Below are 56,165 nucleotides of genomic sequence, written 5' to 3' on the forward strand. Positions count from 1 at the left end.
TCTTAGTCTGCGCTACACCTACCCGACACCCGTACAGATTCCCTGTCCCTGTGCGTACCTCAATCATCCCCCGAACTGGCACCAACCGCATCACCCACAGCGGGAGAAGACCCTCATGTTTCGGACCGAACGCCTTGCGCCGCAAGCGAAACCGCACCCAACTCACGCCACCGCCACCCTCGCCTACCACCAGCCCCGCATCCCGCCAACCGACCCCGGCCCTCCACCCGCCACTCCGTCGCCGCCGCCTGAACATCAACCCCATCGGGCCCCGCCCCGACAACGCGCCCGCCCTCCAATCAGGCCCTCTCGTCGCCGCCGCCTGAACACCAACCCAATCCGTCCTCGCCCCCGGCAACGCACCACCGATTTACCACTCACCCCGTTGTCGCTGCCGCTTTTGACTTTTCACCCACAACAGGCCTCACCTGCACACCGACCGATGCACCCACCGCCAGCGCGCACCAAAAAGCGGGACCCCAGGCCTTGCGGCCTGGGGTCCCGCCTTCTCGGCTCGCTCAGTTCCAGCTCAGCGACTCGCCGCCCGTGGCGATCACGTCTCGGTACCACTCGGCGCTGCGCTTGAGGGTCCGCCTTTGCGTCTCATAGTCGACGCGCACCAGCCCGAACCGCTTCGCGTAGCCCTCGGCCCACTCGAAGTTGTCCAGCAGCGACCACACGAAGTACCCGCGCAGGTTCACGCCCTTCTCGATCGCCCGACCCGCCGCCTTCATGTACCCGTCCAAGTAGTCCACCCGGTCCGCATCGTCCACGGTCCCGTCCGCGCCCACCGCGTCGTCGAACGACGCGCCGCTCTCGGTGATGTACACCGGCAGATCGGTGTAGTCCGCCGAGAGCCGCTCCAGCACCCTCCGCAGGCTGTCGGGCCTGATCTCCCAGTCGAAAGAGGTCACCGGCCCCGACGGCGGCAGCGCCCGGCCCTTCAGGTGCTCGTCGCTCGGGTCGGCCTCGATCACGAAGCGGTGGTAGTGGTTGACGCCCACGAAGTCGAGGGGCGCGGCGATCGTCTCCATGTCCCCGGGCCGCACCGCGTCGAACGCACCGGTGGGCGCGAAGTGGCGCAGCATGTCCTCGGGATAGGAGCCCTTGAACAGCGGGTCGAGGAACAGCCGGTTCCCGCCGCCGTCCGCCAGGCGCGCGGCCTCGCGGTCGGTGGCCGAGTCCGAGGCCGGCTCCACATCGGTCATGATGACCGCCGATCCGACCTTCGCGCCGGGCACCGCGTTCCTGATCGCGGCGACGGCCAGGCCGTGGCCGACGTTCAGGTGGTGCGCCGCCCGCAGCGCCGCCGTGCGGTCCTGGCGGCCGGGGGCGTGGACGCCCACGTGGTAGCCGAGGAACGCCGCGCACCAGGCCTCGTTGATCGGGATCCACTCGTCCACCAGGTCGCCCAGGGCCGCCGCGGTGCGCGCGGCGTAGTCGGCGAAGGCCTCCGCGGTCGCCCGCTCGGGCCAGCCGCCCTCGTCTTCGAGCACCTGCGGCAGGTCCCAGTGGTAGAGCGTCACCGCCGAGCGGATCCCCTTGGCGCGCAGGTCGGCCAGCTGCTCGCGGTAGAACGCGACGGCGGCCGGGTTGAGGTCCCCGCGCCCCCGCGGCTGGAGCCGCGCCCAGGACACCGACATCCGGTAGGCCTTCAGGCCCAGGTCGGCGGCGATCTGGAAGTCCTCGCGCCAGCGGTGGTAGTGGTCGCAGGCGACCGCTCCGGTGTGGCCCTCGAAGGTCCTGCCCGGGGTCGCCGAGAAGGTGTCCCAGATGGAGGGTCCGCGGCCGTCGGCCTCGGCGGCGCCTTCGATCTGGTAGGCCGCTGTCGAAGCGCCCCAAAGGAAGTCGTCGGGGAACGGACTGATCGCGTTCATGTCGTGCTCCTTGCTCGGGTGTTGCCGGGGGTTCGCCGGCCGGTCACTTGTCCACGCCGGTGACGACGATCCCCTGGACGAAGACCCGCTGCGCCACGAGGAAGATCGCGACGGGCAGGGCCAGCGCCAGGAGCGCCGCGGCGAGGATGAGGTGCGGTTCGGAGTTGTAGACGCCGCTGAAGTAGCTCAGGCCCACGCCGATCGGCACGATCTGGCGGTTCCCGGCGAGGTACAGCAGCGGTTCGAAGAAGTCGTTCCAGGCGTAGAAGAAGTGGAAGAGGCTCACGGCGGTCAGGGCCGGGAACGCCTGCGGGATGATCACGCGCACGAAGGTGCGGATCGGCCCGGCCCCGTCGATCCTGGCGGCCTCCTCGAGTTCCTTGGGGATGGTCATGAAGTACTGGCGCAGCAGGAAGACGTTGAAGGCGTTGGCGAACAGGTGCGGGATGATGAGCGGCAGGTAGGTGCCGACCCAGCCCATCTGGAGGAACACCGCGTACTTGGGCACGAGGGTGACCGCCGGGGGCAGCAGGATCGTCGCCAGCAGGAGTCCGAAGAGGATGCCGCGTCCGGGGAAGCGGAACCGCGCGAAGCCGTAGGCGACGAGCGCGGAGGAGACCACGGTGAAGATCACGGTGCTCACCGCGTACAGGAGGGTCCATCCGGTCAGGCGCAGGAACGCGATGGCGTTCCAGGCCTCGGCGAAGTTGCCCCACTGCGGGGAGAGCCCGGAGACCTTGTCGAGGGTGCGCCAGCGCCCGTCCCATTCGATGGGTCCGGCGCCGGGCGCTTCGGGGTCGATGAAGACGCTGGATTCGCGGCCGGGCTGGATGAGCGCGAGTTCGCGGACCTCGCCGTCGGGCATGGGCACGCTGTAGACGTCGTATTCCTTGCCTTCGTATTCGAAGGTCTCGGCGGCGACGGGGAGGATCGGGGTGTTGGGGTCGGAGACGCCGTCCTTGTCTTTGAGCGCGGTGGCGGCGCCGTAGCCGAGGGGCATGAGGAAGAGCAGGGCGAGCAGGAGCGCGCCGAGGGTGGTGCAGCCGCCGAGGAGGAGGTTGCGGCGCTTGCGCCGGATGGCGGCCTCGGTGGGCGCGGGCTTGCGCTCGGGCTCCTCGGTCTCCAGGAGGGGGTTGGCTTCGAGCACGTTCACGAGCGCTCCGTTCCGTAGTGGACCCAGTAGCGGGCGGTGCCGAAGAGCACGCCGGTGAGGGCCGCGACGACCAGGAAGATGAACCAGGCGAGGGCCGCGCCGTAGCCCATGTCGCCGAAGACGAAGGCCTGCTGGTAGAAGTGCACGAGCAGGAACCGGCTGGCGCCGTCGGGGCGGCCGGTGGCGCCGAAGAGGACCCAGGGCACGACGAAGTACTGCATGATCAGCACCGAGCCGATGACCAGGTTGTAGAACATGACCGGCGACAGCAGCGGCAGGGTGATGCTGCGCAGTCGCCGCCACCAGCCGGCGCCGTCGATCGCGGCGGCCTCGTACAGCTCGGTGGGGATGCCCTGGAGTCCGGCGAGGTTGATCATCATGGCGTTGCCGATGCCCCACAGGCCGATGAAGCTGAAGGCGAACAGGACCAGGACGGGGTTGTCGAACCAGCGGATGCCCTCGGCGCCGGTGGCGTTGACGCCGGTGAGGCCGATGATCCGGTTGACCCAGCCGGTCTGGGGGTTGAGGACCTGCTGCCAGATGAGGATGCCGGCGACGAGCGGGACCATCGAGGGCATGTAGAACAGGAGCCGGAAGAACCCGGCGGCCCTGAGGTGGCGCGAGTTGAGCAGCAGGGCCAGGCCGAGGGCGACGACCAGGCTCAGCGGCAGGAACAGCACGGTGAGGCGGAAGGTCGCGGCCAGTGCGGTCCACGTGTTGGGGTCGGACAGGGCCCGTTCCCAGTTGCTGGTGCCGACGAAGCTGGTGGCGCCGGGGTCGGTGAGTTGGAAGTCGAGGGTGGAGAAGACGAGCGAGGCGCCGATGGGCACGGCCCAGAACAGGACGAAGCCGATGATCCAGGGGGCGATGAAGGCGTAGCCCCAGCGGGCTTCGCGGCGTTGCATCGGGCTGGCGGGGCGGGTGGGGCGGGCACCTCGCCGCCTCCGGGCGGTGAGCACCGCTTGGGTGAAGTCGGACATGTGGGGGGTTCCTCCCTTTCGGAGCGCCGTCTCGGCGGGGTGCCGGGCGGGCCTGCGCGCCCGCCCGGCTGAGTTCGGTCCGGGGTCGAGTCGCGGTCGAATCGCTATCGAGTCGCGGTCGAGATCGGGCCGACGGTGGCGCTTCGGTCAGGCGGTGTCGAAGACCGCTTGCAGGTCGGCTTGGAGCGCTTCGAGTTCGGCGGCGATGTCGAGGCCGCCCTCCTGTGTGAAGCGGGTGGCGTACTCGGCGATGACCGCCTCGGATTCGAGGAAGTTCGGCATGGCGCCCTCGTGGGAGGGGTTGTCGACGTAGGACATGCCTTCGACGGCGGTGTCCCAGTTGATGTCCTGGCCTTCGAAGTTGGCGGCGCTGACGCGGTCGAAGTAGCCGTCCTGGAGGCTGATGCGGGCGGGCATCCCGCCGTAGGTGGTGGTGAGCTCCTCGGCGGCCTCGTCGATGAGGTAGGTCAGCACCTCGAAGGCCTCGTCGGGGTGGTCGGTGCTCTTGGTGATGGAGAAGGTGTCGGCGTGGAGCTTCGCGGTGGTGGTGCCGTCGTGGGAGGGGACGGCGGCGGTGTCCCAGGAGCCTTCGAAGCCGGCCATGCAGCAGGTGGCGTACCACAGGTGGGTGTTGCCCATGGCGAGGTTGCCGGACTCGAACCAGGAGCCGGCGTTGAGCATGTCGGAGTCGCCGTAGGGACCGTTGGGGATGAAGTGGTCGGTCCACATGCCGTCGTAGTACCACTGCTGGGCCTCGGCCCAGGCCTCGGGGATCTGGGCGTTGCCGTCGGCGTCGACGAAGCTGCCGGCGCCGAAGAGGGTGGACTGGGCGCGGATGTCGGCGAAGATGTTGCCGAAGCCGAACTGGACGATGTTGCCGGTGTCGAAGTTCGGGTCGGTGGCGTCGTTGCCGTCGGCGTCGACGGTGAGCTGCTTGGCGAGGTCGGTCATGGTGTCGATGTCCCAGGGCCGCTCCTCGCCTTCGGCGTCGACGTAGGGGGCGCCGTACTCCTGGGGCGGGTAGGGCAGTCCGGCCTCGTCGAAGAGGTCGAGGTTGACGTACATGAACGAGGGGAAGACGGCGAAGGGCAGGCCGATCTGGCCCTCTTCCTCGATGCGGTAGAAGTCGACCAGGGCGGGGTCGAAGTCGGTGAGGTCGTAGTCGTTCGACTCGATGTGCGGGGTGAGGTCGAGCCAGGCGCCGGGGAAGGTGGAGCGGCCGCGGATGCCCATGGGGCCCACGATGTCCGGGGCGTCGCCGGTGGCGATCTGGGTGGAGAGGATGTTCGGGGCCTGGTCGGCGTCGACGATCTCAAGGACGAGGGTGATCTCGTTCTGGCTCGCGTTGAAGTCCTCGACGACCTTCTCCTGGGCGGGGATGGTCGGGGCGTCCGAGCCCGCGCCCATGCCGACGAACCAGCGGATCTCGACGCGGTTGGAGGCGCTGGATCCGCCGCCGTCGAGGCAGGCGGCGAGGGTGGTGGTGGCGAGGAGGGCCGCGCCGACGGCTGTGGCGGTGCGGACTGCGGCGTTGCCACGGCCGCGAAGGGGAGGTTTGATCCTCATAGGATGCTCCTAGGTGCAGCCGCCGGGAGAACGCCGGCGGCTTGGGAGGGATTTTCGGAAGGTTCCTTTGTGGTGCTCAGGGGTCAGTGCGGGTCGCAGTGGGCTTCGGTTCGGTGGGGTCCGGGATCGGCCCGGAGGTACGCTGATTTAGACGTACACGACTTATTGATAAGACTTAGATTAAGTAGCTAGACTCAAGCCGTCAATCTCTTCGATATAACGGCATTGTTTCGGACCGATAACAACACGGACTGGTGGACAGATGGAAGCCCCTCGGCACAGGACGACCCGCGATCTCAAGATCGGCAACCGGAGACGGCTGCTGCGGACCCTGTACTTCGACGGCCCCCTCACCCGCCGCGACTTGGCGCCCGCCACGAACCTGAGCACCGCGACGATCAGCAACGTCACCGCCGAGCTGCTCGCCGACGGGGTGCTGCGCGAGGCCGGGAAGGTCGAGTCCGACGGCGGCAGGCCCCAGATCCTCCTGGAGGTCGACCCCGGGCACGCCAGGGTCGTGGGCGTCGACGTCGGCGAGACGCACGTGCGCGTCGAGCTGCTGGACCTCAAGCTCACCGAGCGCGCCAGCGCGCAGCACGCGCTGGCGCCGGGGCGCCACGACCCGGCGACGGTGGTCGAGCACATCGTCGCGGGCGTGAAGTCGGTGCTGGCCGAGGCTGACGGGGTGCCGGTGCTCGGCGTGGGCGTGGGGATGCCGGGGATCATCGAGTACGGGCCCGAGGGCGTCATCCACGCGAAGACGTTCGGGTGGGACGCGGTGCCGTTGGGCCGCATGTTGATGGAGCGGCTGGGGCCGCTGCCGGTCCACGTCGAGAACGGCGCGATGACGATGGGCCAGGCCGAGCTGTGGTTCGGGGCGGGCAAGGGCGCGGACAACGCGGTGATCGCGTTGATCGGTTCGGGGGTCGGCTCGTGCATCGTGGCCGGGGGCGCGCTGTACCGGGGCGCGGGTTCGAGCGCGGGCGAGTGGGGCCACACCACGATGCAGGTGGCCGGGCGCCGGTGCCGGTGCGGGTGCCGGGGGTGCCTGGAGGCCTATGTGGGCGCGGAGGGCATCCTGGACCGCTATCTGGCGTCGGCGGGCGCGGTGGACCTGTCGGGCGGCGGCGAGGAGGCGGCGCTGGAGCGGATCCTCGACGACGAGTCGGCGGCGGCGGTCGCGGTGGTGGACGAGACGGTCGAGTACCTGGGGGCGGGTCTGGCGGACCTGCTGAACCTGTTCAACCCCGAGCTCATCGTCATAGGCGGCTGGGCCGGTCTCATGCTGGCGAAGCGGCGCCTGGAGGACATCGAGGCGGCGGCGGGCGCGTACTCGCTGGGCCAACCGTTCGCGACCGCGAAGATCGTCCCGGGCCACCTGGGCCCCGACGCGGTGGCGAAAGGCGCGGCGACCCTGGTAATCGAGCAGTTCTTGAGAGGCTGAGCCTCAAAAACCGCGTTTCAGGGGCAGCGAACCGGGCGCGCCGTGTCGGCCGCTCGATGCGGCCGCGTAGCAGCGGTTCGAACGTTCGGGACGGCTCCCCGGTTCCTCTGTCGCGCATAGTGATCGGGATCGCACGACTACGTCGCCCGCTGCACCAGTTCGTCGGCTCGGGTGCGGCCTCTTGTTACGTAGTCCTGTGTGAACCGCTTTACGGCGGCTTTGATCTCCGGGTCGGTCTGTGCTTCGGTGGCCGCTTCGAAACAGGTGCGGGCCGCTGCCGCTATCGAGGTGTCGTGGAGGGCGGCCGTGGACGCGCGCAGGTACAGGTCCGCCGCCGAAGCGTTGCGCCACAGCGGCTCCAGTGCCTCGCGGGCCGCCGCGTTCGCGGCCGGGTCGTCGAAGAGGGCCGCGGTGGCGGCTACGGGCACGATCCAGTCGGCGCCCGGCTGCGCGTCGATCATGCGCAGCTCCAGGTAGGCCCCGCGCGGCCGGACCGGCGGGAACAGCGTCGTCAGGTGGTAGTCGAGGTCGTCGGCGGTCGGCCTCCGGTCGCCGGTGCTGCGGATCCAGTCGCGGAACGTCAGGCCCCTCGGCACGGTCCAGCGGCCCGGCCCGCGGATCGCCATGACCCGCGCGTCGAGCGCGTACCGGGCCCAGGCCGCGCGCGGGTCCGGGTCCTCCTGCGCCACAGGGCGGGCACGCGTCGCGTCGATCGCGGTCCACACGTGCTGGCGGGTCGAGCGCCACAGGCTCGGCGCCCCGCGCCGCAGCGGCGAGTTCGCGAACGCGGCGATGAGCACCGGGGCCAGCCGGTGCGCCAGGGTCCAGCGGCCGGCCAGCCCGCGGGGCCCTTCCTCGTCGAGACCGATGTCCACGCAGACCTGGACGGACGCGGTGTTCGCCATCATCCACCGCCCGGCGCGTCCGTCCTGGTCGAACAGCTCTTCCATGGCCTGGTAGCGCGGGGTGCGCAGCACCCTGCGCGGCAGGCGGACCGGGTCGAGCCCGAGCCCGAGGAGTTCGAGGCCCTCGTCGCCGAGGGCCGCCCCGACGCGGGCCCGGTCGGCTTCGAGGGCGTCGAAGCACTCCCGCAGGTCCGCGACGGGCGGCGTGCTCAGTTCGATCGCCCCGCCGGGCTCGAAGCTGAGCCGGGTCCGTCGCGGCAGGGCGTCGCGGACCCCGAGCAGGGCCTTGACCGATTCGGGGTCGATGCGGCGGCGCCGGTCGGTCATGTTCTGCACCAGCCATTCGACCTCCGCTCCCACCTTCGCCGGGACGGTGGGCCGGAAGGCGAGGGCCGCAATGTGCTCGAACGCGGTGTCCTCGGTCAGGGGCGGGGCGGCGGTGCGGTCGCGGAGCGAGGCGTCGGACATGCTGACCTCCAGACTTGGCTGCGCCGGCCCGGGGCGTGCCTTGGGCCGGGCAGGTCGGACCGGTGTCATCCGACCATTTATTCCTATCTGTTCAATAGGATATATAGATATTACGGCCCGCGAGAGCGCCGCGCAACCTCATCGGGGCAGCCAGGCGTCCTCCTCCGCGGCGAGCTCCTTGACGCTGACGGGGAAGTCCCCCGACGCGGCCTGTTCGAGCGAGACCTCGTCGAGAACCGAGCGCACCGCGGCGCGCGCGGCGACCCACAGCCGCGGCAAATTCACCGCGGCCCCTTCGTAACTCGTCTCCTCGGGCCGGCGCCCGCGGACCTCGGACAGGGGACCGTCCACCGCCCGCAGCACCTCCCCCACCGAGATGCGCGCCGGGGGCCGGGCGAGCCGGTAGCCGCCCTCGACGCCGCGGACGCTGTCGACGAGGTGGGCCCGGCGCAGGTCGCCGAGGATCACCTCGGCGAACTTCCTGGGCAACTGCTGCGCCGAGGCGAGCGAGGAGGCGGAGATGGTGCGTGGATGGCCGGTGACGAGGGTGACTGCGATGCGCACGGCGTACTCGCCTCGCGCGGAGACCTGCATTTCACCAGGCTCCCTTCGTTCGTTCTGGGGCTTGTCGAGCAGAGCACTTGAATCCTACTTGATAGATAGGATATGCTTGCGGGGTGAATCGCACCAATGGACCCGCGAGGACCGAATGGACCAAGCGGCGCCACATCGACTACTCGCGCTCGGACTCGGCACTGTGTCGACCGGGCGACGCCGCCGGTCCCGTCTGAGCCGCAAGGCGATCGGACGATCCCGCCAGAGCGATCGGACCCGCGCCCACCCGCGCGACCGACGACGCCGCCCGCCCCGGAACTCCCACCGAAACCCGAACGCGAAGGCGCAGCCATGACTCCCGTCCAGACCCGCACCCGTCCTCCGGTCCTCCGCCGCTCCGGCACCGCGACCATCACCGTCACCGTCGAGATCCCGGCCGACGACCCGCGCCTGGCGCGGCGGCTCACCTCCGCGCTGAGCGTCCTCGCCCAGCAGGGCGGCCGCGTCGCGGTCACCTCCGACGGCGTGCCCTCCCCCGCGCTCGAGGCCCCCGATCCCACGTACCAGGCCGAGCGCAAGCCCACACTCGTCATCGACGTGCCCGGCCGCGAGGTCACCATCCACGGCGAGGCGATCCCGTTGACCCGCTTGGAGTTCGAGCTGCTGGCCTTCCTCGCCCGGTACCCGGGGATGGTCCACACGCGGACCGAGCTGCTCCAGTACGTGTGGGACACCCCCGACACCGGTCTGCCCGGGCGCACCGTGGACGTCCACGTGCGACGGCTGCGCGCCAAGCTCGCGGAGTTCGACGCGCTGGTCGCGACCGTGCGCGGGGTCGGCTACCGCTTCACGCGCAGCCGGGACGTGGAGTACCGCATCGGCTCGGGGGCGAACCCCGCCGAGGATCGGCTTCTCAGCATCTAAGAATTCCTAGTAATTCCATAGGATTACTGTTAATGTAGATGTCATGAAGTCCGCCGGCTACCTGACGCGGCGGCGCGAGATCGATCAGATGCGCGCCGCCAGCGCACTCTGTCCTCTTCGAATGCCACGGCCTGGCCGGCAGGCCAGGCTCTAGGTCCCCGCGACCTCAAGACCCACCGCGAGCGCGGTCGGGCCGCGCGGCTCCATGGCGGAGTCCGCCGCCCGACCCCCACGCCCGGCGCCCCCACCCGGGGCCCCCGGGCCGCTTTCCCAAGGGCCGCTTCAGGCCCGCCCTCCCGCTTCAGCGCGCCCGACGATGGGCGCGCCCTCGCACGCTACCCATCGATAGGACTCCATCGTGACCGCCAGCATCAACGTGACCACTGTGGTCGGCAACCCGAAGCGCCTGTCCCGCACCCTGACCACCGCCGAGGCCCTGGGCGCGGCCCTCGCCTCCGGGCTGGGCCGCGAGCCGCGCGCCGCCTCGGTCGACCTCGCCGAGCTGTACCTCGCCGGCATCGAGCCGCCGCACGACGGCTTCGAGCACGCCCACGGGCTGATCCGGGAGGGCGACCTCCTCATCATCGGCACCCCGGTCTACAAGGGCAGCTACACCGGCCTGCTCAAGCTCTTCCTCGACCAGCTGCCGCCCAAGGTGCTCGCGGGGACGGTGACCGTGCCGGTCACCGTGGCCGCCTCGCCCGAGCACCGGCTGCTGGCCGACCTCCAGCTGCGGCCGGTCCTGGCCGAGCTGGGGGCGCGCGTGCCGGTCCCCTCGCTCACGCTCATCGAGAGCGAGCTGCCGGAGCTCGAATCGCGCATCGGCGCCTGGACCGAGGCGAACCTGACCGATCTCGCCGACGCGCTCGCGTTCGGCCGCAAGCCGATCGGAGCCGCGGTATGAGCGCGCCGGCGACGAGCACTGAACGCCCGGTCGGGGTCGCCCCGGCGGACTTCCGGGCCCTGTTCCGGGCCCACCCTGCGGGCGTCACGGTGGTGTGCGCCGACGCCGGGTCCGGGCCCTCGGGCTTCACCGCCACCTCGCTGACCTCGGTCTCGCTCGACCCGCCGCTGGTCTCGTTCGCGATCGCGACCGGGTCCTCGGCGTGGCCGGCGATCCGCGACGCCGCGAGCATCACCGTGAACTTCCTGTCCGCCGACCAGCACGAGATCGCGACCCGGTTCGCCACCAGCGGGATCGACCGCTTCGGCGGCCCGACCCTGTGGTCGCGGCTGGAGACCGGCGAGCCGGTCCTCGACAACGCCCCGGCGTTCCTGCGGGCGGTCGTCACCGACCGCATCGAGGCCGGGGACCACCACCTCGTGCTCGCGCTGGTCGCCGACGCCGAGACCGGCGGCTCCCACGAGCCGCTGGTCTACCACGCGGGCGGCTACTGCGCCGCCGCCCCCCTCGACTAAATCTCCCCATCGAAGCTTCTCACCGATACCCTTCCGAAAGGCCAATTCCGATGCCACCCACAGCAACCCGACGCAATCTCCTTATAGGATCCTCAGCAGTGGCCGCACTGGCGCTCGCCGCGTGCTCCGAGGAGCCCACCGGTCCGGCCCTCGCCGCCGACGCCGCTCTGCCGACCGCGGTGCCCGACGGCACCAAGATCGTCATCGGCGACCCGGCTCAGCAGCTCTCGTTCGAACTCTCCGGTCTGGCGAAGCTTCTCGAGTTCGAGGTCGAGTGGGCCAACATCTCCGGCGGCCCCAAGTCCGCCGAGGCCTTCCGCGCCAAGTCGCTCGACCTCAGCTCGGTGGCGGACATTCCGCCGATCCACACGAACTGGACCGGTCTGCCGACGCGGATCGTGGCCGCCTCCGGCCGCAAGGACCCGCTCGGGCACCCGATCTACGACCTCGGGGTCACCCCCGGCGCCGACATCACCTCACTTGAGGACCTGCGCGGGCACCGGATCGCCTACTCCCCCGGGCAGGCCCAGGGCGCGCTGATCCTGCGGGTCCTCAACGCCGCCGGCCTGAGCCAGGACGACGTGGAGCTGGTGGAGCTGCCGAGCACCGCCGACGTCTACACCAACGCCCTCGCCGGCGGCGAGGTCGACGTGGCGCCCATCGGCGGCACACAGGTGAAGGTCTACATCAACAAGTACGGCGTCGACGGCGCCACCACGATCCCGCACGGCCTCCGGGACGATCCGGGCGTGCTGTACGCGCCGGTGGAGGTGCTGGAGGACGCGGACAAGGCCGCGGCCATCGCCCAGTACGTGCGCCTGTGGGGCGCGGCGCGGCTCTGGGCCAAGGCGAACCCCGAGGAGTGGATCAACGCCTGGTACGTCGACCACGAGGGGCTGTCCTACGAGGACGGCGAGTACCTCGTCGAGCGCGAGGGCGAACTGGACTTCCCCGAGAACTGGGACGAGACCATCGAGCGCCACCAGGAGACCATCGAGGTCGTCGCCGACGGGACCGGCTATCCGGTCCTCGACGCCGAGGACCTCTACGACCGCAGGTTCGAATCCCTCGTCACCGAGGGCATCGCCGAATACGGAGAGGGAGGCGCGGCATGACCGCCGTCGACACCGAGACCCGCGAGACCGGCAGCGGCGCCTCGCCGCCCGCGAGCCACGACGAGGCCGCCAGCGGCCGCGCCTCCAAGCCCCGCGGCAAGCGCCGCCTCGGACCGGGCAAGGCCATCCCGTTCGGCTACCTCGTCGGCCCGCTCCTGCTCCTGGGCATCTGGGCCTGGGGTTCGGCGCAGGGCTGGATCGACCCGCGCATCCTCTCGGCCCCGTGGACGGTCGCGGCCACCGGCTGGGACCTGTGGGAGTCCGGCCGCCTCGGCCCCGACCTGCTCGTGTCGGCCCGCCGCTTCGCGCTGGGCCTGACCATCGGGGTGCTCGTGGGCCTCGTGCTCGCGATCGCGTCGGGACTGAGCCGCTGGGGCGAGGCCATCGTGGACGGTCCCGTGCAGATCAAGCGGTCCATCCCCAACCTCGCGCTGCTGCCGCTCCTGCTGCTGTGGTTCGGCATCGACGAGCGCATGAAGATCATCACGATCGTGCTCGGCGTGCTCATCCCGATCTACATCCACACCCACAACGGCCTGCGCTCGATCGACGGGCGCTACGCCGAACTGGCCGAGACGCTGCGGCTGAGCCAGGGGGCCTTCATCGGCCGCGTGGTCCTGCCCGGGGCGCTCCCGGGGTTCCTGCTGGGGATGCGCTTCGCCGTGACCTCCTCGTGGCTGTCGCTGGTGGTGGTCGAACAGGTCAACGCCACCAGCGGCATCGGGTACATGATGCTGCTGGCCGGGACGTACGGGCAGACCGACATCATCATCGTCGGCCTCGTCCTCTACGCCCTGCTGGGCCTGGGCTCCGACACCATCGTCCGCTTGATCCAGAGGAGGGCCCTGTCATGGCGACGCACGCTGGAGGACTGACCGCGACCACCGCGGCCGTCCACATCCGGGACCTGCACCGCAGCTTCACCGACGAGAGCCCGGTCTTGACCGGACTCGACCTCGACATCGAGGCGGGCGAGTTCGTGGCGCTCCTGGGCCGCTCGGGCTCGGGCAAGTCCACCCTCCTCAGGGCGCTCGCCGGGCTCGACCAGGACGCCTTCGGGACCGGTGAGATCACCGTGCCCCACCAGGTGTCGGTGGTCTTCCAGGACTCGCGGCTGCTGCCGTGGCAGCGGGTCCTCAGCAACGTCGTCCTCGGTCTCGAAGGCGGCGGCGCGAAGGCCCGCGGCAAGGAGGCCCTGGCCGAGGTCGGCTTGGCCGGGCGCGAACGGGCCTGGCCCCGGGAGCTGTCCGGCGGCGAGCAGCAGCGCGTGGCCCTGGCCCGCTCGCTGGTGCGCGAACCCGAGCTGCTGCTGGCCGACGAGCCCTTCGGCGCGCTCGACGCGCTGACCCGCATCAAGATGCACGGGCTCCTGCGGGCCCTGTACGAGCGGCACCGCCCGGCGGTCCTGCTCGTCACCCACGACGTGGACGAGGCGATCGTCCTCGCCGACCGGGTGCTCGTGCTCGACGCCGGGAAGGTGGCGAGCGAGGTCCGGATCGAGCTCGAAGGCCACCGCGACCCGTCCGATCCGCGCTTCGCGGCCATCCGCACCGAACTGCTCGCCGCCCTCGGCCTCGCCGGCGGCGTCGAGATCACCCAGGAGGAATCATGAGCAACGAGCCCAGGCCCCTGCACCTCAACGCTTTCCTGATGAGCACCGGCCACCACGAGTCCTCGTGGCGGCTGCCGGAGTCCGACCCGTACTCGTCGATCTCGATCAAGCACTACACGAACCTGGCGCAGATCGCCGAGCGCGGGAAGCTCGACTCGATCTTCTTCGCCGACTCGCCGACGCTGTGGGGCACCATCGGACGGCGCCCGTCCGGTTCGCTGGAGCCGACCGTGGTCCTGGCGGCCATCGCTGCGCAGACCGAGCACATCGGCCTCATCGCGACCGCCTCGACGACGTACAACGAGCCGTACAACCTGGCGCGGCGCTTCGCGTCGGTCGACCACCTCTCGGGTGGCCGGGCCGGCTGGAACATCGTGACGACCGCGACGCTCGACGCGGCCCGGAACTTCAACCTGTCGGAGCTGCCGAACCACGCGGCCCGCTACGCCAGGGCCGAGGAGTTCCTCCAGGTCGCCAAGAAGCTCTGGGACTCCTGGGACGACGCGGCGATCCTGGCCGACAAGGAGTCGGGGCTCTGGGGCGACGACACCCGGCTCTACCCGGCCGACCACGAGGGCGAGCACTTCCAGGTGGCCGGGGCGCTCAACGTGCCGCGCTCGCCGCAGGGGCACCCGCTGCTGGTGCAGGCCGGGTCCTCCGAGGACGGGAAGGCCTTCGCGGCCAACCACGCCGAGGCGATCTTCACCGCGCAGCAGACCCTCGAGGAGGCCCAGGCGTTCTACGCCGACATCAAGCGGCGGGCGAAGGAGGCCGGGAGGGACCCCGACGGGGTGCTGGTGCTGCCGGGCATCGTCCCGGTGCTCGGCGCGACCGAGGCCGAGGCGCGGGAGCTGGAGGCCGAGCTGGACCGGCTCATCGTCCCCAAGTACGCGCTCAAGAACCTCGCGCGGACGCTCAAGCTCGACCCGTCCGAACTGGACCTCGACAAGGAACTGCCCGAGCACCTGCCGACCGAGGACGAGATCGAGGGCGCCAAGAGCCGCTTCACGCTCATCGTGGACCTGGCCCGGCGCGAGCGCCTGACGGTGCGCCAGCTCATCGGGCGCCTCGGCGGCGGCCGCGGCCACCGCACCTTCACCGGCACGCCCGAGCAGGTCGCCGACGCGATCTTCGAGTGGTTCGACGGCGACGAGAACGGCCGCGCCGCGGACGGGTTCAACATCATGCCCGCGGTGCTGCCCTCGGGCCTGGAGGCCTTCGTGGACCAGGTCGTCCCGATCCTCCAGGAGCGCGGGCGCTTCCGCACCGAGTACACCGGCACCACGCTCCGCGATCACTACGGCCTCGCCAGGCCGGAGAACCCGCGGCGGCGCGAGGCGCTGGAGTCGGCGGTCAAGGGCGTCCTCGCCCACGCCCGCTGAATCCGGTCCGGTCTTCGGCGCCGGCGCCTCCCCCGCCGGTGCCGAAGGCACCCTCGGTCGCGGTTTCGCGGTCCGAGCCGGGTGCCGAAGGCACCCATGCAAATCGGTACAGAACCGTCCCGCCTGTCGGAACGGTCGTGAGACGGCAAGCGTTTTGCGAGCCAGAACACGTTTTCCGTGCCCAATCTTTGAGACCCGGGTTGCCCCGGCACTCGGGTCACCCCTAGAATTCCCATCAGTTTGATCGAATATATCGAACTACTGGGAATGACACCTTACAACGTAGAGAGAATCCCCCATGAGCACAGCCAGCCAGTCCCCCCTCAATCGGCGCAGCATCATCGCGGCCGCTGGCGCGGCCCTCACCGCCGCGCCGATCCTGGCCGCCTGCGGCAACGACGACGACGTCTCGGCGGCCGACGCCGACAGCTCGACCGCCAGCGGCACCATCCGCCTGGGCTACTTCGGGAACATCACCCACGCCCCGGCCCTCGTGGGCCTCGAAGGCGGGGTCTTCGAGGACACCCTGCCCGAGGCCGTCACGATCGAGACCGAGGTCTTCAACGCCGGGCCCTCGGCGATCGAGGCCCTCTTCAGCGACGCGCTCGACATCTCCTACATCGGACCCAACCCCGCCATCAACGGCTGGGCCCAGTCCGGCGGCCAGGCGCTGCACATCATCGCCGGGTCCACCTCCGGCGGCGCGGGCCTGGTCGTCAAGCCCGAGATCACCGAGGTCGAGGACCTCGTCGGCACCGCCCTGGCCACCCCGCAACTGGGCAACACCCAGGACGTCGCGGCCCGCTACTGGCTCAAGCAGCAGGGCTACGAGACCGACCAGAGCGGCGGCGGCGACGTCTCGGTCACCCCCATCGACAACGCCGAGGTCGCGGCCGCGTTCGACGCGGGCACGGTGCAGTCGGCGTGGGCCGTCGAGCCGCGCTACTCGCAGCTGCTCCTCAACCACGGCGGCGTCGAGTTCCTCAACGAGCGCGAGCTGTGGGAGGGCGGCGAGTTCGTCACCACCCACATCATCGTCTCCACCACCTTCCTCAACGAGCAGCCCGCGCTGGTCAAGGCCTTCCTGGAAGCCCACGTGGCGGCCCTCGACTACATCGCCGAGAACCCCGCCGAGGCCGAGACGATCGCCAACGACCACCTCGAAGAGCTCTCGGGGAACCGCCTCGACGACGAGATCGTCAGCGCGGCCTTCGCAAACCTGACCTTCACCGCCGACCCGGTCGCCGGCTCCCTCGGCGGGAGCAAGGACCACGCGGTCGAGGTCGGGCTCCTCGAAGAGGTGGACCTCAAGGGCATCTACAAGCTCGACGCGCTCAACGAGATCCTCGCCGAGCGCGGCGACGCCGAAGTCTCGGCGGGTGACCTGGCGTGAGCCCGTCCCCCACGGTGAAGCCCGGCGGCACCGCCGAGCGGACCCGTGACACCGCCCCGGGTTCCCCGGCCGTCGCGCTGACCGACGTGGTCAAGCGCTACGGCCGGGGCCCGGGCGCCGTCACGGCCCTCGACGGGGTCTCACTCAGCGTCGCGCACGGCAGCTTCACCTGCCTGCTCGGCGCCTCCGGCTGCGGCAAGAGCACCCTGCTCTCGCTCGTGGCCGGACTCGACGACATCACCGCCGGATCGATCGACGAGGTCGACCGCCCGGTGGCCATGATGTTCCAGGAGTCCGCGCTGTTCCCGTGGCTCACCGTCTCGGGCAACGTCGAGATCGCCCTGCGCGTGAAGGGCGTCGGTCGGGCTGAACGACGCCGGCGCGCCGCGGAGCTACTGGAGACGGTGCGGCTCAACGGGTTCGAGCACAAGCGCCCGCACGAGCTCTCGGGCGGGATGCGGCAGCGCGTGGCGCTGGCGCGGGCCCTGGCGCAGGAGGCCTCGGTGCTGCTCATGGACGAGCCCTTCGGGGCCCTGGACGCGATGACCCGCGACATCCTCCACGACGAGCTGGAGCGGATCTGGCGCGAGCGGAACCTGACGGTCCTGTTCGTGACGCACAACGTGCGCGAGGCGGTGCGCCTGGGCGACCAGGTGGTGCTGCTGAGCTCGCGGCCGGGCCGGGTGCTCCACGTCTACGACGTGGACATGGAGCGCCCCCGCCGGATCGACTCGACCCCGGTGGCGCAGTTGGCCGCCGAGATCACCGACGCGCTGCGCGAGGAGGTGGCGCGCCATGGCGACTGAGACGAGGACGCCGGCCGCCGAGGAGGAGGACCGGGCGGGCCGCCTGGCCTCGGGCCTGGACGAGCTGGAGCGCACGCCGGTCACCGAGACCCGCTGGGGGCGCTTCGCGACCCGGCTGTGGGCCGGGACCTGGCCGAAGGTCCTGGCGCTGGTGCTGGTCATCGGGATCTGGCAGTTGCTGTTCTTCCTGGAGGTCAAGCCCGCTTGGGTGCTTCCGGCGCCGTTGACGGTGTGGCAGGACCTGTCGGATTTCGTCGTCACCGAGGACTACCGGCGGGCCATCCTGATCACGATGCAGCGGGCGCTGACCGGATTCGCGCTGTCGGTGCTCATCGGGTCGGTGCTGGGCATCGCGGTGGCGCGGTTCAAGCCGCTGCGGGCGGCGATCGGTTCGCTCATCACCGGGCTCCAGACGATGCCCTCGATCATGTGGTTCCCGTTGGCGATCCTGCTGTTCCAGATCTCGGAGTCCACGATCATGTTCGTGGTGATCCTGGGGGCGGTGCCCTCGATCGCGAACGGGATCATCTCGGGGATCGACTACGTGCCCCCGGCGTACAAGCGGGTCGGGGCGGTGCTGGGCATGAAGGGCCTCCAGCTGTACCGGCACGTCATCCTCCCGGCGACGCTGCCCTCGTTCGTCTCGGGGCTGAAGCAGGGCTGGGCGTTCGCGTGGCGCTCGCTCATGGCGGGCGAGCTGCTGGTCATCGTGGCCGGGCAGGGTTCGATCGGCGCGCTCATGCAGGGCGCGCGGGAGTTCAACAACGCCCCGCGGGTGCTGACGTGGATCATCACGGTCCTGGTCATCGGCATCCTGGTGGACGCGTTCTTCCGCGCCGCCGACAACCGCATCCGCCGGACCTGGGGCCTGGCCCAATCGGATTGACGGCCCGCCAAGGCCGTCGGCACCAGAGTTCCTCAAAGACACAACCGCACAGAGTTTTCCCCCGCCGGGATTCGTTCCGCACCTTCGTCCCCGGCGGGGGGATCCCCCTAAGAACGAAATCACTCGGGGCACATCATGACCACAATTCCTATTAAAAAAGTAGGACAACTAGATATTCGGGCGGCGACGGCGCGGCTGCGCCTCGACCGCCTCCGCATCCTCATCGGACCGGTGGTCCTGGTCGCGGTGTGGCAGATCGGCTCGGCCACGGGCCTCATCCCCGAGCAGACGCTCGCGGCCCCCTCCACGGTGATCAGCGCCGCGGGCGGGCTCATCGAGACCGGCCGCCTCCAGGAGCACCTGCTGGTGTCCCTCGGCCGGGCCGCCACCGGGCTGACCCTCGGCGTCCTCATCGGCGCGGTCCTCGCGATCGTGGCCGGGCTCTTCCGCCTCGGCGAGGACCTCATCGACGGTCCCATGCAGATCCTCCGCGCCATCCCCGCGCTCGCCCTCGTGCCCCTCGCGATCGTGTGGTTCGGCATCGGCGAGGAGGTCAAGATCTTCCTGGTGGTCTTCGCGACCGCCTTCCCCGTGTACGTCAACACGCACGCCGCGATCCGGGGCCTGGACCCGCGCTTCGGCGAACTCGCCCGCACCGCCGAACTCGGCAAGTTCGCCCTGGTGCGCAAGGTGATCCTGCCGGGGGCGCTCCCGGGGTTCTTCACGGGCCTGCGCTTCGCGACCGCCATCTCGTGGCTGGTCCTGGTCGTGTCCGAGCAGATCAACGCCACCAGCGGGATCGGCTACCTCATGACCCAGGCCCGCAGCTTCGCGCAGACCGACATCATCGTGGTCGGCCTCGTCGTCTACGGCCTGTTGGGCCTCATCTCGGACCGGCTCGTCCGCTTCACCGAAGGGAGGGTCCTGCCGTGGCGACGGACCTTCGAAGCCCGCTGAACCTCGAAGCGCCCGCGGCCGTCGCGGTCCGGGGGCTCGACAAGTCCTTCGGGAAGCAGCACGTCCTCAGGGGCGTGGACCTCGACATGGCACCCGGTGAGTTCGTGGCGCTGCTCGGGCGCTCGGGATCGGGCAAGTCGACGCTGCTGCGCGTCCTCGCGCGCCTCGACACCGAGTACACCGGCGAGGCCTCGGTGCCCGAGCGACGCGCCGTCGCGTTCCAGGACGCCCGGCTGCTGCCGTGGAAGCGGGTCCTCGACAACGTGCTGCTGGGACAGAGCGGCAAGGCCGCACGGGAGCGGGGCGTCGACACGCTCGCCGAGGTCGGGTTGGCCGACAAGGCGAAGGCCTGGCCGCACACGCTTTCGGGCGGCGAGGGCCAGCGGGCCGCCCTGGCGCGGGCGCTGGTGCGCGAACCGGAGCTGCTGCTGCTCGACGAGCCGTTCGGGGCGCTCGACGCCTTGACCCGCTTGAAGATGCACGCGCTGCTGCGCCGGCTCTGGGCGGTCCACCGGCCGTCGGTCCTCCTGGTCACCCACGACGTGGACGAGGCGATCGTGCTCGCCGACCGGGTGCTGGTGCTGACCGAGGGCCGCATCTCGCTCGACGTGGGCGTCGAGCTGCCCGAGGCGAACCCGCGCCGCTCCCCCGAGTTCGCCGACCTGCGCGACCGCCTCCTGGGCGAGCTCGGCGTCAGCGAATCCGAACGTTAACGAAGGCAGGACAAGGTATGAGCATTCCCGAGCACGCCCGCGGCTACGACGGCTTCGAGGGCGCCGTGGGCCGCACCAGCGCCGAGTCGACCCCGTGGTGGCCCGAGGAGCCGACCGCCCCGGCCGGGGCGCCGAACATCATCGTGGTGCTCCTCGACGACATGGGCTACAGCGACATCGGCCCGTTCGGGTCCGAGATCGACACGCCGAACCTCGACCGGCTCGCCGAGCACGGGGTGCGGCTCCAGAACTACCACACCACGCCGGTGTGCTCCCCCGCCCGCGCGGCGCTGCTGACAGGCCTGAACCCGCACCGGGCCGGGTACGGCTCGGTCGCCAACGGCGACCCGGGCTACCCGGGGCTGCGGCTGGAACTGGCCGACGACGTGCTGAGCCTCCCGGAGGCGCTGCGCGCCAACGGGTACGCGACGTACGCGATCGGCAAGTGGCACCTGGCGCGGGACGCGAACCTGGCGCCGGGCCGCACCAGGGACTCCTGGCCGCTCCAGAGGGGCTTCGACCGGTACTACGGCTCGCTCGAAGGTTTGAACTCGTTCTTCCACCCCAACCAGCTCACCGTCGACAACGGACCGTCGCCGGTCGAGGAGTACCCGGAGGGGTACTACCTCACCGACGACCTCACCGACCAGGCCGTCGAGCGGATCAAGGAACTGCGCTCGCACGACCCGGAGAAGCCCTTCTTCCTGTACTTCGCGCACGTGGCGATGCACGGGCCGCTCCAGGCCAAGGCCGAGGACATCGAGAAGTACCGCGGGAAGTACGCCGAGGGCTGGGACGCCCTGCGCGAGCGGCGCTTCGCGAAGCAGCTCGCCGACGGCCTGTTCCCCGAGGGCACCCGGCAGGCCCCGCCGAACGCCGAGCCCGGCTTCGAGGTCCCGGCCTGGGACGAGCTCAGCGACGAGGAGCGCGACCGCTTCGCCCGCTACCAGGAGGTGTACGCGGCGATGGTCGACAGCGTCGACCAGTCCCTGGGCCGCATCCTCGACACCGTCGAGGCGCTCGGCGAACTCGACAACACCATCGTGGTGTTCACCTCCGACAACGGCGGCACCGCCGAGGGCGGCCCGGCCGGCACGCGCTCGTACTTCTCGCAGTTCGTGCACCACCCGGTGCCCGCGGACTGGGAGCGGGACGTGGCCCACGACCCGGCGCTCATCGGCTCGGCCAAACTCGGCGTGCACTACCCGAGGGGCTGGGCGCAGACCTCGAACACGCCGTTCCGGTTCTACAAGGGGCAGACGTTCGCCGGCGGGGTGCGCGTGCCGTTCATCGTGTCCTGGCCCGCCGGGCTCCAGCGCGAGGACGGCGACGACGGCATCCGGGACCAGTACGGGTACGTCACCGACGTCTTCCCCACGATCCTCGAACTCGCCGGGCTCCAGGCGCCGGCCCGGCGCGGCGGGCGCGACGCGCAGGACCGCGACGGCGTGAGCCTCGCCGAAGTCCTGCGCAAGAAGGAGCTGGCGAGCCCGCACACCGAGCAGTACGCCGAGTTCGGCGGCCACCGCGGCTACTACAAGGACGGGTGGAAGCTCAACACGCTCCACAAGCCCGGGGCGGCCTTCGACGACACCGAGTGGCAGCTGTTCGACACCCGCACCGACCCGACCGAACTCGACGACGTCTCGGAGCGGTTCCCCGACGTCGCGAGGGAACTGGCCGAGGCGTGGGAGCACGCGGCCTGGCGCAACACGGTCTTCCCGCTCCAGACCGGGCGCGGGCTCGGCCCGGGCGCCAGGCGCCCCTCCGACGAGCGCTTCTCAAGGCCCGTGCGGATCCTGCCCGGCTCGCCGGTGCTGGAGCGGCACCGCTCGGCCGCGCTCGTGCAGTACCGGTCCTTCACCGTGGACGTCGAACTCGCCGACGACGGCGGCGACGGCGTCCTGACCGCCCACGGCGACCCTCAAGGCGGGTACGTGCTCTACCTGGAGGATGGCCGGGTCCGCTTCGGCTACAACCAGTACGGGCGCACCACCGTGATCGACGGCGGCGACGTCCCCGCCGGGACGCGCCGCATCCGCCTCCAGGCGCGGTCGACCGCGAAGCTCCAGTGGGACTTCACGATCGGCCTCGGCGACGGCCGGGGCGAGCCCGCGGCCGTGGCGCAGCTGCCGGGCCGGTTCCAGCTCGTGGGCCTGTCCCCGTGGACGGGCATCTCGGTCGGGCGCGACGCGCGCGGACCGGTCCTGTGGGACCTGTACGAGCGCCGCGGCGCCTTCCCGTTCAACGGCGAACTCGACGCCGTCACCTACACCCCGGGGCCGTTCTCCTTCGGCCCCGAGCAGATCCAGGCGATCCGGCGCGAAGCCGAACTCATCGCCGACTGAAGACACGATCCCCATCCCGAAAGGCAATCCGACATGACCACCGCAACCCGCAGAACCCTTCTCGGCGGCGCCGTCGCCGCCCCGCTCGCCGCGCTCGGCCTGACCGCCTGCTCGGACGAGGACGGCGACGCGCTGACCCTGCGGGTCGGTGAACTGGGCGCCGCTCCGGTCACCCAGGAGCTGTTCAAGGCCGCCGGGCTCGACCAGGACCTGCCTTACACCATCGAGTGGAAGCAGTTCGTCAACGCCGGACCGGAGTACATCGAGGCCGCCGGTGCCGAGGCCGTGGACGTCGGCTTCACCGCCGACACCCCGCTGATCTTCGCGGCCTCGAACGGCGTGCCGCTCAAAGCCATCGCCGCGACCACCGTGGACGACCCGTCGACCTCCTTCAACGCGATCCTCGCCGGAGCGGGCACCGGGATCGCCACCGTCGCCGACCTCAAGGGCCGGAAGGTGTCCTTCCAGGAGGGCACCATCACGCAGTACCACGTGGTGAAGGCGCTCGAATCGGCCGGGCTGACGCTCGACGACATCGAGACGGCGAACCTGCCGGTGGTCGACGCCAACACCGCGCTCGCCAACGGCGAGATCGACGCGGTCGCGACGCTGGGGATCTACTGGTCCCAGGCCGAACTCGCCGGGGCGACGCTCGTGGCGACCGGGGCCGACTACTTCCCGAGCATCTCGCTGCTCTCGGCGCGGACGGCGATCGTCGAGGACGAGGCCTACGCCGACGCCCTGGCGGACTATGTGGACCGTTACGGGCGGGCGCAGGAGTGGCGCTACGCGAACATCGAGGCATGGGCGGAGCAGTACGCCGCGCTCACCGGGCTGCCGATCGAGGTCGTGGAGGCCACCGAGACGCGCGCTCCGGTGACGCTGGGGCCGATCACCGAGGAGATTCGCGCCTCCCAGCAGGAGCAGAGCGACGGCTACGCCGCGCTGGGCATCATCGGCGAACTCGACGCCGCCGAGCAGTTCGACGACCGGTTCAACTCCGTCTTCGACGCCTGACACCCCCCGACCGCCCCCACCAGACGGTCGGCGGCGGGGTTCCCGATCAGCTCGCGGGAACCCCGCCGCCGACACCCCGACCACGAAAGCCCGACACCGACACCGAGGAGGGGCAATGCCCACCGCATCGAAATCCTTCGTCGACCCCGAGGCCGCGAGGCAACTGGCCGACGAGCACCAGGCGCTGTTCATCGACGTCCGCACGCCCGGCGAGTTCGCGACCGAACGCGTCGCGGGCTCGCGGAACATCCCGCTGCCGATCGTCAAGGCCGCGCAGGGCGCCCTCGCCGAAGCCGGCGCGCCGCTGATCCTGGTGTGCGCCTCGGGAACCCGCGCCGGCCAGGCGAAGGACCTCCTCGGCGAGGAGACCGGCGTGCCGGTGCACATCCTCGAAGGGGGCCTGAGCGCCTGGAAGGCCGAGGGCGCGCCGGTCGAGTCCTCGGGCCGGCGGGTGTGGGGCATGGAGCGCCAGGTCCGCCTGGCCGCGGGCGGCCTCGTGATCGCCTTCGTGGCGCTGAGCCTCGCGTGGGAGCCGCTGAAGTGGCTGGCGGCCGCGATCGGCGCAGGACTCGCGGTCGCGGCGATCACCGACACCTGCGCCATGGCGCGGGTGCTCGCGTTCCTGCCGTGGAACCGCAAGGCGGCCTGAACCGCCGGCGCGCCGAGCGTGAACGCCGGTGCAAGCGCAGGTGAACGGTGTGAAGTGCCGCGTCAGACGTGGTTCGCGCCCGCGCGCTCGGCTACGGTTGCGGCGGTGCCGTCCGGGCGCCGCCGATGCTCTCCGACGGAAGGTGCGCCGTGATCTACAGCCTCTTCGACTCCGCTGCCGCCTATGAGGTGACCGAGGCCGATCAGGCCGGGCCGGTGCCGCCGATCGAGGCGGTCCTGTTCGACTTCAGCAACACCATCTTCAAGCTCATCGACGTCGAAACCTGGCTGCGCCGAATCGAGTCGGCGACGGGCCGCGAACTCGGCCCCGGGCTGGTGGAGAAGACCGCCGAGCAGCTCGGCGAGGCCTACCGGGTCCCGGAGGTCGCCGAGGCCCAGATCGGGCGCGACGAGTCGCCGACGAAGCACCGCATCGCCATGTTCGAGTGGTTCCGGCGCATCGACTACCTTCAGGGCGTCGAGGAGACCGCGTACGAGCTCATCGCCGCACCCGACGCGTGGGTGCCCTATCCGGACACCGAGCCGCTGCTGCGCGAGCTGCGCCGCCGCGGGATCAAGACCGGGATCGTCTCCGACTTCGCGTGGGACGTCGGCGTGCACATGGCGCACCACGGCCTCGACGACCTCATCGACGTGCGCGTCCACTCGTTCCAGTTCGAGACGGAGAAACCCGACCCGGTGCTGTTCCGCGCCGCGTGCGAGCAGCTCGACGTGGACCCGCGCGCCGCGCTCATGGTGGGCGACAACCCGGCCAAGGACGGCGGCGCGGCCGCCTCCGGCCTGCGCGCGTTCATCCTGCCCGGGGAGGCGCGCACCGGCGAGCGGGGCCTCGCGCACGTCCTGGGCTTCCTCGACTGAACCTCAGGCCCTGATCGCGAGCGGGACCCGCAGCGCTCCGATGAGGACGCCTACCGCGGCCAGAGCGGCGAGGCCGGGCCATACGGGAGTGCCCGGGCCGCCTTCGATCGCGCTGAGGACCGGACCGGCGGCCGCGGCAAGGAGTGCGGCCGCCGCCGACAGCGCGTACCTCGCCCAGGCCGGGACGAGCGGTTCGAACACGGCCAGCGCGAGCATCGCGAACGCGAAGAGGTTGGCGGCCGGAACGGCCGTGGCCTGGCCCGCGGCGTAGCCGTGGCCGCCGATCGGCGGCCACGCGGATTCGGGCAGTGCGGCGGCGAGTGCCAGCGCGGCGAGGGCGTAGAGGATCGCCGCGGCGAGGCCGGTCAGGAGGCGGCGGCGCAGTCCGGTGGTGAGGGTCGTTGGCATGGGTGCTCCTTCGAGCGGATTAGTTGTATTAATACAACTGTTGTACCCGCGCGGAGCATTGGTTGTCAAGTGACAACTGCTGTAGGGTGGAGCGCATGTCGAGTCGGGACCGCCGGGCCGTGGAGGCCGTCGAGCGCGCCTTGGTGCGCATCAGGCGCGACCAGCAGGCGCGGCGGCTGCACGCGCGCGCCGAGGGATCGGGCAGGGCGACGGCGGCGAACGCGGCCAGGTTCCGCTACCTGGACGCGCTCGACGCCGAGGGCCGGACCATCTCGGCGGTCGCCGAGGCGATCGGGGTCGACCGTCCGCGGGCGAGCCGGCTGACGACCGAGTTGGCCGGTGAGGGCCTGATCGAGCGCGAGACGGACGCGGGCGATTCGCGGTACAGCCTGGTGCGGTTGACCGAGTCGGGGCGCGAGCTCGTGCGGTCGGCCCGCGAGGGCCGCCGCCGAGCGGTGGCCGAGGCGCTGGAGGGGTTCTCGCCCGAGGAGGCCGAGGTCTTCGCCTCGCTGCTGGAGCGGTTCGTGGAGGCGTGGCCCCGCGGCGAGCGGTAAGGGCTTGGACTTCGGCTTGGCGCGCAGGTGCGCGCGTTCGCCTTGGGAGCCGAAGAGGCTGAGGAACTCCACCGGCCGCTCGTCGGCGCTGCCGAACCAGTGCGGTGTGCGGGTGTCGAACTCGGCGGCTTCGCCGGGCTTCATGATGAAGTCGTGCTCGCCGAGGACGACCCGCAGCCGCCCGTTGAGCACGTACATCCACTCGTAGCCCTCATGGACCTGCGGCTCGGGTTCGCTGGGCCCGCCGCCGGGGATGATGAGCTTGTAGGCCTGGATGCCGCCGGGCCTGCGGGTGAGCGGCAGGTGGATCATGCCGTGGCGCTCGACGGCCTTGAGGTGGATGCGCGGGTCGCCGGTCTGTGGCGCGTCCACGAGTTCGTCGAGGGTCACGCCGTGGGCTTTGGCCAGGGGCAGCAGCAGTTCGAGGGTGGGCTTGCGCGAGCCGGACTCGAGTCGGGAGAGGGTGCTCACCGAGATCCCGGTCTGGTCCGAGAGGTCCGCGAGGGTCGCCTCGCGTTGGCGTCGCAGTGCCCGTAGCCGCGGGCCGACCGCGTCGAGTGCCAGATCCAGGTCGTCGTCCATGCGTCGAGTTTGCCACAACGGCAAGTTTGTTTGCCAGTTTCGAGGGGATCGTCCTATGGTCGTCGCGGAGGTGGTCGCGATGACCGATGAATTGAACGACCGGTACGACGCAGTGGTGATCGGCGGCGGCGCCGCGGGTCTGAACGGGGCGCTCATGCTCGCGAGGGCGCGCCGGTCGGTGGCCGTGATCGACGCGGGCGAGCCGCGCAACGCCCCGGCCGCGGCCGTGCACGGCCTGCTCGGGCGCGAGGGAACGCCCCCGGCGGAACTGCTCGAACGCGGCCGGGCGGAGGTGCGCCAGTACGGCGGGCACGTGGTGGCCGGGACCGTGGCGGGGGCGAAGGCGGCCGAGGGCGGGTTCACCGTCTCGCTGGAGGACGGCCGGGAGGTGCGGGCGCGCCGGGTGCTGGTCACCACCGGCGTGGTGGACCGGATGCCGGAGATCCCGGGGCTGCGGGAGCGCTGGGGCAGGGACCTCGTGCACTGCCCGTACTGCCACGGCTGGGAGGTGCGGGACCGGCCGATCGGGATCGTGGCGACCGGCCCGATGTCGGTGCACGGCGCGCTGCTGTTCCGGCAGTGGACCGCCGACCTCGTGTTCTTCACCCATGATCAGCCCCCGTTGTCGGAGGAGGACTCAGAGAAGATGCGGGCGCGCGGCATCCGGATCGTGGACGGGCCGATCAGCCGGATCGAGACCGAGGCCGACCGGATCTCCGGGGTGCGGCTCGCGAGCGGCGAACTGGTCGAGCGCGAGGTGCTCGCGGTCGGGACGCGGGTGGAGGCGCGGGGCGGGTTCCTGGCGGACCTGGGCCTGGCGGTGGTCGAGCACCCGGCGGGCGTCGGCGAGCACGTGCAGGCGGACGCCACCGGCCGCACCGAGGTCGAGGGCGTGTGGGTGGCCGGGAACGTGACCGACCTGATGGGCCAGGTGGGAGCGGCGGCCGCGGCCGGAGCGATGGCCGGAGCCCACATCAACGCGGACCTGGTGAACGAGGAGACCGCCGAAGCAGTGGCCGCCTACCGGGCGGCTTAGGCTTCAAGGCGGCCGCGGTCCTTTCGGGACCGCGGCCGTCGTCGTCAGGCCTTGCGGGGCTTGGCCGTGGTGCCTCCGGTCGCGAGGCGCATGAGGTCCGAGCTCAGGTCGATGTCGAGTTCGGTGCCTCCGGCGCTGCCGTACTCGTGCTGGTAGCTCTTCCACGACTCGCTGCGGACCTTCCCGGCGAAGCCGGACTCCATGAGCAGCAGCAGTTCGATCGCGGCGCGGTCGATCCGCTCCCCCAGCTCCTTCGCGTTCCAGTCCTCGGTCGCGGCGAACACCGAGGTCGGCACCGTCATGGTGCGCAGGTAGGCGAACAGCGAGCGCATCTGGTCGTCGATCACCAGCGCGTGGCGGGCCGTCCCGGCCGTCGCGGCCAGCACGACCGGCTTGGCGATGAGCAGGTCGTTGTCGAGCACGTGGAAGAAGGAGCTGAACAGGCCGCTGGGGGCGGCCTTGTACACCGGGGCGCTGGCGACGATCGCGTCGGCCGCGCCGAGCGCCTCGATCGCGCGGGTCATCTTGGGGCCCATGAGCTGCGAGACGATCGCGGTGGTGATCTCGCCCGCGAGTTCACGCAGGTCGATCACCTCGCTCCGGACCGCTTCGCCGCGGTCTTCGGCGAGGCGGCGGACGCGGTCGGCGATGCGGTCGGCGAGCATCCTCGTCGAGGACGGGTCGCTGGTGCCGCCGCTGACGACGACGAGGCGGAACGGTTCGGTGCTCGGGGTCTGCGGGGCGTTCACAGCGCGGCCTCCTGTCGATCGCGGTGGGTCGAGGCCGTCTCGCCTTGGGCGGCGAGCTTGCGGCCGATGGTTTCGAGCTGGCGCATCTCCTCGTCGGTGAGGGCGGCGTGCACGGCGCGGGCGACGTCGACCGCGTGCCGGCCGCCGACGCGCCGCTGCGCCTCGCGTCCGGTCGCGGTGAGCGCCAGGCGGAGGCCGCGGCCGTCGGCGGGGTCGGCGGCGCGTTCGACGAGGCCGCGCTCGGCCAGCCGCTCCACGAGGCGCGACAGGGCGGGCTGGCTGAGCAGGACGCCGCGGCCGAGCTCGTAGAGCCGCATCGGTCCGTCGTGCTTGGACAGGGTGTAGAGCACGTCGTACTCGCGCATGGACACCTCGTCCCAGATCGGTTCGGCGGCGAAGCGCTTCATGAGTGCCGCGTGGGCGGTCAGCAGCGACTCCCATGCGTCGTTCGCCAGGTGGCTTCTGCTGCGGGTCATGGTGTTCTCCTAGCCGAGGCTCGGGTACTCGGCCTGGGCGTCGCTGTCCTGGTAGGGCGAGGCGCCGGTGACGTTGTCGCCGCGGTTGGCGTTCGGGCGCGGCTGGCGGGCCGGCTCGTCGCCGTACTTGGCCTTGACGCGGGCCGCGTGGGTCGGGGCCTCGGCGGACTCGGGGTCGCGCCGGGAGGCCAGTTCCCTGCGCAGCACCGGGACGACCTCGCCGCCGAGCAGCTCGAGCTGGTCGAGGACCATGTTCAGCGGCATCCCGGCGTGGTCGAGGAGGAACATCTGGCGCTGGTAGTCGCCGAAGGTCTCCTGGAAGGTCAGGGTCTTGTCGATGACCTCCTGCGGGCTGCCGACCGACAGCGGCGTCCCCTGCGCGAAGTCCTCCAGGGACGGGCCGTGCCCGTAGACGGGGGCCTCGTCGAAGTAGGGCCGGAACTCCTTGACGGCGTCCTGCGAGCGCTTGGCGAGGTAGACCTGGCCGCCGAGGCCGACCACGGCCTGCTTCTGCGTGCCGTGCCCGTAGTGCTCGAAGCGGCGGCGGTAGAAGTCGATGAGGCGCTTGGAGTGCGCGGAGGGCCAGAAGATGTGGTTGGCGAAGAAGCCGTTGCCGTAGAAGGCGGCCTGCTCGGCGATCTCGGGCGTGCGGATCGAGCCGTGCCACACGAACGGCGGCACGTCGTCGAGCGGGCGCGGCGTCGAGGTGAAGCCCTGGAGCGGGGTGCGGAACTCGCCCTCCCAGTCCACGACGTCCTCGCGCCACAGCCGGTGCAGCAGGTTGTAGTGCTCGAGCGCGAGCGGCAGGCCCTTGCGGATGTCCTGGCCGAACCACGGGTAGACCGGCGCAGTGTTGCCGCGTCCGAGCATGAGGTCCATGCGGCCCTTGGACAGGTGCTGGAGCATCGCGTACTCCTCGGCGAGGCGCACCGGGTCGTTGGTGGTGATGAGCGTCGTGGCCGTCGTGACGATGAGGCGCTCGGTGAGGGCGGCGATGTGGGAAAGGAGGGTCGTCGGGGACGAGGAGAAGAACGGCGGGTTGTGGTGCTCGCCGATCCCGAAGACGTCGAGGCCGACCTCTTCGGCCTTGACCGCGATCTTGACGATCGCGTCGATCCGCTCGGCCTCGCTCGGGGTCTGCCCCGAGACCGGGTCGCGCGTGATGTCGCTGACTGAGAAGACACCGAACTGCATTGTATTTCCCCTGCTCTCGCCGCCCATGCGGCCTAAAGTTCATGCGTTTGCATCTACCTCAACGAGCGGGGGCCGGGGTTTGTTCCCGGCGGGCCGCCGTGAGGCGGCCCACCGCGGTCACACGAGGGTGTGGACGAATTCGACGGCGAGCCAGGCGGCGAAGACCAGCAGGATCACGCCGGAGGCGCGGTCGAACCAGACGCGGCGCTCCTTCGTCAGAAAGCGGCGCATCCCGGCCGCCGCGCCCGCGAGCAGCAGGAACCACAGCCACGAGGCCGAGACCGCGCCCGCGGCGAAGGCCGTCCGGGACGTGGCCGCCTGCGCCGCGATCGCCGCGCCGAGGACGCCGACGGTGTCGAGGATGGCGTGCGGGTTGAGCAGCGACACCGCGGCGGTGCGGCGCAGGACCTGCGCGGGCGACCACAGGACGGCCTCCTCGTCGAGGTCGGCGGGCTTGGCCCGCAGCGACTTGACGCCGAGATAGGTCAGGAACAGGGACCCGGCCACGAGCATGGCCGGGCGCAGGCCCGGCACTGAGTCGAGCAGCGCCGAAGCGCCGGTCGCGCCGAGGACGATGAGCAGCGAGTCGCACAGCGCCGCGCCGACGACCGCCCACAGCGCCCGCGGCATCCCGAGGCTGACGCCCTGACCGAAGACGAACACGTTCTGCGCCCCGATCGGGACGATGAGCGCGAGCCCGATCGCCAGGCCGGTGAGGAAGGCGGCGGTCATGACGCGAGCCGAGCGAGCGCGGCCTCGCCGGCGGGCCTCCAGGTCGGTTTGCCGCCGGGCTCGCCCCGGTCGCCGGCGCGGCCGATGTCGACGAGCCCGAGGGCGCGCAGCAGCGCCCACCCGCGGGCGCGGCGCACGATGTCCTCATCTGCGTCGTACCGCGCGAGGCACCGGGCGGCGCCGCCGTCGGGCAGCAGCAGCCAGGCGGCCGAGAGGTCGGTGGCGGGGTCGCCGGCGCACAGCTCGCCGAAGTCGATCACGCCCGCGAGGGCGCCGTCGGTGACGACGATGTTCGCGGGGTGGAGGTCGCCGTGGAGCCACACCGGCTGCCGGTCCCAGTCGGGGGCGGCGAGCGCGTCGTCCCAGATCGCGCGCAGGGCGGCGTCGGTCGAGTCGAGGCGATCTTCGAGGCCGGCGGCGAAGCGCCGCAGCGGGACGCCGCGGTCGGGGTTGGCGGGGGCGTCTGCAGGCGCTTCGCGGTGGAGGGCGAGGAGGAAGTCCGCGAGGGCGTCGGCGGACTCGGGGCGGGCGACCGCGGCGCGGTCGGCCGGTTCGCCGGGGACCCAGGTGGTCACGGTCCAGGTCTCGGGGAAGCGTGAGGTGGGCTCGCCGAGGCGGAGGGGCACCGGGACCGGGAGCGGCAGCAGCGGCGCCAGCGCGGGCAGCCACCGGTGCTCCTTCTCCAGGAGCGCCGGGGCGCGCGGGGTGCGCGGCAGGCGGACGGCGAGGTCGTCGCCGAGTCGCCACATGCGGTTGTCCCAGCCGCCGTCGACCTCGCGCAGTGCAAGTCCGGCCAGATCCGGGTGTCCCTCGCTCACGAGTGCACGCACGAACGCTTCATCGATCACTGTGTCGCCCAAGGAAAGCACCTTCTCGCCGTGGGAACGGCCGGTGGCCCGGCCGGCGGTCGGGGCAAGCGTATCCACACCGGGCCCGCGGAGCAGGAGTCAGTCGGCGTCCCGCGCGGCCCGGCGGCGCTCGTAGTAGCGAGCCACGCGGACGCGGTTGCCGCAGCCTTCCGCCGAGCACCACTGCCGCCGCGGGTGCGCGGGGAGGAAGACGAGTACACAGTCCTCGGCGCCGCACTGGCGGAGTTTCGCGACGGCCGGGTCGGTGAGGAGGTCGATCGCGGCGCGGGCCAGTGTCGCCGCGAGGCGCTCGGGTGCCGGGCCCGCCGGTTCGACCGTTTCGGTGACGGTATGGCCGTCCCAGGAGAGGCAGGTGCGTCCGGGCGCGGCGTCGAGGGCCGCGGCGAGGGACCGCAGGGCCGACTGGGGCGGTGGCTCACCTTCGAGCAGGGCGGCGACGGCGGCCGCGGTGTGGCCGCGGATCGCCAGCGCCGCCGCGAGGAGGGCGGCGTCGGCGTCGAAGCGGCCGAGAGCGGGGCGGAGGTCGGTTTCGAGCGCGAGCCAGGCCCCGAGCCGGTCGGGGGTGTCGAGCAGGTCGCCTCCGGCGGTCAGGGTGTTCACCAGGTCGATGGCGAGCGGCTCGCCTACCAGCGGTGTCGGCGCGGTCATAACAGTAATGGTACCTCTCGCGCCTAAGGCATTAGCGATCCGTGCTAGAACTAATGGAACTTTGACGAGAGAAAGCATGTGATCGCATGAACCGTCCTGCCCGCGTCCGGCATCGGAGCATCGACGTCCAAGGCGTCGAGGTCGCCTACCGCGAGTCCGAACCCGACCGCGCCGACGCGCCCGTATTGCTGCTGCTGCACGGGTTCCCGTCGGCCTCGCACCAGTTCCGGCGCCTGTTCGACGCGCTTGGCGCCGAGTTCCGGCTCATCGCCCCCGACTACCCCGGCTTCGGCCGCACCCGGGCTCCCGAGGGCTTCGCGTACACCTTCGACCGGCTCGCCGACATCGTCGAAGGCTTCGTCGATCGCATCGGGCTGGGACGCTTCGCGATGTACGTCTTCGACTTCGGCGCCCCGGTCGGGTTCCGGGTGGCCGAGCGGCGGCCCGAGCGGATCGCGGGCCTGGTGGTGCAGAACGGGAACGCCTACGCCGAGGGCCTGTCGGCGGCGGCCCGCGACTTCATCGCGCTGAGCGCCGACCGGCCCGGGGACGAGGAGGCCGTCCGCGCGCTGCTCACGATCGAGGGCACCCGGTTCCAGTACGAGACGGGCGTGGCGGAACCGGACCTGATCGCGCCGGAGAGCTGGACCCTCGACCAGCACTACCTCGACCTGCCGGGGCGCAAGGAGGCGCAGGTCGCGCTCGCGTTCGACTACAAGTCGAATGTGGAGCGTTACGGCGACTGGCAGGCGTGGCTGCGCGAGTACGCGCCGCCGGCGCTCGTCGTCTGGGGCCGCGGCGACCCGTTCTTCCCCGAGCCGGGAGCGCGCGCCTACCTCGGGGACCTGCCCGGGGCCGAACTCCACCTGTTCGACACCGGGCACTTCGCGCTGGAGACGCACCTGCCGCAGATCGCCCCGCTCGTCGCGGACTTCCTGCGCCGCCTCGGCACTGAAGCGGGCAACCGTTCCCGGGCGCCGCGCGTATGAATCGGCAACGAGTCGAAGGGACTTCTCAAGTGCTTTGCAGTCGAAGAACGTACCGAGCCGCGGCGGTCGCCGCCTGCGGCGTCCTCATGGCCGCCTGCACCGGCGGCGACGAGCCGGGAAGCGCCACCGAGCCCGGCCCCGAGGCCGTGGCCGAGGCGGAGCGGCTGTACCAGATCGTCAACGACAGCCGCGCCGTCACCGACGAGCTGTCGCAGATCGAGAACCGGGTCGCCAAGCGCTGCATGGAGGACGAGGGCTTCCAGGTGCACGACCCGGCGGTCTTCGCCACCACCAGGTTCGCCGCGTACGGCGCGGCGGGGTACCTCACCGACGCGCCCGTCCGAGCGGTCCCGACGCGGGCCGCCGCCGAGCAGTGGGGCTTCGGGGTCTGGATCGAGTTCGTCCGCGCCCCGGGGAACGAGGACCTCGCCGAGCAGTTGCTGACCCCCGAGGCGCGCACCGCGTTCAACCTCCCGCAGGAGGACTACGCCCAGCCCGACACCGGTGAATGGGAGGCGCAGGGCGAGGCGTACCGGGCGGCCTGGATCGAGGCGTACACCGGATCGCCCGCCGTCGAGGACTCGGGGAAGGGCCCGCAGGGCGACGGGGAGGCGCTCGGCGGATGCCGGCTGGAGATGATCGAGACGATCTACGGCGAGCCCTACACCGTCGAGGACGAGGAAGGGGACTACACGCTCACGCACCCGCCGAGCCCCGCGTTCGAGCTGGAGGAGTTCGAGGGCACCGCCGGGATCGCCGAGCACCTCGACGGCCGCGACGTCGACTTCGAGTCCTGCCTCATCGACAAGGGCTACGCCGGCTGGGAGCTCGGCGACGAGCTCTACCCGCCGCTGTGGGAGTACTTCGGGCAGATGTACGCCCCCGGCTACTTCCAGGAGTTCGGCACCGGCGAGGACGGGGTCCCCGAGCCGCCGAGCGAGATCCCCTCGGACTTCCTCGGCGTGCTCGAACTCGAACGGGCCGTCGCGGTGGACTTCGCCGAATGCGGCGGGGAGAGCGGCCTGCGGACGGTGATCGAGCAGGCCTGGGCGGCGATGCTCGTCGACGCGTACCTGCCGATCGAGACCGAGATGGTCGCCTGGCAGGAGCAGATGCAGGGACACCTCGACCAGGCCCAGGACTACCTCCAGGAGTGAGGGCCCGACCGACGCGTCTGACGGTGGCGCGATGTCGGTCACGCCTGCGATGATGCCGCGGGCACGACCGGAGGGCGGAGCGGATGCGGCGGTACTTCCAGCGGTTGCGGGCCGTCGTGCCCAGGCAGCGGGGCGCGAGGCGGCGGGAGCGGGAGGCGCTGCCCGAACTGGAGGACCTGGCCTGGTACTCCCACGCCGAGCAGGCGGCGAGCGCCTCGTTCTGGCGCATGGCCCGGCGGCTGCCGGGACTGATGGCGCTGGCGTTCCGGTCGGCGTGGGCGGCGGCCCCGGGGTTGACGGTGACCGCGTTGGCGCTCAACGTCGTCGCGGGGGTCGCGACCACGACGGCGCTCCTGGCGGTCACCGACGTGACCTTGACGCTGTTCTCCGGCGAGGCCTCGTGGGACCAGGTGCGCCGAGCCGCTCCGGCCCTGGTCCTGCTGACCGTCGCCACCGCCGTCAGGGCCGGGCTCGGGCTGGTGGCCGGGTGGGCGCAGCAGCGCCTGGAGCCGCTGGTGCTCAACCGGACCGAGTCCGAGTTCTTCAAGCTCACGACCGAGGTGCCGCGGTCGGCGTACGACGACGACGCGTTCGCCGACCGCATCGAGGCGTCCCGGTCCCGCGGGATGGACTCGGTCGTGCGGCTCGTGACCGACGTCGTGGACCTCGTGACCGGCCTGGTCACGGTGCTCGCGGTCGGCGCCGCGCTCCTGGTGATCCACCCGGTGCTACTGCCGCTGCTGTTCGCGGCGGCGCTGCCGACCGGTTGGGCGGCGGTGCGGTCGGCGCGGCTGCGGTACGTCTCGGTGCGCTCGCGCGTCTCGCGGCGCCGGCGCCTGTGGTTGCTGGAGATGCACATGGCCGACCGGAACTCGGCCGCGGACCTGCGCCTGCACGAGGCGGGCCGGTGGCTGCGGGGCCAGCACGCGGCGATGGTGGAGGCCGAGACCGGGGCCGACTTCGCGGTGATCCGGCGCCAGACGCTGACGCGCCTGGTCGGGCAGAGCGCCTCGGGCGCGGCGGTGGCCGCCGTGTACGCGGTGCTGCTGTGGATGCTCATCGAAGGGGTCGTCCCGCTCGGCATCGCCGCGGCCGCGGTGGTGGCCCTCCAGCAGGGCGGCCGCGCGATGGCGAACCTCCTCGTGGCGGTGAACCAGACCTACGACGACGGCCTCTACGTGTCCGACCACGCCGAGTTCCTGGCGATGGCGCGCGAGCGGATCGCGAGCGAGCCGCGGAAGGGGGCGCGTCCGGGGGCGCCCGAGGTGATCGAGGTGCGGGGCGTCTCGTTCCGCTACCCGGGCAAGGAGACCGACGCGCTCACCGGCGTGGACCTGACGATCCGGCGCGGCGAGACCATCGCGCTCGTGGGCGAGAACGGCTCGGGGAAGTCGACGCTCGCGCACCTGCTCGCGGGGCTGTACCGACCGACCGAGGGCCGCATCCTGTGGGACGGCGTCGACATCGGCGAGATCGATCCGGTCCACTGGCGGACCCACGTCTCGATGGTGTCCCAGCAGGTGATGCGCTGGCCGTTCACGGCGGAGATGGCGATCAGGCTCGGGCGGTCCGCCGTGCCGGCCGACCGGGACCGGGTCGAGGCGGCGGCGAAGGACGGCGGGGCGCACGAGATGATCCTCGGCTTCGACCACGGCTACGAGCAGTTGCTCGACCGGATGTTCAAGGAGGGCACCGATCTGAGCGGCGGCCAGTGGCAGCGGCTGGCCTCGGCGCGCGGGCTCTACCGGGACGAGGGCGGCCTGCTCGTCTGCGACGAGCCCTCGGCGGCTTTGGACGCGAAGGCGGAGGCGGCCCTGTTCGACACGCTCAGGGACCGGGCGGGCCGGGCGACCACGGTGATCATCTCGCACCGGTTGCAGGGCGTGGTCCACGCCGACGTGATTGCGGTCCTGGAGGAGGGAAGGCTGACGGAGCTGGGGACCCACGCGGAACTGCTCGCGGCCGGAGGCGCTTACGCGGAGCTGTTCGAACTCCAGTCGCGGTCCTATGTGGCCGAATGACCGGCGGGACGGCGCCGACGCTGCTCGACTGACACGCCAGTGCGCTTCGATCACTTTGGCACGCAGGGACTTCACTCCTTCGTGTCCCCATCGCGGGCCCGAGGCCGGTAGGCTGGATCGGCCTCGCGGCGGAGGCGCTCGCGTGCCTCCCTCATTCGCATCCCTCGTAAGGAAGGCCGACCATGACCGAAGACGTTCCCGTCGATCTGCCGTCCGATCTCGACCCGACCGTGCCGACGACCGCCCGCGTGTACGACGCGCTGCTGGGCGGCACCACCAACTTCGCCGCCGACCGGGAGGCCGCGGAGGTCTTCGCGAGCCACATCCCGCAGGCGCGCGAATGCGCCAGGCTCAACCGCAGCGCGCTCATCCGCGGCGTCGAGTACCTCGTGCGGAGCGCCGGGATCGACCAGATCGTCGACATCGGCTGCGGGCTGCCGACCGCGCAGAACACGCACCAGGTCGCGCAGGAGATCGACCCCGGCGCGAAGGTGGTCTATGTGGACCACGACCCGATGGTCGTCTCGCACGCCCGGGCGCTCCTGGCGCGCAACCGGAACGCGACCGTCATCGGCGCGGACCTGCTCGAACCCGAGGTGATCCTGGCCCACCCGGACCTGCGGTCCGCATTGGAATTGGAGCGGCCGGTGGCGCTGCTCATCGTCGGGATGATCATGCAGATCAGCGACGCCCAGCGGCCCGACGACATCATCGCGACCCTCATGGGGGCGCTGCCGTCGGGAAGCCACCTGCTCATCACCTCGTGGCCCGACACGGGCGAGCCCGAGCAGGCGGCGCTGTCGCAGGCGTGCATCGAGACGCTCGGCAACGGCTGGATGCGGCCGATCCCGGCGCTGGAGCGCCATTTCCTCGGCATGGAGATGGTCGCGCCGGGGCTGGAGTACGTGCCGAGGTGGTTCCCCGAGGAGCCCGATCGGGCGGTCCCCGAGGTCGCCGACCTCGAACCCTACGAGCGGACCCAGATGGCGGGCATCGCAAGGAAGGCGTGAAACGAGCCCCGGACGGGCCTTCGGCCCGTCCGGGGCCTCAGTCGCGGTGGGGTTCGGGGAGCCTGCGGGCCATGCAGACGCGCGGCCAGCGGTCGAGGCCGCTCGCGCGCTCGTGGTCGCGGATCGCCCGGAGCCCGGGCGTCAGCTCGTGGTCCGGGAGCGGCTCGAAACCGCAGCGCTCGTAATAGGGCGCGTTCCACGGGACCTCGGCGAACGTGGTCAGCGTGAGCGACCGCAGGCCGTCCGCGGCGGCCCGGGAGGCGGCATGGTCGAGCAGGGACCGGCCGATGCGGCGGCGGGCCCGGTCCGGGTGCACCGAGACCTGCTCGACGTGCAGGGCGCGGTCGACCGGTTCGGCGATGAGATAGGCGACGGGGCGGTCGCCGTCCACGGCGGCCCAGGCCAGGCCCGAGCGCCGGTAGCCGTCGAGCACTTCGACGCTGAGCGGCTCGTCCTCGGCGATCTCAGGCATCCCGATGTCCCGGAAGCACTCCCCCGCGGCCCGCTCGATGTCCTGGAGCAGCGGGAGGTCCGCGGCGGCCACCGCCCTGATGCGCATGTGGTCAGTGTGCCGGAGGCGCAGGGCGCGCGCAAGCCGGTTCAGCGGCGCTCGGGCAGCGGGTCGGCGAAGTCCCAGGAGACGAGGGCGTCGACGGCCGCGATCGCGTTGTGGAGCCGTTCCTGTTGCGGGCCTTCGAGTCTGAGATACCGGCGGCCGGTCCGGGCCAGTTCCTCCTCGAAGCGGGCGGTCATCCAGGGGCGCAGGTGCGCCTCGTCCCGCAGGCCGTCGTCCTCGAAGGGGACCCCTTCGTGGCCGGTCAACAGGTACAGGTCGTGGTGGAGTGCGTCGGCGATCGGGTCGAGGTCCGGGTTGCGGCCGCCGAGGTAGCGCTCGTGCCAGATCGCGGTAGCGAAGGCGTCGGTGTCGCAAAACAGGACCGGGCCGCCGGCGCGCGCGGCGGCCTCCTCGAGTTCGTTCTGGCGCTTGGCGATGTGCGGGAACTCCTCGGTCGAGAAGCGCACGTCGCCCCAGGTCGCCGCCGGGTCCTTCGCTTGGGCGGCGAGGAGTTTCTCTTCGCTGAAGGCCCGGCCGTACTCCTCGACGCAGCGGGTCGCGGCCCAGACGCCGCCGCGTTCGCGGTAGTGCGCGGCGAGGGCCTCGGCGATCGTGGTCGTGCCGGTGGACTCGGCGCCGACGGCGACCACGCGGCGGGCGAGGCCGGCGCGCACGGGCGCTTCGAGGAGGTCCCAGTTGCCGACCGGGTCGGCGCGGACGGCGGTGCCCGAGACGGGGATCGCACCGCGGTCGAGGCCGAGATGCACCGCCTCGAAGCGCCGGGCGAGTTCGTCGCCGTAGGGCTCGGCGGTGAAGACCGCGTCGACCGGTTCGGGAACGGCCGCTTTGAAGATCGCGGTGTGGGCGTCCCAGATCGCCTCGTCGCCCAGGTCCATGTGGACGTCGTCGACGGTGCCGATCACGCGGACGCCGGGGTGGGCCTCGCGGAGCCAGGCCACGCGCCGCTCCAGCGGGATCGACTCCACGGTCGCGGCGCAGACGAGGACGGTGAGGCGGCGGCACCGGGCCTCGGCGGTGCGGATCAGGTGGTGGTGGCCGGCGTGCGGCGGGTAGAACTTGCCGAGGACCAGGCCGTGGTCGGGAAGCGTCACGCGGCGACCTCGGCGGGCGCCTTCTCGGCGAGCAGGTCCTTGCGCCAGCTCCGCAGGCCCACAACGCACAGCGCCATGAACCCGACGTAGAGGATCGCGGTGAGGTACAGGCCCTTGTAGGCGTAGAGGGGCACGAAGACGATGTCGGCGGCGATCCACAGGTACCAGGACTCGAGGCGCTTGCGGCACTGGCCGTACGTGGCCATCAAGGAGAGCACGGTGGTCAGGGCGTCCCAGAAGGGCACGTCGGAGTCGGTCGCGACGGTGAGGAAGGCCGTGATGGCGGCGAGGCCGAGGAGTCCGGCGCCGATGAGGCCGACCCATTCGTTCCTGCGGGTGCGGCTCACCGGGAGGGTGTCGACGGCGGGACCGCCGCCCTTGACCCAGTTCCACCAGCCGTACACGCCGAGGGTGATGAACACGAGCTGGAGGCTCGCGTCGGCGTACAGGCCCGCCTGGGAGAACAGCAGGATGAACATGAGGCAGTTCACGATGCCGATGGGCCAGTTGGCGATGTGCTGGCGGGCGACCAGCCACACGCAGAAGGCGCCGGAGAGGAAACCGAGCACCTCGATGAGGGTCGTCGGGACGCCGAAGGCGGTGAGGACGACCGGATTGGGGAAGTCGAGCAGGGCGTTCATGCGAGCGATCCTCTCAGGGACCCCGGACGCGGTGAGGGCCGCATCGCGGTGGGAGCGAGCGGCCCGGGATCAGCGTAGACCTGGCGCGGGGCCGCGTCAATCGACCCGATCGGCATGGTTCGAAGCGGTCACCGGGGCGCTCGCTCCCCGGCGGTGACGGCGGCGTTGATCGTGTTCGGGCCGGGCGGGACCGGACAGGTGCCGAACTCGGTGAAGGTGCACGGCAGGTTCAGGGCCCGGTTGAAGTCGAGGTCGACCGTCCCGTCCGGGCGCGGCGGGGCGGTGGTGAGCTGGCGCCACGCGGCGGTCGAGATGCCGTTGGTGAGGTCGCGGAACAGCAGCCCGAGGCCGCCGTCCGCGTCCGTGGCGAGCAGTTCCTGCGGTTCGCCGCCGAGGTCGAAGCGGACGGTCCCGACGGCGTGCAGGGTGTGCTCCAGATCGGCGCGGGCCGCGCCCACGGTGACCGGCTCGGGGCCTGCGAAAGGCGTGAACCGGGCGGTGACGATCCAGCCGGGGTCGGGGGCGAACGCGGGGACGCCGGTAAAGGCGGTGCGGGTCGGAGCCTCGGGGTCGCGCACGCGCACCGCGTGCCGGCCGCCGCGCAGGACGATCTCGATCTGCTTGTCGCCGAAGCCGACCCAGTGCGGCGGCCCGGCCTCGACGGGGTCGAAGACGACCGTGCCGTCGATGAGTTCTCCGTCGACGGTGAGGCCCTCCTCCTCGGTGGCGGTCACGGTCGCGGCGCCTCCGGCGGAGCGCCACCGGCCGGGCAGGCCCTCGAGTTCGGCGGGGTCGGCGTCGAGCCAGTGGAAGGCGGTGAGGCTGAGCCAGCCGTGCGGCAGGCGCAGGTCGGCCTCGCGCTGGTCGTGCCAGTCCTGCCAGGCGATCGCGAAGACGTCGGTGTCTACTTTGCTCATTGCGGTGTTCCTCGTTTCGTGGGGGCCGGCGCGAGTCCGAGGTGGTCGCGCAGGGTGGTGCCGGTGTACTCGGTGCGGAATGAACCGCGTTCTTGCAGGATCGGGACCACCTCGTCGACGAACCGGTCGAGTCCGCCGGGAGTGAGGTGCGGTACCAGGATGAACCCGTCGACCGCGTCGCCCTGCACGTAGTCGTCGATCTGCGCCGCGACGGAGGCGGGGGTCCCGACGAGTTGGAGGCGGGCGGTCGTCTCGATGACGAGTTCGCGGATCGACAGCTCCTTGGCGTCGGCGATGGCCTTCCAGCGCTGCGCGATCGAGGACTGGTCCTGCTGGTGGCGGACGCGCCCGCGGGTGATGTGGACGTCGGCGGTCTCGGGGTCGAACTCGGGGACGGGCCCGTCGGGGTCCAGATGGGACAGGTCCTGGCCCCAGACCTGTTCGAGGAACGCGATGGCCGTCTGCGGGCCGACCTGCTTGCGGCGGACCTCCTCGGCGTTCTCGCGGGCCTCGGCCTCGGTGTCGCCCAGGACGAACGAGACCCCGGGCATGATGAGCAGGTCGCGCTCCTCGCGGCCGTGGCGGCCGAGGCGGTCCTTGACGTCGGCGTAGAAGGCCTTCGCGTCGGCGTGCTCGGTGTGGCGGGAGAAGATCACGTCGGCGTGGGAGGCCCCGAACTCGCGGCCCTGGTCGGAGTCGCCGGCCTGGAAGATCACCGGGTGGCCCTGCGGGGAGCGGGGGACGTTGAAGGTGCCGCTGACGTCGAACTGGGCGCCGAGGTAGGCGAAGGCCTCGACGGCGCCCTCGCGCAGAAACCGGCCGGTGGCCGGGTCGGCCTCGACCGCGTCGGGTGCCCAGGCGTCCCACAGCAGGCGGGCGACGGCGATGATCTCGGCGGCGCGCTCGTAGCGCCGTTCGCGTTCGAGGTAGCCGCCGCGCCGGAAGTTCTCGCCGGTGAACGCGTCGGGCGAGGTGACGGCGTTCCAGGCGGCCCGGCCGCCCGAGAGGTGGTCGAGCGAGGCGAACTGGCGGGCGAGTTCGTACGGCTCGTTGAAGGTGGTGTTCACCGTCCCGGCGAGGCCGAGGCGGTCGGTGACGGCGGCGAGGGCGTTGAGCACGGTGAACGTGTCGGGCCGCCCGACCACGTCGAGGTCGTGGATGCGGCCGCGGTGCTCGCGCAGCCGCAGGCCCTCGGCGAGGAAGAAGAAGTCGAACAGGCCGCGCTCGGCCGTCTGCGCCAGGTGCACGAACGAGCTGAACTCGATCTGGCTGCCCGAGTCCGGGTCGCTCCACACGGTCGTGTTGTTCACGCCCGGGAAGTGCGCGCCGAGGTGGATCTGCTTGCGGGGCCGGGTTCGGTCGGAGGACTGTGCATTCTGGAACGACTCGGTCATCGGGTCACCGTCCCTGCGTAGCGGTTGGCGGGCCTGTCCAGGCCGAAGGTGTCGCGGAGGGTGGCGCCGGGGTACTCGCGCCGGAATCCGGCGCTCTCGCGGAGGATCGGCACGGTCCGGTTCGCGAAGGCGTCCAGGTCGGAGGGCAGGGCCGCCGGGAGGATCGTGAAGCCGTCCGCGGCGCCGTCGCGGTGCCAGCGGCCGATGAGGTCCGCGAGGGCCTCGGGCGTCCCGGCGAAGAGGGCCGCGTTCGGCCGCCAGGGGCGGCCCGCGGCGCGGTCGAGGCCTTCGAGTCCCTTGCGGGCCTCGGCATCGGTGTCGGCCAGGTGCACGACGAGGTCGGCGAGCACGGCGACCCGGTCGGGGTCGCGGCCCGCGTCGGCGACGGCCCGGCGGACGGCGGCGCGCCTGGTGTGCGCGGCGTCGGGGTTCCCGGGGGCGATGCGCACGATGTCGGCGCGGCGGGCGGCGAGGCCGAGTGCGGCGTCCGCGTCGGCGCGGACGGCGACGAGCGGCTGCCCCTGCGGCGGGCGCGGCGTGATCGACGGCCCCTTCACCGAGAAATGCGGGCCCTCGAAATCGATGTAGTGCAGGCGGCCGCGGTCGATGTACCGGCCCGTCGGCAGGTCGCGGATCACCGCGTCGTCCTCCCAGCTGTCCCACAGCCGCGCGACCACCTCGACCGCGTCCTCGGCTTCGGCGTACAGCTCTTCGGGTTCAGCCACGGCCTTGCGTCCGAAGTGGTCGGCTTCGGCGGCGGTGTCGGAGACCTTCGCCTCCCACCCGGCGCGGCCGGAGCTCACGTAGTCGAGCGTCGCGATCGCCTTCGAGGTGTGGAACGGCTCGGTGTGCGTCGTCGTGACCGTGGGCAGCAGCCCGATCCCGGCCGCGACGGGGGCGACCCGGGCGCTGATCGCGACGGCGTCGAGCGTGCCCTGGGTCTCGCGGACCAGCCCGGAGGGCGGCGCGAAGGAGTCGTCCACGGCGATGAAGTCGAGCCGGGCCGCCGCGGCGGTCTTCGCCTGCGCCGCATAGGTGCCGGGGTTCCAGAGGCGGGTGCGGTCCTCGGTGAGCCGCCACGCGGCCGGGTGGTGCCCGGCCGGGGCGAGCGCCACGCCCAGATGCAGGTCCCTGTCGGTCATCGGGTTCCTTCCGGTGCCGGCGCGAGGCCCCACCGCTCGGCGAGGAGGCGGTAGGAGCGGACGCGGTCGGCGTGGTCGTGGGTGACGGTGGTGATGAGCAGTTCGTCGGCGCCGGTGGCGGTCTGGAGGATCCGCAGGCGCTCGGCGACGGTGTCCGGGTCGCCGACGATCTGCGTCGCGATCCGGTCGGCGACGTGGGCGCGGTCGGCCTCGGTCCACGCGAAGGCCTCGGCCGCTTCGGGAGTCGGGTACTCGATCGCGCCGCGACCGGCGCGGATGCTGTGGACCCAGGGCCCGTAGCCGGCCGCGAGCCGGCGGGCCTCGGCATCGGTGGGCGCGACCACCACGTCGGCGGAGACGACCAGGTACGGCTCGGCGAGGTGCTTCGACGGGCGGAACGCCTCCCGGTAGGCCGCGACGGTCTCCACGATCGCCGAGGGCGCGACATGGTAGTTCGCGCCGAACGGGAGCCCGAGTTCGCCTGCGGCCCTGGCGCTCTCGCCGGGGCTGGAACCGAGGACCCACACGTCGAGGTCGGCGCCGGCCGCCACCGCCGAGTGGACCGGTTCGGTCGCTCCGGGCTCCTGGTGGCCCTCGCCGAGGAAGTCGAGGATGGTCTGGAGCTCGGCGAGGTACTGGCCGGGCTCGGACGGGCGCGTGTGCAGGAGCGCCCCGAGGCGGGTGAAGCGCTCGGGGTCGGCGATCTGCGGCGGAGGCGGCGGGACCACCAGGCCGTCCACGACGCGCGTCTCGGTGAACGGCGACTTCGGCCGGGTGGGGACCTCGCCGCTCTTCAGGCGGGTCGCGGTGCGGCCCAGGCCGAGGTCGATGCGGCCGGGATGGAGCCGGGCGATCGTCGCGAAGTGGTCGGCGGCCGACAGCGGCGAGTGGTTCCCGAGCAGGACCGCGGCCGAGCCGACCCGGATGGTGCTCGTGGCCGCGGCGATCAGGGCCACGAGCGCCGCGGGGGCGCTGGAGGCGACCCCGGGCACGAGGTGGTGCTCGGCGACCCAGAACCGGCCAAAGCCCAGGGCCTCGGTTTCGCGGGCGAGGTCGAGGCTGTTGCGGAGCGCTTGGGACGCATCCGATCCGGAGGTGATCGGCGAGAGGTCGAAGACGGACAGCGGTGTGGTCATGCAAGATCCCTTCTGGGGGTTGCAGCGGCTGGTTCGAGCGGGTGGTCCCCCGCCCGCACGGTCGTGCCGGGCACGGCGGCGAGCAGCTCGCGCGTGTACGGATCGGCGGGGTCGGTGAGGACCCGCGAGGCCGGGCCGTGCTCGACCACGCGGCCCTCGCGCATGACCGCGACCGTGTCGGCGACCTGCCGGACCACCGCGAGGTCGTGCGAGACGAACAGGTACGAGAGCCCGAGGCGCCGTTGGAGGTCGTCGAGCAGCCGCAGGATGCGGGCCTGCACGGCCGTGTCGAGCGCCGAGACCGGCTCGTCGAGGACCAGCAGGTCCGGTCCGGGCGCGAGCGCCCGGGCGATGGCCACTCGTTGGCGCTGGCCGCCGGAGAGCTCCACGGGGCGGCGGCGCAGCAGCTCGGGGGCGAGGCCGACCTGTTCGAGCAGTTCGGCGGCCCGGGCCGCGCGTTCGCCGCGGTCGCCGAGGCCGAAGGCGCGCAGGGGTTCGGCGACGATGTCGCCGACGCGCCAGCGCGGGTCGAGCGAGGCGTACGGGTTCTGGTAGACGAGCTGGACGCGCGAGCGCAGGCGGCGCAGGGCCGCGCCGCGCGCGGCGGTGACGTCCTCGCCGTCGAAGTGGACGGTGCCCGCGTCGGGTTCGGTGAGGCGGGCGACGATGCGGGCGGTGGTGGACTTTCCGGAGCCGGATTCGCCGACGACGGCGAGGGTCGCGCCGCGCGGGACGGCGAGGTCGATGCCGTCGACGGCTTGGATGCGCCGGCGACCGGGGAGCGTGAAGCGCTTGGCGAGGCCGGTGACGGTGAGGATCGGGTCGCTTTGGGGCGCTTCGGGTCTGGCGGGCGCGTCGGTGAGGCCGGGGGCGGCGTCGAGGAGCGTGCGGGTGTAGGCGTGTCCGGGTTCGGCGATGAGGCGGGCGGCGGGGCCGGTCTCGACGATGCGGCCGCCGTCCATGACGGCGATGCGGTCGGCGCGGTCGGCGGCCACGCCGAGGTCGTGGGTGACGAGGAGGACGGCGGTGCCGGTTCGGGCGGTGAGGGCGGCGAAGTGGTCGAGGAGTCGCTTCTGGACGGTGACGTCGAGGGCGCTGGTGGGTTCGTCGGCGATGACGAGGGCCGGTTCGCACGCGAGGGCGACGGCGATGAGAACCCGTTGGCGCATCCCGCCGGAGAGCTGGTGGGGGTATTGGCGGGCGCGCAGGTCGGGGTTGGGGATGCCGGCGGTGTCGAGGAGGGCGACGGCGCGGGCGGCGGCGGTGCGGCGGTCGGCTCTGCGGTGGACGGTGAGGGCTTCGGCGACCTGCTCGCCGATGCGTTTGACGGGGTTGAGGGAGACGCCGGGGTCTTGGGGGACGAAGCCGATGCGGGCGCCGCGGATCGAGCGCAGGTGGCGTTCGGACAGGCCGGTGAGTTCGTCGCCGCCGAAGCGGATCGAGCCTTCGGCGGCGCCGCCGCGCGGCAGGAGGCCGACGATCGAGTGGGCGAGGGTGGATTTGCCGGAGCCGGAGGCGCCGACGAGGGCGAGGACTTCGCCGGGGGCGAGTTCGAGGTCGACGCCGCGCACGGCGCGGACGTGCCGTTCGCGGGTGCGGTAGGTGACGTGGAGGTCGCGGACGCGCAGGAGCGGGGTCACCACGAGGGCCGCCTCTCGGTGTCGATGGCGCGGGCGATCCGGTTGGCGGAGAGGACGACGGCGACGATGACGAGGCCGGGGAGGGTGGTGAGCCACCAGGAGGTGGCGAGGTAGTCGCGGCCTTCGGCGACGAGGGAGCCCCATTCGGGGGTGGGCGGTTCGGCGCCGAAGCCGAGGAAGCTCAGGGCGGAGACGGCGAGGATCGCGGAGCCGAATTCGAGGGCGGCGAGGGCGAGGACGGGGCCGGCGGCGTTCGGGAGCACGTGGCGGGCGAGGACGGCGGGCCAGCGGACGCCGGAGGCGCGGGCGGCTTCGACGAAGTCGGCGTGGCGGACGCGGAGGACTTCGGCGCGGGCGACCTTCGCGAAGACGGCGATGGCGGCGGTGCCCACGGCGATCGCGACGGGCAGGGTGCCGAAGCCGAGGACGGCGACGACGGAGAGGGACAGGAGGAGGCCGGGGATGGCGAGGAGGACGTCGGCGGCGCGCATGACGAGGTCGTCGGCGAGGCCGCCGGCGAATCCGGCGCAGACGCCGGCGAGCGATCCGGCGACGAAGGCGATGCCGACGGCGAGGAGGGCGGCCTTGAGGGAGAGGGCGGTGCCGTGAACGACGCGGGCGAAGAGGTCGCGGCCGAGGTGGTCGGTGCCGAACCAGTGCGCGGCACTGGGCCCTTGGAGGTGTTCGGCGGTGACGCCGGTGAGGGGGTCGTGGCCGGTGAACCACTGCGGGACGAGCCCCCATGCGAGGACGAGGGCGATGACGGCGAGGGCGAGGAGGAGGCCGGGCCGGCGCAGAAGGCGGCGGGCCGGGCGCGGGGCGAGGAGGCGCAGGCGCGCGCGGGCGGTGATGCGGTGCAGGCCTTCGGTGAAGCGGGCCGGGGCCGGACCGGTGGGTCGCGAGTGATCCCGCCCCGGCCGCGGCTCCTCGGCCAGGGCGGGTCCCTCTCCCGCGTCGGCGGCGGATGCGGCGCCGGCCGAGCGGGTGTCCACTTCGGTCATGTCAAGTCCCCCAGGTCCAAGCGATGGCGGCGGTGGCTGCGGGGCGCACCGCTTGCGAGTGCGGCGGCACGAGCCGCCGCGATCCGGACGAGCGGCGCCGAGTGACGGGCGAGACCCGGGGGCGCAGAACGACGACCGTGGGTTCGGTCGCGTCCGCGGCGGGTGCCGGACGCGACCGGTGCGGGCGCGTCGCGAGCGGCCCCGAGCGCCGCGCGAGGGCGGTGCCGTCTGCCGCGCTCGCCGACGGCCGGCATACCGTCCGGCTCCGGTGCCGCTGCGGCGTTCGCCGACCCCGCTGTTTCCCAGGCGGGCGCTGCAATCCACTGTCGGTCGTCGGCGCGGGACTTCGCCGCGCCGATCCGCACCAGCGTCGCTGCGGCTCCCTCCGCCGGCCCGACCGGCTCCGGCGCACGCGCCGCAAGGCGCGGTCGGTCGCAGCTTCGGCGCTTCGCCGTACCGGTCCACTGCGGCCTCGGCACGGTCGCGGCCGCGTAGTTCGTGCCGTTCGTGCGGTCCGCCCTTCCCGCGCTCCAGCTCTGGCCGTGTGCAGGTCGCGGAAGCCGTCGCCATCGGTCGCACTCGGCACGGCGTACTGCCGTGCCGCCGTGGTGCGGTGTCGCGTTCGCGGCTTCGCCATTCATGCGGTCCGCCCTTCCTGTGCACCGGCTCTGGCCGTGCGCAGGTCGCGGAAGCCGTCGCCACGGGTCGCCCTCGGCACGGCCTGCTGCCGTGCCGCCGTGGTGCGGTGTCGCGTTCGCGGCTTCGCCGTTCATGCAGTCCGCCCTTCCTGCGCACCGGCTCTCGCCGTGCGCGGGTCGATGAGCGGGTGGGCGAGGTCCACCGCGAGGCTCACGGTCACGAACACCGCCGCGGCCAGCAGCACCAGTCCTTGCAGCACCGGCAGGTCCCGCGAGGCCACCGCGAGCTGCGTCATCCGGCCGATGCCGATGCGCGAGAACACGGTCTCGACCACCACCGACCCGGCCAGCAGGTTTCCGGCCGTCACGCCCGCGAGCGTCAAGGTCGGCATCGCGGCGTTGCGCAGCGCGTGGCGCAGCAGGATCCGCCCGCGCGAGGCGCCCTTGGCCCGCGCGGTGTCCACATAGGCCTTCTCCCAGGTCTCGGTGAGACTCTTGGCCAGCACCTGCGCGATCACCGCCGCCGTGGGCAGCGCCAGCGTCGCCGCCGGGAGGATCAGGCTCTCGAAGCCCTTGTTGCCCATGGCCGGGAGCAGGCCCCACTGGAACGAGACGGTCTGGATGAGCAGCAGGCCGACCCAGAAGGTCGGTACCGAGACCCCCACCGGCGGCAGGCCGAGCAGGAACTGCCGCAGCCAGGGCCGCTCGGTGTAGACCGCCCCGAGCGCGGTGCCGGCGCCGAGCACGACCGCGATGAGCAGTGCCGCTCCCGCGAGCGCCAGCGTGTGCGGCAGCGCCTCCGCGATGGCCTCGCCCACCGGCGCTCCCGTGGCGAGCGAGAAGCCGAAGTCGCCGCGCAGCGCGTCCAGCAGTGACTGTCCGTACTGGACGATCATCGATTCGCCGAGTCCGTACCGCTCGCGCAGCGCGGCGAGCTGATCGGAGCTGATCGAGCCCTGCTCCTCGGGGCTGATCCGCGCGCCGATCGCGTCACCGGGCAGGAACCGCAGCAGCACGAACGCGACCGTGAACGCCGCCCAGAGGACCAGCGCCGCCGCGGCGGCGCGCCCGATCAGATACCGCGCCATGGCTACCCGGCCAGCCAGACGTCGTGGAACTGGAGCCGTGCCGAGGCGTCGAAGGCGAGGCCGTGCACGTTCGCGCCGGTCCCGATCGCCTGCGACAGTTCGAACAGCGGCACGTGGTAGGCCCGGTCGAGCAGGACCTCCTGGACCTCGGCGACGATCGCGTAGCGCGCCTCGGTGTCCGGTTCGGACAGCTGGGCTTCGAGGAGGCCGTCGAGTTCGGCGTCGGCGCCGCGCCGGTTCACGTTCGCGAAGTCGGTGGAGAAGGTGCGGCGCAGGATGTCGGGGTCGGTGCGGCTCAGGTTGGAGAAGTAGAGCGCGTAGTCCCCCGCCTCGGTGGCCGCGGTCATGTCCGCGGCCGGGAGCTGCTGCACGTCGAGGTCAACGCCGACGGCCTTGAGCTGCTGCTGCACGAGTTCGAGCACGGTCTGGCTGGCGCTGAAGGCCTCGCCGAAGATGACCTTGACGCGCAGCGGCCGGCCGTCCTTCTCGCGGATGCCGTCCGCGCCTTCGGTCCAGCCGGCGGCTTCGAGCTGGTCGGCGGCGGCCTGCGGGTCGTGGCCGAGCCGGTCGGACAGGTCGGTCCAGCCCGGGGTGAGGTGCGCGAGCGGGCTGGTGGCGGCGTGGAAGCGGTCGCCGAGGACGACGTCGACGATCTCCTGGCGGTCGATCGCCGGGATGAGCGCGGCGCGCACGGCCGGGTCGGAGAGGATCGGGTCCTCCACGTTGGGCTGGAAGCCGAAGGCGACGCCGGGGTTGGCGACGGTGAGGATCGTGCCGTCGGCCGCCTCGATCGCGGGCTCGTCCTGCGGCAGGACGTCGCTGATCGCGTCGAGCTGGTCGGAGGCGAGGCTGCCGGAGCGGACCCCGGACTCGGGGACCACGGTGAACTCGATCGCCTCGAGGTAGGCCTCGCCGTCGCGCTCGAACAGGCTCGAGCCCCAGGCGTAGCCGTCGCGGCGCTCGACGGTGACGCTCTGGTCGGCGACGAACTCGCCGAAGGTGAACGGGCCCGAGCCGATCACCTCGCCGCGGCAGCGGTCCTCGGGGGCGGCCTGGAGCGTGGCGTCGGCGACCAGCCCGAGCGAGAAGGTGGAGGTGGCCTGGAGGAACTGGGCGTTCGGGGACTCGAAGACGACGGTGGCGGTGAGGTCCTCGTCCACGCGGGTCTCGGCGTAGCCGGCGAGGAAGGAGGAGCCGAGCGGCGCGAACGGGCTGAAGTCGCCGGCGATGGCGTCGAAGTTCTTCTGGACCGACTCGGCGTTCAGGCCCGTGCCGTCGGAGAAGGTGACGCCGTCTCGGAGGTGGAAGGTGAACTCGGTGAGTTCGGGGTTCACCTCCCAGGACTCGGCGAGCCAGGGGACGATCTCGCCGGTCTCGGGGTCCTGGTCGGTCAGCGAGTCGACGACCTGGCGGGCGATGTAGACCGCCTGGTTCTGGGAGGCCTGCTGGGGGTCGGGGCAGATCGGCACGGCCGAGAGTCCATAGCGGAGGGTGCCGCCGTCCTGCGGGGAGGCGTCGGCGGCGTCGCCGCCCGCGCCGCAGGCGGTGAGGGCCAGGAGGGCGCCGGCGGCGATGGCACCGGCTGCGACGCGTGGAGGCTGCGCTGTGGTCATGCTGGGGGTGTTCCGATCACGTTGGGGGCGGGTGCGTTCGTGCGGGACCGCCGCGCTGCGGTCGCCGCGAGCGGAGCGATACGGGCCGTGGGGGATTGATCGCTCACCGCTGCTTATTTTCCTACATCTCCGATGGGAATACAAGGTTTATCGATCGGGAAATTTCGGTCGCCGCGTCCTTGACACCTCGGGCGAGGAAGCCGGTAGAGTGAAGCGACTTTACCGATAAACACCTTCTGGAAGGCACCCATGAGCGACACCGCCGTCTCCGCCGTCATCAACGTCGACATCGAGGGCCCGCAGATCAGCCGCCACGTCTACGGGCACTTCGCCGAGCACCTGGGCCGGTGCGTCTACGGCGGGTTCTACGTCGGTGAGGACTCCGAGATCCCGAACGAGGGCGGCATCCGCCTCGACGTGGTCGAGGCGCTGCGGGCGCTCGACATCCCGAACCTGCGCTGGCCCGGCGGCTGCTTCGCCGACGAGTACCACTGGCGCGACGGCATCGGCCCCAAGGAGGAGCGGCCGGTCATGGTCAACACCCACTGGGGCGGGGTCGAGGAGAACAACCACTTCGGGACCCACGAGTTCATGGCCCTGTGCGAACTGCTCGGCACCGAGCCGTACATCTCCGGCAACGTCGGCTCGGGCACGGTCCAGGAGATGAGCGAGTGGGTCGAGTACCTCACGCGAGAAGGAGACTCCCCGGCGGTGCGCGAGCGCAAGGCGAACGGGCGCGAGGAGCCGTGGAAGGTCAAGTACTGGGGCCTGGGCAACGAGACCTGGGGCTGCGGGGGCAACATGAGCGCCGAGCAGTACGCGCTCGAGGCGCGCCGGTACGCGACCTACTGCCGCGACTACGGCGACAACAAGCTGTACCGCATCGCCGCCGGGGCCTCGGACTTCAGCTACGGGTGGACCGAGACGCTCATGAAGCAGCTCTCGCACCTCGGCTGCCAGCGGGTCGAGCGCCCGCTGTACCAGGCGGTGTCGGTGCACTACTACACGATCGCGGGGACCTGGGCCGACAAGGGATCGGCGACCGAGTTCACCGAGGACGAGTACTACACCACGATGTGGAAGGCCGCGCGCACCGACGAGCTGCTCACCGGCCACGCCAACGTCATGGACCTGTACGACCCGACCAAGGAGATCGGGATCGTGCTCGACGAGTGGGGCACGTGGTGGAACGTGGAGCCGGGCACGAACCCCGGGTTCCTGTACCAGCAGAACACCCTCCGGGACGCCCTCGTGGCGAGCGTGCACTTCGACATCTTCCACAGGCACGCCGACCGGCTCGTCATGGCCAACATCGCGCAGACGGTCAACGTCCTCCAGGCGATGATCCTCACCGACCCCGAGACGAAGGCGCTCGTGCTGACGCCGACGTACCACGTGTTCCAGATGAACAAGGGCCACCAGGACGCGGCGAGCCTGCGGGTTGACACGCTCGGCGCGCTGCCTTCGCGCGAGGTGGGCGAGGCGACGCTGGAGACGGTCTCAATCTCCGCGAGCCGCAAGGACGGGCGCCTGCTCGTGTCGCTGTCGAACCTCGACGCCGAGGAGGCCCGGGACGTGGTGATCGACCTGCGCGGCGGGACGATCGGCGAGGTGGAGTCGCAGGTGCTGACCGCCGGGGCGCTCCAGGAGCACAACACGCCCCAGTCCCCCGAGGCGGTCGCGCCGCGCCCGCACGACGGGGTGTCGGTCGAGGGCGGGAAGCTCCGGGTGCACCTGCCGGCGCACTCGTTCGCGACCGTGTCCGGCGCGCTGGCATAGTCCGGGCCGCCGGCGCCGGACACGGTGTCGGCGGTCCTTCCGCTGGAAGATGGGAGCATAGGGGTCGACCGACGGGAGGCGGACTGGACATGGTGACGATGAGCGACGTGGCGCGGCTGGCCGGGGTGTCGAAGATGACGGTGTCCAATGTGGTCAACAACCGGGCCGGCGTCAGCGACCCGGTGCGCCTGCGCGTGCTCGAAGCGATCCAGAAGTCCGGGTACCGCCTCAACGTCAACGCCCGCACGCTCAAAGCAGGTCGGACCGGGGTGATCGGCCTGGCCGTGCCCGAGGTCGACCGGCCCTATTACGGGATGCTCGCCTCGCACGTGATCGAGGCGGCGAAGGAGCGGGGCTTCCACGTCGCCGTCGAGCAGACCGGCGCGGCGGCCGAGGGCGAGGCCCAGGCGATCGCGCAGTCCCACAAGCTCCAGTTCGACGGGCTCATACTGAGCGCGGTCGCGCTCGACCCGCGCGACCGCGGCCAGTCGTGGGGGGACTTCCCGATCGTGATGCTCGGCGAGCGCGACTTCGGCGCGAGCATCGACCACGTCGGGATGGCGAACGAGGCGGGCACGCGGGCCGCGACCGAGCACCTCATCGAGCGCGGCTGCGAGCGGATCGCGATCGTGACCGGCTGGACCCTCGAAGGGGTGCATGTGGTCTCGCGCCGCCACCGGGGCTACGCCGAGGCGCTGGAGGCGGCCGGGCTGGCCGCCGACCCGGCGCTCACGGCGCTGTCGGGGATGCACATGGGGCACGGCCGCAAGGCGATCCGCGAACTGCACGCCTCGGGCGCGAAGTTCGACGGGGTGGTCGCGGTGACCGACACCGTCGCCCAAGGCGTCCTGCGCGGGCTCGCGGACGTGGGGCTACGGTGCCCCGAGGACGTGCGCGTGATCGGCTTCGACGACATACCGGAGGCGGCCTACCTCGTTCCGTCGCTGTCCACTGTGGCTCCTGACCACCGGTGGATGGCCGAGAAGGCGGTGGCGCTCATCGCCGCCCGCCTCGACGACCCGGCCAGGCGGCCCGAGGAGCACACGGCCCCGTACGAGCTCGTCCTGCGCGAGTCGACGCGCTAGGCGCGAGGTTCGGGCACGGTGGCGACGATCTTGCCGATCTGATCGCCGCGTTCGAGGTAGCGGTGGGCCTCGGCGATGTCGTCGAGGGCGAAGGTGCGGTCGATCCTCGGCGCGAAGGCGCCGCTGCGCAGCCCTGAGACGACGAATGCCTCGGCCTCGCGCAGCCGCCGCCGGGACCGGGTGGTCTCGTGGACGAGGAAGGTGCGCATGTTCAACGCGGGCATCCCCAGGTCGAAGCCCGGGTACGGGGTCGGCTGGCCTGAAAGCGCGCCGTAGAGGAAGAGGGTGCCGTCGGAGGCGACCGCGCGGGCGAGGTCGGTGACGCCGGGCCCGGCCACGGCGTCGAAGGCGAACCGGGCGCCCTTCCCGCCGGTGAGGTCGAGGACGCGATCGGCGAGGGGCTCCTCGTCGGTCGCGATCACTTCGGCCGCACCGGCTTCGCGGAGCGCGTCCGCCTTGGCGCCGGTGCGGGTGGTCGCGATCGGCACGGCGCCCATGCGGTTGGCGATCTGGATCGCGGCGAGCCCGACGCTGCTGGAGGCGGCGGTGATCACCACGGCGTCGCCGGGGCGCATCCCGCCGACCTGGGCGAGCGCGCCGTACGCGGTGAGATAGGGCATCCAGACGGCGGCGCCGGTGACCGCGTCGAGGCCCTCGGGGCGGGCGAGCACCGCGAAGGCCGGGACGACGGCGCGTTCGGCGTAGACGGCGTAGTCGTTCATCGAGAAGGACGGGATCACGCTGACCGCCTGGCCCGCTTCGAGACCGGTGACGTCCGGGCCGACGGACTCGATCACCCCGGCGGCCTCGGCGCCGATCCGGGCCGGGAAGGCCCGGGGCCGCTCGATGTAGTGGCCGCGGCGGTAGAGCGCCTCGGCCCGGTTCAGGCCGATCGCCTCGATGCGCACGAGCACCTCCCCCGGGCCGGGCTCGCCGACCGGGAGGTCCTCCACCACGAGGACCTCGGGGTCGCCGTACTCGTGGAAACGCACCGTCTTCGCCATGTGGACCATTCCTCTCGAACTGGGTTCGAGGTCGATCATACGGAGGCATGGGTTGCACCGCAGCGGGATCGAGACGCGGCTCCCAAGACGCGAAGCCGCCCCCGACGCGGCGCGTCGGGGGCGGCGTCAGGCCGCGACTAGCTGAGCGAGCCGGTGACGTTGCCACCGGATTCGGTCACGTAGTACGTCACCGTCTCGCCGCTCCAGAAGTGGAAGGTGAGGGTCACTTTCTGGCCGTCGTTCACCTCGGCGAAGAAGTCCGAGGTCAGGCTGATCTGCCCGGCCGTGTAGTCGGGCCCGAAGGCCCGCGCGAATTCCTTGTAGGAGGTCCAGTTCTGCGGGCCGGCCGGAGTGCCGTCCGCGTACACCGCCTCCATCGTGGCCAGCTGGTCGCCGTTGAACGCGGTCGGGACCGCGAACGAGGAGGCCGAGCCGGAGGCCGCCGACACCGTCGGCGTGTCGTAGGAGACGATGCTGATGCGCCACGGCGCGCCCTGCGAGAACTCGGCGTGCAGGTCGGCCCGCACCCCGTGCGAGCGGTCCCCGAGCAGCTCGGTCAGCTTGCTCGCCTTGAGCGTCAGCGTCGAGCCCGAGACCGTGTAGTCGGTGCCCTCGACCAGCGGGGTCGAGCCGTGGTGCAGGCCCTCGAAGGAGGTCCCGTTCAGGTTGAGCTGCACGGTCTCGTCGGTGACGGCGTCCGACTGGGCGATGAACACCTGGTCGGTCTCGGCCGTGCCGGAGCGGCCGTGGACGCTCGCGTCGAGCATCGCGAACAGCTCCGGGTCGCTCCACTGGAACGAGGTGCGGCCCAGGTGCTGGCCGTTGTCCCACAGCTGGAGCGTCAGCTCCTTCTCGTTGGCGTAGTAGCCCGCGTACTCGAAGAACTTCAGCTTCTCGCCCTGCTCGATCGTCCCGGTGTGGGCGTCGAAGCCGAGCAGGCCGTACTCGCCGATGAGGACCGGGATCCCGTTGGCCACGAACTCGTCGTACGCCCGGTCGAAGGTGTCGGTGATGTCCTGCTGCACTTCGGCGTCGAAGGTCGTGTAGCCGGCGATGTTCACGCTGAAGGGCCAGAAGCCGTAGTAGTGGATGGTCGCGGCCAGGTTCGGGTCGTCCAGCGCCTCGATGGTCTCGGTGAGGGCGTCCAGGCGCTCCTGGTCGGCGTTCGTGTGCAGCGTCGGCAGGATGAGCACCCGGTCGGCGTTGCCGCCGCCCGAGCCGCGCACGATCTCGTGGAACGAGACGTTCAGGTCGTCGAGCAGCGCGTAGGCCGTCGCATCGTCCACATTGTTGAACTGCGGCTCGTTGATGCTCTCGAACAGGAGCTTCGGCGAGGCGTCGCGGAAGCGGTCGGCGAGGGTGTTCCAGATCGACTCGTACCGCGCCTCGACCACGGTGCGGTTCGAGTTCATGTCCGCGATCCAGATCCACGAGTCGTGGTGGATGTTGAGCACCACGTACAGGTCGGCGTCGAGGGCCCAGCCCACGACCTCCTCGACCCGGTCGAGGTAGGCGCCCTCGACCGCGTAGTCCGGGGCGCCGCCCTGGTGGTCGTCCCAGGTGACGGGGATGCGGATGCTGTTGTAGCCCTGGTCGGCGATGTTCTCGATGAGCGCCTGGGTGATCACCGGGTTGCCCCAGGCGGTCTCGTCGGGGCCGACCGAGTCGAGCGAGTTGCCGAGGTTCCAGCCCGGCTGCATCGCGGCGACGGTCTCCATCGCGCTGACGCTGCCGGTGGGCGGCGGGGTGGTCTCGGGCGGAGTCGTGGGCTCGGCGACGCCGCCGTCGCAGACGGTCCCGTTGAGGGTGAAGGAGCCCGGAACCTCGTTGGCCCCGGTCCAGGAGCCGTTGAACCCGAAGGAGACCGTGCCGGAACTGGAGATCGAGCCGTTGTAGCTCTCGTTGGTTGCGGTCACCTGGTCACCGGAGCTGGTCGTGATCGCGCCC

51 protein-coding genes and 1 pseudogene (1 of these 52 running past the window's edge) are annotated in these 56,165 nt (G+C 71.7%); 25 read left to right on the top strand and 27 right to left on the bottom strand.

The genetic code is table 11. The features are described from left to right. Positions 1-518 precede the first annotated feature (518 nt). From IF12_RS0114240 to IF12_RS0114255, 4 genes are all read right to left on the bottom strand, one after another. Complete coding sequence (locus IF12_RS0114240; RefSeq protein WP_030159392.1) at positions 519-1,877, bottom strand: GH1 family beta-glucosidase; 1,359 nt, start codon at positions 1,875-1,877, stop codon at positions 519-521. 43 nt (positions 1,878-1,920) lie between these two features. After that, positions 1,921-3,030, bottom strand: coding sequence for a carbohydrate ABC transporter permease (locus IF12_RS0114245; RefSeq protein WP_197034728.1), 1,110 nt, complete (start codon positions 3,028-3,030; stop codon positions 1,921-1,923). Beyond that, positions 3,027-4,010, bottom strand: coding sequence for a carbohydrate ABC transporter permease (locus IF12_RS0114250; protein ID WP_030159398.1), 984 nt, complete (start codon positions 4,008-4,010; stop codon positions 3,027-3,029). Before IF12_RS0114250 ends, IF12_RS0114245 begins: the two co-directional genes overlap by 4 nt. Before the next feature lie 147 nt (positions 4,011-4,157). Further along, complete coding sequence (locus tag IF12_RS0114255) at positions 4,158-5,576, bottom strand: extracellular solute-binding protein (protein ID WP_081913604.1); 1,419 nt, start codon at positions 5,574-5,576, stop codon at positions 4,158-4,160. Between the two features lie 262 nt (positions 5,577-5,838). Between IF12_RS0114255 and IF12_RS0114260 the strand changes: the two genes are divergently transcribed. Further along, positions 5,839-7,020 carry an ROK family transcriptional regulator gene (locus IF12_RS0114260; RefSeq protein WP_030159401.1) on the top strand — a complete coding sequence of 394 codons (1,182 nt, stop codon included), beginning with the start codon at positions 5,839-5,841 and terminating at the stop codon, positions 7,018-7,020. Positions 7,021-7,157: 137 nt separating this feature from the next. Here the strand turns inward: IF12_RS0114260 and egtA are convergent, their stop codons facing one another. Together egtA and IF12_RS0114270 are read right to left on the bottom strand one after the other, a co-directional pair. Continuing rightward, complete coding sequence (gene egtA, locus IF12_RS0114265) at positions 7,158-8,393, bottom strand: ergothioneine biosynthesis glutamate--cysteine ligase EgtA (RefSeq protein WP_030159403.1); 1,236 nt, start codon at positions 8,391-8,393, stop codon at positions 7,158-7,160. 138 nt (positions 8,394-8,531) lie between these two features. Continuing rightward, complete coding sequence (locus tag IF12_RS0114270; protein WP_030159406.1) at positions 8,532-8,987, bottom strand: Rrf2 family transcriptional regulator; 456 nt, start codon at positions 8,985-8,987, stop codon at positions 8,532-8,534. 312 nt (positions 8,988-9,299) lie between these two features. Between IF12_RS0114270 and IF12_RS24215 the strand changes: the two genes are divergently transcribed. The 16 genes from IF12_RS24215 to IF12_RS23115 all read left to right on the top strand — a co-directional run bounded on the left by IF12_RS24215 (position 9,300) and on the right by IF12_RS23115 (position 25,047). Continuing rightward, complete coding sequence (locus IF12_RS24215) at positions 9,300-9,872, top strand: winged helix-turn-helix domain-containing protein (RefSeq protein WP_051704399.1); 573 nt, start codon at positions 9,300-9,302, stop codon at positions 9,870-9,872. A gap of 358 nt (positions 9,873-10,230) precedes the next feature. Next, positions 10,231-10,776 (top strand): NADPH-dependent FMN reductase, encoded by a 546-nt coding sequence (locus tag IF12_RS0114280; protein WP_051704400.1) that lies wholly within the window; start codon positions 10,231-10,233, stop codon positions 10,774-10,776. Continuing rightward, positions 10,773-11,291, top strand: a complete 519-nt coding sequence (locus IF12_RS0114285; RefSeq protein WP_035749221.1) for a flavin reductase family protein — start codon at positions 10,773-10,775, stop codon at positions 11,289-11,291. The genes IF12_RS0114280 and IF12_RS0114285 overlap by 4 nt, the downstream gene beginning before the upstream one ends. 98 nt (positions 11,292-11,389) lie before the next feature. Continuing rightward, positions 11,390-12,406, top strand: a complete 1,017-nt coding sequence (locus IF12_RS0114290) for an ABC transporter substrate-binding protein (protein WP_197034729.1) — start codon at positions 11,390-11,392, stop codon at positions 12,404-12,406. Continuing rightward, on the top strand, positions 12,403-13,281 hold the full coding sequence (locus IF12_RS0114295; protein WP_030159418.1) for an ABC transporter permease: 879 nt from the start codon (positions 12,403-12,405) through the stop codon (positions 13,279-13,281). The genes IF12_RS0114290 and IF12_RS0114295 overlap by 4 nt, the downstream gene beginning before the upstream one ends. After that, on the top strand, positions 13,257-14,018 hold the full coding sequence (locus IF12_RS0114300; RefSeq protein ID WP_030159421.1) for an ABC transporter ATP-binding protein: 762 nt from the start codon (positions 13,257-13,259) through the stop codon (positions 14,016-14,018). The genes IF12_RS0114295 and IF12_RS0114300 overlap by 25 nt, the downstream gene beginning before the upstream one ends. Continuing rightward, complete coding sequence (locus tag IF12_RS0114305; RefSeq protein ID WP_035749155.1) at positions 14,015-15,400, top strand: LLM class flavin-dependent oxidoreductase; 1,386 nt, start codon at positions 14,015-14,017, stop codon at positions 15,398-15,400. The genes IF12_RS0114300 and IF12_RS0114305 overlap by 4 nt, the downstream gene beginning before the upstream one ends. 298 nt (positions 15,401-15,698) lie before the next feature. Continuing rightward, entirely contained in the window at positions 15,699-16,793 is a 1,095-nt protein-coding gene (locus IF12_RS0114310) for an ABC transporter substrate-binding protein (protein ID WP_030159430.1), read from the top strand. Between the two features lie 14 nt (positions 16,794-16,807). After that, positions 16,808-17,599: an ABC transporter ATP-binding protein gene (locus IF12_RS0114315; RefSeq protein WP_030159432.1), complete on the top strand. Its 792-nt coding sequence runs from the start codon at positions 16,808-16,810 to the stop codon at positions 17,597-17,599. After that, a complete protein-coding gene (locus IF12_RS0114320) occupies positions 17,589-18,485 on the top strand; it encodes an ABC transporter permease (protein WP_030159434.1) in 897 nt (298 codons plus the stop codon). Before IF12_RS0114315 ends, IF12_RS0114320 begins: the two co-directional genes overlap by 11 nt. A gap of 135 nt (positions 18,486-18,620) precedes the next feature. Next, a complete protein-coding gene (locus IF12_RS25680) occupies positions 18,621-19,442 on the top strand; it encodes an ABC transporter permease (protein ID WP_133884303.1) in 822 nt (273 codons plus the stop codon). Beyond that, positions 19,415-20,155: an ABC transporter ATP-binding protein gene (locus tag IF12_RS0114330; RefSeq protein WP_197034730.1), complete on the top strand. Its 741-nt coding sequence runs from the start codon at positions 19,415-19,417 to the stop codon at positions 20,153-20,155. Before IF12_RS25680 ends, IF12_RS0114330 begins: the two co-directional genes overlap by 28 nt. Positions 20,156-20,172: 17 nt before the next feature. Next, positions 20,173-22,503, top strand: coding sequence for an arylsulfatase (locus IF12_RS0114335; RefSeq protein WP_030159440.1), 2,331 nt, complete (start codon positions 20,173-20,175; stop codon positions 22,501-22,503). Between the two features lie 33 nt (positions 22,504-22,536). Next, positions 22,537-23,520 (top strand): ABC transporter substrate-binding protein, encoded by a 984-nt coding sequence (locus IF12_RS0114340; protein ID WP_051704402.1) that lies wholly within the window; start codon positions 22,537-22,539, stop codon positions 23,518-23,520. A 115-nt stretch (positions 23,521-23,635) separates the two neighbouring features. Then, entirely contained in the window at positions 23,636-24,169 is a 534-nt protein-coding gene (locus IF12_RS0114345; protein WP_051704403.1) for a rhodanese-like domain-containing protein, read from the top strand. A gap of 149 nt (positions 24,170-24,318) precedes the next feature. Further along, on the top strand, positions 24,319-25,047 hold the full coding sequence (locus IF12_RS23115; RefSeq protein WP_030159446.1) for an HAD family hydrolase: 729 nt from the start codon (positions 24,319-24,321) through the stop codon (positions 25,045-25,047). 3 nt (positions 25,048-25,050) lie between these two features. Here the strand turns inward: IF12_RS23115 and IF12_RS0114355 are convergent, their stop codons facing one another. Beyond that, positions 25,051-25,455, bottom strand: coding sequence for a hypothetical protein (locus IF12_RS0114355; protein WP_030159447.1), 405 nt, complete (start codon positions 25,453-25,455; stop codon positions 25,051-25,053). A 95-nt stretch (positions 25,456-25,550) separates the two neighbouring features. Here IF12_RS0114355 and IF12_RS27255 point away from each other — a divergent pair, with 95 nt between their 5' ends. Continuing rightward, complete coding sequence (locus tag IF12_RS27255; protein ID WP_030159448.1) at positions 25,551-26,009, top strand: MarR family transcriptional regulator; 459 nt, start codon at positions 25,551-25,553, stop codon at positions 26,007-26,009. A 3-nt stretch (positions 26,010-26,012) separates the two neighbouring features. Here IF12_RS27255 and IF12_RS27260 read toward each other — a convergent pair. Then, a pseudogene (locus tag IF12_RS27260) lies at positions 26,013-26,591 on the bottom strand (helix-turn-helix domain-containing protein); the annotation flags it as partial. A 79-nt stretch (positions 26,592-26,670) separates the two neighbouring features. Between IF12_RS27260 and IF12_RS0114370 the strand changes: the two are divergent. Then, complete coding sequence (locus tag IF12_RS0114370; protein WP_035749233.1) at positions 26,671-27,627, top strand: NAD(P)/FAD-dependent oxidoreductase; 957 nt, start codon at positions 26,671-26,673, stop codon at positions 27,625-27,627. Positions 27,628-27,671: 44 nt separating this feature from the next. On the opposite strand, the gene IF12_RS0114375 is transcribed toward IF12_RS0114370, so the two are convergent. From IF12_RS0114375 to IF12_RS0114400, 6 genes are all read right to left on the bottom strand, one after another. Further along, positions 27,672-28,376: a CE1759 family FMN reductase gene (locus IF12_RS0114375; RefSeq protein ID WP_030159450.1), complete on the bottom strand. Its 705-nt coding sequence runs from the start codon at positions 28,374-28,376 to the stop codon at positions 27,672-27,674. After that, positions 28,373-28,852 carry a MarR family winged helix-turn-helix transcriptional regulator gene (locus IF12_RS0114380; RefSeq protein WP_030159451.1) on the bottom strand — a complete coding sequence of 160 codons (480 nt, stop codon included), beginning with the start codon at positions 28,850-28,852 and terminating at the stop codon, positions 28,373-28,375. The genes IF12_RS0114375 and IF12_RS0114380 overlap by 4 nt, the downstream gene beginning before the upstream one ends. Before the next feature lie 9 nt (positions 28,853-28,861). Next, the gene (locus IF12_RS0114385; protein WP_030159453.1) at positions 28,862-30,046 is read right to left on the bottom strand and encodes an LLM class flavin-dependent oxidoreductase; all 1,185 of its coding nucleotides are present in this window, start codon (positions 30,044-30,046) and stop codon (positions 28,862-28,864) included. Between the two features lie 117 nt (positions 30,047-30,163). Next, complete coding sequence (locus tag IF12_RS0114390) at positions 30,164-30,778, bottom strand: LysE/ArgO family amino acid transporter (protein ID WP_030159455.1); 615 nt, start codon at positions 30,776-30,778, stop codon at positions 30,164-30,166. Next, the gene (locus tag IF12_RS0114395) at positions 30,775-31,638 is read right to left on the bottom strand and encodes an aminoglycoside phosphotransferase family protein (RefSeq protein ID WP_030159457.1); all 864 of its coding nucleotides are present in this window, start codon (positions 31,636-31,638) and stop codon (positions 30,775-30,777) included. Before IF12_RS0114395 ends, IF12_RS0114390 begins: the two co-directional genes overlap by 4 nt. A gap of 87 nt (positions 31,639-31,725) precedes the next feature. Continuing rightward, positions 31,726-32,295 carry an ABATE domain-containing protein gene (locus tag IF12_RS0114400; RefSeq protein ID WP_030159459.1) on the bottom strand — a complete coding sequence of 190 codons (570 nt, stop codon included), beginning with the start codon at positions 32,293-32,295 and terminating at the stop codon, positions 31,726-31,728. An 86-nt stretch (positions 32,296-32,381) separates the two neighbouring features. Between IF12_RS0114400 and IF12_RS0114405 the strand changes: the two genes are divergently transcribed. From IF12_RS0114405 to IF12_RS0114420, 4 genes are all read left to right on the top strand, one after another. Beyond that, positions 32,382-33,284 carry an alpha/beta fold hydrolase gene (locus tag IF12_RS0114405; RefSeq protein WP_035749157.1) on the top strand — a complete coding sequence of 301 codons (903 nt, stop codon included), beginning with the start codon at positions 32,382-32,384 and terminating at the stop codon, positions 33,282-33,284. An 86-nt stretch (positions 33,285-33,370) separates the two neighbouring features. Continuing rightward, on the top strand, positions 33,371-34,441 hold the full coding sequence (locus tag IF12_RS0114410; RefSeq protein WP_030159463.1) for a hypothetical protein: 1,071 nt from the start codon (positions 33,371-33,373) through the stop codon (positions 34,439-34,441). A gap of 83 nt (positions 34,442-34,524) precedes the next feature. Further along, positions 34,525-36,462 carry an ABC transporter ATP-binding protein gene (locus tag IF12_RS0114415; RefSeq protein ID WP_051704407.1) on the top strand — a complete coding sequence of 646 codons (1,938 nt, stop codon included), beginning with the start codon at positions 34,525-34,527 and terminating at the stop codon, positions 36,460-36,462. A 182-nt stretch (positions 36,463-36,644) separates the two neighbouring features. Then, on the top strand, positions 36,645-37,472 hold the full coding sequence (locus tag IF12_RS0114420; RefSeq protein ID WP_030159466.1) for an SAM-dependent methyltransferase: 828 nt from the start codon (positions 36,645-36,647) through the stop codon (positions 37,470-37,472). A 37-nt stretch (positions 37,473-37,509) separates the two neighbouring features. Here IF12_RS0114420 and IF12_RS0114425 read toward each other — a convergent pair whose 3' ends face one another. From IF12_RS0114425 to IF12_RS0114475, 11 genes are all read right to left on the bottom strand, one after another. After that, complete coding sequence (locus IF12_RS0114425) at positions 37,510-38,031, bottom strand: GNAT family N-acetyltransferase (RefSeq protein ID WP_030159468.1); 522 nt, start codon at positions 38,029-38,031, stop codon at positions 37,510-37,512. Between the two features lie 41 nt (positions 38,032-38,072). Next, entirely contained in the window at positions 38,073-39,140 is a 1,068-nt protein-coding gene (locus IF12_RS0114430; protein WP_030159470.1) for an AAA family ATPase, read from the bottom strand. Then, a complete protein-coding gene (gene pnuC, locus IF12_RS0114435) occupies positions 39,137-39,781 on the bottom strand; it encodes a nicotinamide riboside transporter PnuC (RefSeq protein ID WP_030159472.1) in 645 nt (214 codons plus the stop codon). Before pnuC ends, IF12_RS0114430 begins: the two co-directional genes overlap by 4 nt. Before the next feature lie 128 nt (positions 39,782-39,909). Next, positions 39,910-40,698, bottom strand: a complete 789-nt coding sequence (locus tag IF12_RS0114440) for a DUF1684 domain-containing protein (protein ID WP_030159474.1) — start codon at positions 40,696-40,698, stop codon at positions 39,910-39,912. After that, a complete protein-coding gene (locus IF12_RS0114445) occupies positions 40,695-42,092 on the bottom strand; it encodes an NtaA/DmoA family FMN-dependent monooxygenase (protein ID WP_051704408.1) in 1,398 nt (465 codons plus the stop codon). The genes IF12_RS0114440 and IF12_RS0114445 overlap by 4 nt, the downstream gene beginning before the upstream one ends. Further along, entirely contained in the window at positions 42,089-43,234 is a 1,146-nt protein-coding gene (locus tag IF12_RS0114450; protein WP_030159478.1) for an LLM class flavin-dependent oxidoreductase, read from the bottom strand. The genes IF12_RS0114445 and IF12_RS0114450 overlap by 4 nt, the downstream gene beginning before the upstream one ends. Further along, the gene (locus IF12_RS0114455) at positions 43,231-44,370 is read right to left on the bottom strand and encodes an LLM class flavin-dependent oxidoreductase (protein ID WP_030159481.1); all 1,140 of its coding nucleotides are present in this window, start codon (positions 44,368-44,370) and stop codon (positions 43,231-43,233) included. Before IF12_RS0114455 ends, IF12_RS0114450 begins: the two co-directional genes overlap by 4 nt. Then, positions 44,367-46,010: an ABC transporter ATP-binding protein gene (locus IF12_RS0114460; protein ID WP_051704488.1), complete on the bottom strand. Its 1,644-nt coding sequence runs from the start codon at positions 46,008-46,010 to the stop codon at positions 44,367-44,369. The genes IF12_RS0114455 and IF12_RS0114460 overlap by 4 nt, the downstream gene beginning before the upstream one ends. After that, on the bottom strand, positions 46,007-47,011 hold the full coding sequence (locus tag IF12_RS25685; RefSeq protein ID WP_197034732.1) for an ABC transporter permease: 1,005 nt from the start codon (positions 47,009-47,011) through the stop codon (positions 46,007-46,009). The genes IF12_RS0114460 and IF12_RS25685 overlap by 4 nt, the downstream gene beginning before the upstream one ends. Before the next feature lie 769 nt (positions 47,012-47,780). Continuing rightward, entirely contained in the window at positions 47,781-48,737 is a 957-nt protein-coding gene (locus tag IF12_RS0114470) for an ABC transporter permease (protein ID WP_030159487.1), read from the bottom strand. Positions 48,738-48,739: 2 nt separating this feature from the next. Further along, positions 48,740-50,350, bottom strand: a complete 1,611-nt coding sequence (locus tag IF12_RS0114475) for an ABC transporter substrate-binding protein (protein WP_030159489.1) — start codon at positions 50,348-50,350, stop codon at positions 48,740-48,742. Between the two features lie 249 nt (positions 50,351-50,599). Here IF12_RS0114475 and IF12_RS0114480 point away from each other — a divergent pair, with 249 nt between their 5' ends. Both IF12_RS0114480 and IF12_RS0114485 read left to right on the top strand, forming a co-directional pair. Continuing rightward, the gene (locus IF12_RS0114480; protein ID WP_030159491.1) at positions 50,600-52,129 is read left to right on the top strand and encodes an alpha-N-arabinofuranosidase; all 1,530 of its coding nucleotides are present in this window, start codon (positions 50,600-50,602) and stop codon (positions 52,127-52,129) included. An 89-nt stretch (positions 52,130-52,218) separates the two neighbouring features. Further along, positions 52,219-53,214 (top strand): LacI family DNA-binding transcriptional regulator, encoded by a 996-nt coding sequence (locus tag IF12_RS0114485; protein ID WP_030159493.1) that lies wholly within the window; start codon positions 52,219-52,221, stop codon positions 53,212-53,214. On the opposite strand, the gene IF12_RS0114490 is transcribed toward IF12_RS0114485, so the two are convergent. Both IF12_RS0114490 and IF12_RS0114495 read right to left on the bottom strand, forming a co-directional pair. Further along, the gene (locus tag IF12_RS0114490; protein WP_030159495.1) at positions 53,211-54,218 is read right to left on the bottom strand and encodes a zinc-dependent alcohol dehydrogenase family protein; all 1,008 of its coding nucleotides are present in this window, start codon (positions 54,216-54,218) and stop codon (positions 53,211-53,213) included. The two genes, IF12_RS0114485 and IF12_RS0114490, sit on opposite strands and share 4 nt — an antisense overlap. Before the next feature lie 137 nt (positions 54,219-54,355). Further along, positions 54,356-56,165, bottom strand: partial view of a cellulase family glycosylhydrolase gene (locus IF12_RS0114495; RefSeq protein ID WP_081913609.1) — the 3' portion only. Its footprint extends 257 nt past the window's final position; the window shows 1,810 of its 2,067 coding nt (coding positions 258-2,067); its start codon lies off the right edge, out of view; the stop codon is at positions 54,356-54,358.

It is taken from the genome of Glycomyces sp. NRRL B-16210 (genome assembly GCF_000719515.1).
Taxonomy (GTDB): Bacteria; Actinomycetota; Actinomycetes; order Mycobacteriales; family Micromonosporaceae; genus Glycomyces.

Bases quoted from the DNA above. Each gene is read 5' to 3' on its own strand.
- IF12_RS0114240 (WP_030159392.1), bottom strand. From the start codon at position 1,877: ATGAACGCGATCAGTCCGTTCCCCGACGACTTCCTTTGGGGCGCTTCG.
- IF12_RS0114250 (WP_030159398.1), bottom strand. From the start codon at position 4,010: ATGTCCGACTTCACCCAAGCGGTGCTCACCGCCCGGAGGCGGCGAGGT.
- IF12_RS0114255 (WP_081913604.1), bottom strand. From the start codon at position 5,576: ATGAGGATCAAACCTCCCCTTCGCGGCCGTGGCAACGCCGCAGTCCGC.
- IF12_RS0114260 (WP_030159401.1), top strand. From the start codon at position 5,839: ATGGAAGCCCCTCGGCACAGGACGACCCGCGATCTCAAGATCGGCAAC.
- egtA (WP_030159403.1), bottom strand. From the start codon at position 8,393: ATGTCCGACGCCTCGCTCCGCGACCGCACCGCCGCCCCGCCCCTGACC.
- IF12_RS0114270 (WP_030159406.1), bottom strand. From the start codon at position 8,987: ATGCAGGTCTCCGCGCGAGGCGAGTACGCCGTGCGCATCGCAGTCACC.
- IF12_RS24215 (WP_051704399.1), top strand. From the start codon at position 9,300: ATGACTCCCGTCCAGACCCGCACCCGTCCTCCGGTCCTCCGCCGCTCC.
- IF12_RS0114285 (WP_035749221.1), top strand. From the start codon at position 10,773: ATGAGCGCGCCGGCGACGAGCACTGAACGCCCGGTCGGGGTCGCCCCG.
- IF12_RS0114295 (WP_030159418.1), top strand. From the start codon at position 12,403: ATGACCGCCGTCGACACCGAGACCCGCGAGACCGGCAGCGGCGCCTCG.
- IF12_RS0114300 (WP_030159421.1), top strand. From the start codon at position 13,257: ATGGCGACGCACGCTGGAGGACTGACCGCGACCACCGCGGCCGTCCAC.
- IF12_RS0114305 (WP_035749155.1), top strand. From the start codon at position 14,015: ATGAGCAACGAGCCCAGGCCCCTGCACCTCAACGCTTTCCTGATGAGC.
- IF12_RS0114310 (WP_030159430.1), top strand. From the start codon at position 15,699: ATGAGCACAGCCAGCCAGTCCCCCCTCAATCGGCGCAGCATCATCGCG.
- IF12_RS0114320 (WP_030159434.1), top strand. From the start codon at position 17,589: ATGGCGACTGAGACGAGGACGCCGGCCGCCGAGGAGGAGGACCGGGCG.
- IF12_RS25680 (WP_133884303.1), top strand. From the start codon at position 18,621: ATGACCACAATTCCTATTAAAAAAGTAGGACAACTAGATATTCGGGCG.
- IF12_RS0114335 (WP_030159440.1), top strand. From the start codon at position 20,173: ATGAGCATTCCCGAGCACGCCCGCGGCTACGACGGCTTCGAGGGCGCC.
- IF12_RS0114340 (WP_051704402.1), top strand. From the start codon at position 22,537: ATGACCACCGCAACCCGCAGAACCCTTCTCGGCGGCGCCGTCGCCGCC.
- IF12_RS0114345 (WP_051704403.1), top strand. From the start codon at position 23,636: ATGCCCACCGCATCGAAATCCTTCGTCGACCCCGAGGCCGCGAGGCAA.
- IF12_RS0114355 (WP_030159447.1), bottom strand. From the start codon at position 25,455: ATGCCAACGACCCTCACCACCGGACTGCGCCGCCGCCTCCTGACCGGC.
- IF12_RS27255 (WP_030159448.1), top strand. From the start codon at position 25,551: ATGTCGAGTCGGGACCGCCGGGCCGTGGAGGCCGTCGAGCGCGCCTTG.
- IF12_RS0114370 (WP_035749233.1), top strand. From the start codon at position 26,671: ATGACCGATGAATTGAACGACCGGTACGACGCAGTGGTGATCGGCGGC.
- IF12_RS0114380 (WP_030159451.1), bottom strand. From the start codon at position 28,852: ATGACCCGCAGCAGAAGCCACCTGGCGAACGACGCATGGGAGTCGCTG.
- IF12_RS0114385 (WP_030159453.1), bottom strand. From the start codon at position 30,046: ATGCAGTTCGGTGTCTTCTCAGTCAGCGACATCACGCGCGACCCGGTC.
- IF12_RS0114390 (WP_030159455.1), bottom strand. From the start codon at position 30,778: ATGACCGCCGCCTTCCTCACCGGCCTGGCGATCGGGCTCGCGCTCATC.
- IF12_RS0114400 (WP_030159459.1), bottom strand. From the start codon at position 32,295: ATGACCGCGCCGACACCGCTGGTAGGCGAGCCGCTCGCCATCGACCTG.
- IF12_RS0114405 (WP_035749157.1), top strand. From the start codon at position 32,382: ATGAACCGTCCTGCCCGCGTCCGGCATCGGAGCATCGACGTCCAAGGC.
- IF12_RS0114410 (WP_030159463.1), top strand. From the start codon at position 33,371: ATGGCCGCCTGCACCGGCGGCGACGAGCCGGGAAGCGCCACCGAGCCC.
- IF12_RS0114415 (WP_051704407.1), top strand. From the start codon at position 34,525: ATGCGGCGGTACTTCCAGCGGTTGCGGGCCGTCGTGCCCAGGCAGCGG.
- IF12_RS0114420 (WP_030159466.1), top strand. From the start codon at position 36,645: ATGACCGAAGACGTTCCCGTCGATCTGCCGTCCGATCTCGACCCGACC.
- IF12_RS0114425 (WP_030159468.1), bottom strand. From the start codon at position 38,031: ATGCGCATCAGGGCGGTGGCCGCCGCGGACCTCCCGCTGCTCCAGGAC.
- pnuC (WP_030159472.1), bottom strand. From the start codon at position 39,781: ATGAACGCCCTGCTCGACTTCCCCAATCCGGTCGTCCTCACCGCCTTC.
- IF12_RS0114440 (WP_030159474.1), bottom strand. From the start codon at position 40,698: ATGAGCAAAGTAGACACCGACGTCTTCGCGATCGCCTGGCAGGACTGG.
- IF12_RS0114445 (WP_051704408.1), bottom strand. From the start codon at position 42,092: ATGACCGAGTCGTTCCAGAATGCACAGTCCTCCGACCGAACCCGGCCC.
- IF12_RS0114450 (WP_030159478.1), bottom strand. From the start codon at position 43,234: ATGACCGACAGGGACCTGCATCTGGGCGTGGCGCTCGCCCCGGCCGGG.
- IF12_RS0114455 (WP_030159481.1), bottom strand. From the start codon at position 44,370: ATGACCACACCGCTGTCCGTCTTCGACCTCTCGCCGATCACCTCCGGA.
- IF12_RS25685 (WP_197034732.1), bottom strand. From the start codon at position 47,011: ATGACCGAAGTGGACACCCGCTCGGCCGGCGCCGCATCCGCCGCCGAC.
- IF12_RS0114470 (WP_030159487.1), bottom strand. From the start codon at position 48,737: ATGGCGCGGTATCTGATCGGGCGCGCCGCCGCGGCGGCGCTGGTCCTC.
- IF12_RS0114475 (WP_030159489.1), bottom strand. From the start codon at position 50,350: ATGACCACAGCGCAGCCTCCACGCGTCGCAGCCGGTGCCATCGCCGCC.
- IF12_RS0114480 (WP_030159491.1), top strand. From the start codon at position 50,600: ATGAGCGACACCGCCGTCTCCGCCGTCATCAACGTCGACATCGAGGGC.
- IF12_RS0114485 (WP_030159493.1), top strand. From the start codon at position 52,219: ATGGTGACGATGAGCGACGTGGCGCGGCTGGCCGGGGTGTCGAAGATG.
- IF12_RS0114490 (WP_030159495.1), bottom strand. From the start codon at position 54,218: ATGGCGAAGACGGTGCGTTTCCACGAGTACGGCGACCCCGAGGTCCTC.